Here is a 57,671-nt window from a genome sequence, read left to right on the forward strand (position 1 = left end):
TCAAGCAGCAGGATGACCCGCAGCCTTGATCCGTCGAAGGCGGACTGGGAGGTCCGTTCCGAGAGGGTGGTGGTCATCTTTCGAACTCCTTCGAGCGGTGGGGCGGCCCGGCCCGCCGGTTCGCTGGGTAACCGGTGGCTGTCGAGTGGAATCGGAGCGGGGAGTCTCCCGGCAGCTGCGCACGGTCCGCCCCGGACCGCGGGCGTCGTCTCCGTCACCGATCGTGAAACGCTGGTCCGGCTGACGCGAGATTTATGAACCGTTCAGGTGAGCGAGCGTCCGAACCGCTCCGACCGGGCCCCGGCAGGGGCATGGACACTGCATCTGTACGGCGTCCGAGCTGGAGCAACTCATGAACGAGAACGTCGACCTCCGCGTACCGGTCCTCATCGTGGGCGGATCCCTGGTGGGCCTGTCCGCGTCCCTCTTCCTCGGCCGGCTCGGCGTCGAGCATCTGCTGGTCGAGAAGCACGCGGCCACCTCGACGCATCCGCGCGGCCGCGGCAACAACGTCCGCACGATGGAGGTCTTCCGCCGGGCGGGGGTGGAGGAGCGGATCCGGGCGGCCGCGTCGGTGCTGGCGGAGAACCACGGCATCCTGCAGGCCGGTTCGCTGACCGGTGACGACCAGGAGTGGCTGTTCAAGGAGATCGACCCGGGTGGCGCACTCGCCCGCTTCAGCCCGACGGGCTGGTGCCTGTGCAGCCAGAACGACCTGGAGCCGGTGCTGCTGGACCGGGCCCGGGAGCAGGGCGGTGACCTGCGGTTCTCCACCGAACTGCTGTCGTTCGACCCGGACGGCTCAGGTGTCGGGGCGGTCCTGAAGAACCGGGAGACCGGCGAGCACACCACCGTGCGGGCGGACTATCTCATCGCCGCCGACGGTCCGCGCAGTCCGGTCCGCGAGCAGCTGCGGATCGGCCGTTCGGGTGCCGGCGACCTGTTCCACAACGTGAGTATCACCTTCCGCTCCCGCCGGCTCGCCGATGTGCTCGGCGACCGGCGCTTCATCGTCTGCTACCTGACCAACCCGGAGGCGGACGGCGCCCTGCTGCCGGTGGACAACGAGGAGCAGTGGGTGTTCCACGCGCCGTGGCAGCCCGACCGGGGCGAGACCCTGGAGGACTTCACGGACGAGCGGTGCGCCGAGCACATCCGCAAGGCGGTCGGCGCTCCGGACATCGATCTGGAGATCACCGGCAAGGCACCGTGGCACGCGGCGGAGCGGGTGGCGGACCGCTACTCACGGGGCCGGGTGTTCCTCGCCGGTGACTCGGCGCACGAGATGTCGCCCACCGGGGCGTTCGGCTCCAACACCGGCATCCAGGACGCGCACAACCTGGCGTGGAAGCTGGCGGCCGTGCTCCGCGGTGAGGCGGGGCCGGGTCTGCTGGACACGTACGGCGCGGAGCGGCTCCCGGTGGCGCGGGCGACGAGCGAGCGGGCCTCCGCGCGTTCCGGCGAGCACAGCCACCCGGGGTACGCGCCGCCGCCCACCGTGGGCGGCGGCAAGCGCGGCGGCATGCTGAACGTGGCGCTGGGCTACCGCTACGTGGACGGGGCGGTGCTGGGCGTCGCCCCGGACCAGCCGGTGGTGCCGCAGGGGATGCAGCTGACGGGTGAACCGGGCAGCCGCGCACCGCACCTGTGGGTCCGGCGGGCCGGTGAACGGATCTCCACCCTGGACCTGTACGAGCGCTCGTTCGTACTGCTCACCGATGGCGCGGACGTGGCGTGGCGGCGGGCGGCGGCCCGGGTCGGCGACCAGCTCTCGGTGCGGCTCGACGCGTTCGGCATCGGCACCGGTCCGGGCGGCGATCTGGAGCCGGAGGCCGGTGCCGACTGGGCCGAGGCGCACGGGACGAGCACCGAGGGCGCTGTGCTGGTGCGCCCGGACGGGTTCGTCGCCTGGCGTTCACCGGCGGGCGTCCCGGACGCGGAGACGACGCTGCGCGACGTCATGGTGTCGCTGCTGCGCCGGGGCTGACCCGCCCGGCCGGCCGCGTCAGTCCACTCCGAACGACCGGAGCGCCGCGAGGAATTCCTCCGGCCGTTCGGTGTGGACGAGATGGCCGGCGTCGATGGTGACGAGCCGGCCGCCGGGGATCCGCCGCGCCATCCAGGCGAGGTCCTCCTGGTCGATCCGGCTTCGTGGCCCGCCGCCGACGACCAGGGTGGGCACGGTGATCTCACCGAGGCGTTCCCGGTTCTCCGGATCGGGTTCATTGAGCTGGGCGTTGATGGACGGCACCACGGGCCAGTCGAAGCCGAGCTCCCCCTCGGGGCGTTCGACGGGTCCGCGGGGCGGGTCGAGCGGGAAGGGCGGCGGGGCCTCCTCCAGGACGAGCCGGCCGATGAGTCCGGGCTGCCGCCCGGCCAGCAGATAGGCCGCCGCGCCGCCCATGGAGTGCCCGACGACCGTGGCGCCGGAGAGGTTGCGGGCCTCCAGGAACGCGTGCAGGTCGTCGCGGAACAGCTCGAAGGAGTAGCGGCCGGGCCAGTCGCTGAGGCCGTGGCCGCGGAAGTCGATGGCGTACACCCGGTTTCGGGCCGCCAGCTGTTCGGCGATCCGGGTCCAGGTGCGGCTGTCGTCGCAGCGTCCGTGGACCAGCACGACCGGCGGTGCGGAGGGGTCTCCCCACACCCGGTAGGCGAGCCGTGTCCCGCCCGCCTGCACGCTGTGCACCTCCGGGTCCAGGAAGGCGGCGGTGGTGCGGACGAAGGCCCCGGGGTCGTCCAGCCACGGGAAGTGGGCGGCACCACGCTGTACGGCGAACTCGGATTCCGGGAAGAGCGCGGCCAGTTCGGCGGCGCGGTCGGGGGTCGTCACGCCGTCGTACTCCCCGGCGAGGACGAGCACCGGGGACGCCAGCTCGTGCAGTGCGGCCACCGTCGCGGCCGGGTCGAGGGCTCCCGGCGCGTAATAGTGCTGTGCGGCGGCGGCGTTGATCTGCGCCGCGGACGACGCCGCGTGGGCCCGCGCGGCGTCGTCCCAGCGGCCGTAGAGGAACGGCCGGGCCGAGGCGCGCAGTTCGTCGTCGAGGCGTCCGGCCCATATCTGCTCCAGTGCCGGCAGCGCCTCCTCGTACCACGGTTCCGCGCGACGCAGCCCGGCGGCCTCGCGGGCCTCGCGCTCGGCGAACCCGAGTCCGGCGGCCCGTGTCGCGGGGGCGACGAGGAGCAGACGGCGCAGCGCCTGCGGGTATCGCGCGGCGTAGAGCACGGCGAGGTCCGCCGCCGCCGAGTGGGCGAGCAGGTCGATGTGTTCCAGCCCCAGGTGTTCGCGCAGTGCCTCGACGTCGTCGACCAGCCGGTCGCAGCGGTAGGTGGAGGTGTCGTCCGGTACGGCGGAGTCCCCGGTGCCCCGCAGATCGAGCAGCACCAGTTGCCGGTGGCCGTCGAGTCCGCCCAGGCGTCCGAGATAGGTACTGGCCCGCATGGCCCCGCCAGGCAGGCAGATCAGGGGTGCGCCCTGTCCTTCGAGGTGGTACGCGAGCTCGGTTCCGTCGTACGTGTGGAAAGTCGGCATGGAAACCATCCAAACAGGGCCGACCGGGTGATGCGGCTCTGTTCGGTACGAGCGTATCCGCGGCGGGCCGGCCGCATCGGGGGCGGCCGGGTGACATGCGTCCGGTCCCCCCTCTTGCCAGCGGGCCGAAGATCCTGAATTACTGCTCCCGGGAGGAACGACCGAATGATCGGTCGTCTGCACGGTGCGCACGGAAGAGGGAGATCCGCATGACGGCTCTGCTGGACGCGGCGGAACGGATGGACCGCGAGGAGCTGCGAGAGCTCCAGCTCGAACGGCTGCGGGCGACGCTGCGGCACGCGTACACCCACGTCGGCCACTACAGGGCCGCGTTCGACCGGGCGGGACTGCACCCCGACGACTGCCGCTCACTCGCCGATCTGGCCCGGTTCCCGTTCACCACCAAGGCGGATCTGCGGGACAACTATCCGTTCGGGATGTTCGCGGTGCCCGAGGAGCAGGTGCGCCGGATCCACGCCTCCAGCGGCACGACGGGCCGCCCGACCGTCGTCGGCTACACCCAGCGGGATCTGGACACCTGGGCGGACGTGGTCGCCCGCTCGATCCGGGCGGCGGGCGGCCGCCCGGGGCAGAAGGTCCATATCGCTTACGGATACGGGCTGTTCACCGGCGGACTCGGCGCGCACTACGGCGCGGAGCGGCTCGGCTGCACGGTCATCCCCGCGTCCGGCGGCATGACCGCCCGGCAGGTCCAGCTGATCCAGGACTTCCGGCCCGAGATCATCATGGTGACGCCGTCGTACATGCTCACCCTCCTGGACGAGTTCGAGCGGCAGGGCGTCGACCCGAGGTCGGCCTCGCTGAAGGTGGGCATCTTCGGCGCCGAGCCGTGGACGCAGGAGATGCGGCGCGAGATCGAGGAGCGGTTCGCGATCGACGCGGTCGACATCTACGGGCTGTCCGAGGTGATGGGTCCGGGCGTCGCCCAGGAGTGCGTGGAGACGAAGGACGGGCTGCACATCTGGGAGGACCACTTCTATCCGGAGGTGGTCGACCCGTTCACCGGCGAGGTGCTGCCGGAGGGGGCGGAGGGTGAGCTGGTGTTCACCTCGCTCACCAAGGAGGCCATGCCGGTGATCCGTTACCGGACCCGGGACCTGACCCGGCTGCTGCCGGGGACGGCACGGGTCTTCCGGCGCATGGAGAAGGTCACCGGGCGCAGCGACGACCTGGTGATCCTGCGGGGGGTGAACCTCTTCCCGACCCAGATCGAGGAGATCGTGCTCCGTACCCCGGCCGTCTCGCCGCACTTCCAGCTGCGGCTGACCCGCGAGGGCCGGCTGGACGTGCTGACGGTGCGCGCGGAGGCCAGGGCCGGGGCGACGCCCGAGCAGCGCGCGGCCGCCGCGGTGTCGGTCGCGGCGGCCGTCAAGGACGGGATCGGGGTCTCGGTCGGGGTGGAGATCCTCGATCCGGAGACGCTGGAGAGGTCGGTCGGCAAGTTCAGGAGGATCGTGGACGAGCGGGACCGGCCGGGCAGTTGACCGCGGCACCGCGCCGCCCCGGTCCGATGTGGCAGGGTTTCGCGTGCAGTCGCTGTGGCAGGATGCGTCGACGGGGCGCCTCCTGCCTGCTCCCGCGCACCGAGGAATTCTGGAGCTGCCATGACGCCGGATCCGGCCGACACCCCGATCATCGACACCAGCAGGCCGCACCCGGCGCGCGTCTACGACTACCTCCTGGGCGGCAAGGACAACTACCCGGTGGACCAGGAGCTGGGCGAGCAGATGCCGCCCATGGCGAAAGCGGGTGTCGCGCAGAACCGGGCGTTCATGCGCCGGGCGGCCGGCTGGGCCGCGCGCACGGGTATCGACCAGTTCCTCGACATCGGAACGGGCATCCCGACCCGGCCGAACCTCCACCAGATAGTCCAGGAGATCAACCCGGCGGCCCGGGTCGTCTACACGGACAACGATCCGATCGTCCTGCGTCACGCGGAGGCGCTGCTCATCAGCACGCCCGAGGGCTCGACGGACTACCTCGACGCCGATGTGCGCGAGCCGGAGAGGATTCTCCGTCACGCGCGGAACTCGCTGGACTTCGACCGGCCCGTCGCGCTCTCCCTCATCGCCCTCATGCACTTCGTGCCGGACGAGGAGGACCCGTACGGCATCACCCGCACCCTCCTGGCAGCGCTGCCCGTCGGCAGTTGCCTGATCCTCTCGCACTTCACCAATGAGTTCCTCCCGGCCGAGGAGGACAAGACCGAGACCTACCGGTCGAGCGGCATCAGCCTGCGGCCCCGGACCCGCCCCGAGGTCGCGCGGTTCTTCGACGGACTCGACCTCGTCGATCCCGGCGTGGTCACGGCCCCGCTCTGGTACAAGGGCACACCGGCTCCGCAGGGCAGCGGCCACATCGACAGCTTCCACGTCGGAGTCGGCCGCGTCACGGTCAGAGGGTAGGGCGCGGCAGGGGGACGCCGCGTCAGGCGAAGCGGTCGCGCAGCTCCCGCTTGAGGATCTTGCCGCTGGCGTTGCGCGGGAGTCCGTCCACGAAAAGGACCTTCTTGGGGGCCTTGAAGTGGGCGAGGCGTTCGCGGGCGTGTTCGATCAGTTCGGCCTCCGTCGCCTCGCCCCGCAGCACGACGACGGCGGTGACGGGGTGAAGTGGGCGAGGCGTTCGCGGGCGTGTTCGATCAGTTCGGCCTCCGTCGCCTCGCCCCGCAGCACGACGACGGCGGTGACGGCCTCGATCCAGCGCTCGTCGGGGAGTCCGACGACCGCCGCCTCCGCGACGGCGGGGTGGGTGTAGAGGGCGTCCTCGACCTGGCGGGAGGCGACGAGGACGCCGCCGGAGTTGATGACGTCCTTCACCCGGTCGACGATGGTGAAGTAGCCCTCCGCGTCGCGTACGGCGAGGTCGCCGGAGTGGAACCACCCCTCGCGAACGCCTCGGCGCTCTCCTGCGGCTTCTCCCAGTAGCCGCCGCACAGCTGCGGTGAGCGGAACACCACTTCGCCGGCCGTGCCGTCGGGGACGTCCGCGCCGTCCTCGTCGACCACCTTGGCCTCGACGAAGAGGACGGGCCGGCCGCAGGAGTCCATCCGGCCCTCGTGCTAGTCGGGCCCCAGGACGGTGGCGAGCGGGCCGATCTCGCTCTGCCCGAAGCAGTTGTAGAAGGCCAGTTGGGGCAGCCGGGCGCGGAGCCGTTCCAGTACCGGTACGGGCATGACCGACGCGCCGTAGTACGCCTTGCGCAGCCCGCCGAGGTCGCGGCGTTCGAATTCCGGATGGTTGGCGAGGCCGATCCAGACGGTGGGCGGGGCGAAGACGCTGTCGGCCTGTCCGGACTCGACGAGGTCGAAGATCCGGCCGGCCTCCGGGGCGTCCAGGACCGTGTTCTCCGCCCCGACCGCGAGGTAGGGCAACAGGAACACGTGCAGCTGCGCGGAATGGTAGAGCGGCAGGGCGTGGACGGGCCGGTCGCCGGCGCGGAGGTCGAGGGCGGTGACGGCGCTGACGTACTCGTGGACGAGGGCGCCGTGCGTCATCATCGCGCCCTTGGGGAGCGCGGTGGTCCCCGAGGTGTACAGCAACTGGACCAGGTCGTCCGCTCCCGGCTCACGGCCGGGTGTGAAGGCGCGCGGCGCGGCCAGTGCGGCCAGGAGGGAGTCCGGGGCGTCGCGCAGCGCGCGTACGGCGTAGCCGTCCGGAACCCGGCCGGCCAGGTCCGGGTCCGTGAGGACCAGGGAGCTGCCGGACTGGCTCAGGATGTACGCCAGGTCCTCGCCGGTGAGGTTCTGGTTGACGGGCACGTGGACGAGTCCGGCGCGGGCGCAGGCCAGGAAGCCGATCAGGTAGGCGTCGGAGTTGTGGGCGTAGGAGGCCACCCGGTCCCCCGGGCTCAGCCCGTGGCCGTCCATCAGGACGGCGGCCGCGGTACTGACGGCCTCCTCCAGTTCCCGGTAGGACCAGGTCCGGTCGGCGTACCGCAGGGCGGTTCGCCCGGGGGTACGCCGTGCGCTGCGGGTCAGGACGCCGTCGACTGTGCTGCTTCGTACACCTGTCATGGCGTGATCCTGTGCGGGCCGGGCCCGGCGGTCAAGGGCCCGGATACCGGTTGGGATGTCCGGGGCGTCCGGCGGGTCCGTTCCGACGGCGGCGGGGAGCGGCGCGACCACGGGCCGGGGCCCGCGCGGCGGGCGGGCCCCGGCCCCCGCCGCGTCAGGTGCGCCCCTCCCAGTACGGCTCACGCAGACGCCGCTTGTACAGCTTGCCGTTGGGGTCGCGGGGCATCGTCGTGATGAAGCCGAGGGTCTTGGGACGCTTGTACCCGGCGAGCCGCTCGGCGCAGTGGCCGAGGATCTCGGCGGCGAGCGCGTCACCCGCCTCGTACCCCTCGGCGGCTTCGACGACCGCCCGGACCTCCTCGCCCCAGTCCGGGTGCGGAATGCCGAAGACCGCGGCGTCCGCGACAGCGGGATGGGTGAGCAGTTCGCCCTCGATCTCGGCGGGGTAGATGTTGACCCCGCCCGAGATGATCATGTCGATCTTCCGGTCGCGGAGGAACAGGTAGCCGTCCTCGTCGAGGATGCCGAGATCGCCCACCGTGAAGAAGTCCCCGATGCGGTTCTTCCGGGTCTTGCCCTCGTCCTTGTGATAGCTGAAGCCGCCGGTGCTCATCTTCATGTAGACGGTGCCGAGCTCGCCCGGTGCGAGGCGGTTGCCCTCGTCGTCGAAGACCGCGAGTTCGCTGATCGGCCAGGCCCGGCCGACCGTGCCCGGCTTCCGCAGCCAGTCCTCCGCGGTGGCGAAGGCGCCGCCGCCCTCGCTGGCCGCGTAGTACTCCTCGACACACTGGCCCCACCAGTCGATCATGGCGCGTTTGACGTGGTCGGGGCAGGGGGCCGCCCCGTGGATGGCGTGGCGCATCGCCGTGACGTCGTAACCCCGCTTCACCTCGTCGGGGAGGGCGAGGAGTCGGTGGAACTGGGTGGGGACCATGTGGGTGTGGGTGCAGCGGTGGGTGTCCATCGCCCGCAGCATCTCCTCGGGCGACCACTTGTCCATCAGGACCAGCGGGTGGCCGATGTGCAGAGCGGCTCCCGCGAACTGGAGCACCGCGGTGTGGTAGAGCGGTGAGCAGACCAGGTGGACGTTGCCGTCGAACGGTTTGATGCCGAAGATGCCGAGGAAGCCGCCGAGATAGGTCTCCTCCGGAAGCTTTCCGGGCAGCGGGCGGCGGATGCCGCGCGGCCGCCCCGTGGTGCCGGAGGTGTAGTTCATGACCCAGCCGAGGGTGCGTCCCCCGGGGGGCGATACCGGCCGGTTCTCCAGCAGTTCGGCGTACGGGCGGAAGCCCTCGACCTCGCCGACGCCGTAGCGGTGGCTGGTGGGCAGTTTCGCCTCGTCGGCGGCGGCCGTCGCGGCGTCCGTGAAACGCTCGTGGGCGATGAGCACCTTGGCGCCGGAGTCGGAGACGATCCAGGCGATCTCGGGGCCCATCAGGTGGTGGTTGACCGGGACGAGGTAGAAGCCGGCCTGCGAGGCGGCGAGGTAGGCGGTGAGGAACTCGACGCCGTTGGGCAGCACGACGGCGAAGGAGTCGCCCTCCTCCAGGCCTGCGGCGCGCAGTCCGTGGACCATCCGGTTGGCGTCGGCGTGCAGCCGGCCGGCCGGCCACTTCTCGCCGTCGGGTGCGATCAGGATCGTACGGTCGGGGTCGGCGGTGGCCTGGGCCCAGAAGCCGTTGGGCGGCTGGTTCATGAGGTGCTCCGTCCGGCTATGCGGTTGATCCGGTCCACGGCGCGTTCAAAGCCCCGGGTGAGGTCGTCGAAGACGGCCTGCACGCTGCGCTCGGTGTTCATCCGGCCGACGATCTGGCCGACGGGGGTACCGAGCAGGGCGCCCGTCTCGTACTTCTGGATCCGCGAGACGGCCTCGGCCACCAGGAGTCCCTGGAGCGGCATGGGCAGCGGGCCGGGGCCCGCCGGGTCGTCCCAGGCGTCGGTCCATTCGGTACGCAGCTGGCGCGCGGGTTTTCCGGTGAGGGCGCGGGAGCGAACGGTGTCGCCGGAGCCCGCGGCGAGGAGTTTCGCGGTCAGGGCGCGGGAGTGCATGTCGGCCTCCTCCGTGGTGAGCCAGAGCGAGCCGAGCCAGACGCCCTGGGCGCCGAGGGCGAGCCCGGCGGCGACCTGTTCGCCGCTGCCTATGCCTCCGGCGGCGAGGACCGGGAGCGGGCCCACCGCGTCCACGACGTCCGGGACGAGGACCATGGAGGCGATCTCCCCGGTGTGGCCGCCCGCCTCGTAGCCCTGGGCGACGACGACATCGATGCCGGCGTCCGCGTGGTGCCGGGCGTGCCGGGCGCTGCCGGCGAGGGCGGCGACGAGCACGTCCTGCTCGTGGGCGCGGGCGATGACGTCGGCGGGCGGTGATCCCAGTGCGTTGGCGAGCAGCTTGATGGGGTAGCCGAACGCGACGTCGAGCTGGTTGCGGGCGACCTCCTCCATCCAGCCGGTGATGCGCCAGCCGGAGGCCTCGCCCTCGGCGAGTTCGGGGACGCCGTGCTTGGTGAGGGTGTCCTGGACGAACTGCCGGTGTCCGGCCGGGATCATCGCCTCGACATCGGCCTCGCTGACACCCTCCACCTTCTTCGCGGGCATCACGACGTCGAGGCCGTAGGGCTTGCCGTCGGTGTGTTCCTGCATCCAGTCGAGGTCGCGTGCGAGTTCGTCGGGGGCGGTGTAGCGGACCGCTCCGAGCACACCGAATCCGCCGGCCCGGGTGATCGCCGCGGCCACCGCGGGGAACGGCGTGAAGCCGAAGATGGCGTGCTCGATCCCCAGTTTCTTGCTCAGCTCCGTCTCCATGGGCGGCAGGATGCCGCAGTCGGACAGCCGAAGGAAGAGCTTTTCTGATGCAGTGTCAGATTCTTTGTGGCCCCAGGGGCCTACGGGGCGGCGGGGGGTGACAGTACCCTCTGGTCCGGCAGGAAGTTTCAAGGTCGGAAGAGATTTCGAAAGTTACTTTCACGCATGGGAAGGGGTTCCGGATGACCGAGGACACGGCGGGCGGGGGCATCAGCCGGCGGAGGCTGGGCGGTGGGATGCTGGCCCTGGGCGGAGCACTCGCCCTGGCGCCGATTCCGTTCGCGGAGGCGGCGTCCGCAACGGAGCCGGAGGCGGGGGCGTCGGACATGCGCGCAGGAACCGCGGCGGGATCGCCGTCCGGGCAGCACCGGCCGACGCTGCGGCGTGGCTCCGCCGCGCGGGCCGGGCTGCTCCAGGAGCCGCTGGACCGGCTCGTCACCGAGGCCGAGAGGTATCTCGGCGACTCCCCCGAGCACCCCTGGTACGCGGGCGCGGTGCTGCTCGCCGGGCGGGGCGGGACGGTCGCGCTGCACCGGCCGATCGGCAAGGCGGTGCGCTATGCGGCGTACGACGAGAAGACCGACACCGGGGTGGAGTTCCCGCCGGAGCAGCAGATCGCCATGGCCGAGGACACGGTCTTCGACCTGGCGTCGGTGTCGAAGCTTTTCACCTCCATCCTGGCCGTGCAGCAGATCGAACGGGGCAGGCTGGAGCTGGAGGCGACGGTCGCCTCGTACCTCCCCGACTTCGCCGGCGGCGGCAAGCAGGACATCACGATCCGTCAGCTGCTCACCCACACCTCGGGCTTCCGCGCCTGGATTCCGCTCTACTCGGCGCCGACCAGGGCGGGGAAGCTGGCGCTGATCTGGAACGAGGTGCCGGCCAGCCCGCCGGGCACGGCATACCTCTACTCCGACCTCAACCTGATCTCGCTGCAGCTGGTGCTGGAGAAGATCACCGGCCGCACCCAGGACGTCCTGCTCCGCGAGCAGATCACCGCTCCGCTCGGGATGCACCGCACCCGCTACAACCCGCCCGCCTCCTGGCGGCCGAAGATCGCCGCGACCGAGGACGAGCGGCCGCCGTGGTCCGGCCTCGACCGAGGGCTCGTCTGGGGCGAGGTGCACGACGAGAACGCGTACAGCCTCGACGGCGTCGCCGGTCACGCCGGGGTCTTCTCCTGCGCCTGGGACCTGGCGGTCCTCGCCCGCACACTCCTCAACGGCGGGGTCTACGGACGCGCGAGGATCCTCTCCGCCCACTCGGTGGACCTGCTGTTCACCGACTTCAACACCGCGTTCCCCGGTGACGCGCACGGCCTCGGCTTCGAGCTCTACCAGCACTGGTACATGGGGGCGATGGCCACCCCGCGCACCGCGGGCCACACCGGGTTCACCGGCACCAGTCTGGTCCTGGACCCGACGACGGACTCATTCCTGATCGTGCTCGGCAACTCGGTCCACCCGGTGCGCGACTGGCGCTCCGGCAGCGCGCCGCGCGTCGCCACCGCCAACCAGCTGGCGCGCGCCGTCGCGGTCCCGCCCGCGCGGGGCCGTACGGCCTGGTTCTCCGGCCTGGCCAGTGCGTCATCGGCCACCCTGGCGCTCCCGCCGCTGCCCCTCACCTCGTCGCGCGCCCGGCTGAGCTGCGCGCTGTGGTGGGACACCGAGCCGGACTCCGACTTCCTGTTCCTGGAGGGCTCCTCGGACTCCGGGACGAGCTGGCGGCCGGTGCCCTTCAGTACCGTTCCGGCGCCGCAGGACCGGCGGCCCCGGCCGGAACCCCATCCGGCCGGCTCCGTCTCCGGCTGGTCGGGCCGGGTCTGGCACCGGCTGGACGCGGACCTGTCGGCCTGGCACGGCACCGAGCTGCGGCTGAGGTGGCGGTACGCCACGGACCAGCTGTACGTCGGCCGCGGGGTCTACGTCGACGCGATCCGGGTCGAGGACGGCGGCCGCACGGTCTTCGACGAGGGCCGGGCGGGCGACGCCCACCGCATCGAGGCGAACGGCTGGGCCCCCTCGGCGAACTGATCCCGGTGCGGCCCGCGGCCCGCACCGGGTGCGGGCCGCGGCCGGCCGGATCAGGCGGCGGAGCGCTCGCCGGGCACGCGCCGGCGCAGCGCGGCCTGCCCGATGGCGGGCGGGTCGTAGGCCATGTCGAGCATCCCGACGTCGGTTCCGGGCGGCACGATGGCGTCGATCCGGTCGAAGACCTCGTCGGTGAGCACGGTCCCCTCACCGGCGAGCAGGTCGTCGAGGTGCTCCATGGTGCGCGGGCCGATGATCGCCGAGGTGACGCCGGGGTGAGCGATGGCGAAGGCCATCGCCAGGTGGGTCAGGGACATACCCGCCTCCTGGGCCACCGGGATGAGCTGTTCGACCGTGTCGAGCCGGCGCTCGTCGCTCAGGTGCCTGTAACCGCGGGCCGCCCGGACGCTGTCGGTTCCGGCGCCCTTGCGGAAGCGGCCGGTGAGCAGCCCCTGCGCGAGCGGGCTCCAGACCATGGCGCCCATGCCGTAGCGCTCGCAGACGGGCAGCACCTCGCGTTCGATCCCCCGGTTGAGGATCGAGTACGGCGGCTGCTCGGTGCGGAAGCGCTCCAGGCCGCGCCGCTCGGCCGCCCACTGCGCCTGGACGATGTCCGACGCGGGGAAGGTGGAGGAGCCGATGGCGCGGACCTTGCCCGCGCGCACCAGGTCGGTGAGGGCGGAGAGGGTCTCCTCCACGTCGGTGTCCGGTGCAGGCCGGTGGACCTGGAAGAGATCTACGTGGTCGGTGCCCAGCCTGCGCAGGGAGTCCTCCAGCGCCCGGATCAGCCAGCGCCGGGAATTGCCCTGCTGGTTGGGGTCGTCCCCCATCGGGAGGTGGGCCTTGGTGGCCAGCACCACGGTGTCACGGCGGCCCTTGAGCGCCTTTCCGACGATCTCCTCGGACTCACCGCGCGAGTAGGCGTCGGCGGTGTCGACGAAGTTGATCCCCGCGTCCAGCGCCTTGTGGATGATCCGGACGGATTCGTCGTGATCGCGGTTGCCCGCGGCACCGAACATCATCGCGCCGAGGCAGTACGGGCTGACCTTGATGCCGGTTCGGCCCAGTGTGCGGTAGTTCATGGTTCTCCTCGTACCTTGACCGGTGCCCGGCAGAGCGCACTCGGGCGCTACGCTTGGACAACCGGAACAGCGTTCGACCTAGAACGATACGGAACAGTGTTCCGCTTAGCAAGGGGAGCGTCGTGCACGAGGACACAGACCGGGAGACCGGCGCCGGCACAACAGGGGTGCCGCCCGGCAAGCGCCTGCGCGCTGACGCGCGGCGCAGCACCGACGCCCTGCTGACGGCGGCCGCGGAGGTCTTCGCCACCTCGGGGGTCGACGCACCCGTACGTCAGATCACCGCCAAGGCCGGCGTGGGCGCCGGCACCCTCTACCGGCACTTCCCCCAGCGCTCCGACCTCATCGCCGCGGTCTTCCGCAACGAGGTCGATGCCTGCGCCGACGCCGCGGAACCCCTCTCGGCGCGGTACGAGCCGGCCGAGGCGCTCGCCGCGTGGCTGCAGCGCTTCGCGGTCTTCATCGGCACGAAGCGCGGGCTGGGCGCCGCCCTCCACTCGGGCGACCGGGCCTACGACAGCCTGCCCGATTACTTCCAGCAGCGATTCGTACCCGTACTCGGCGCACTCCTGGACACGGCGGCGCGAGCGGGCGAGATCCGCTCCGACATCGGTCCGGACGATCTGCTGCGCGCCACGGGCAACCTGGCCATGCCCGCCCACGACGACGGGGAGGACCACACCCAGCGAATGGTCGCGCTGCTCGTCGACGGGCTGCGCTACGGCGCCCGGCCCCGGGGGAATTGACCGAAGATTTTTTCTGCTTCGAAACATTTCGCTGCGGAGGCACCCGAATTCCGGGCCACACCTCACGCACAGCGATCATGCACGAGTGAAATCGCAGGTCGGCCGCGACAGACGTGAACACATTCCGCAGTCGCGACCAGCTTCCACCAATTCGGCCGGACAATATTTCGGAGTGCTTTCGTAACGCTCGGATGCGAATGTACCCATCCGTCCCCCCGCTCAAGCGTAAGCACGCTGCGAGAGACTCCATAGAGCCAGGTCACAGCCGTATATCGCGATGCATGGACGATTAATCCGTTCGAAATATTTCGGAAATGCGGCGTTGACGCATCTTTCCGGCGCGCGCATACTCTCCCTCGCTCCCCGCACCACCCGATCAACCGGAAGAAGGTGTTGGAAAGTGATCCTCAATCCCCCAACCGGTGGAGAATCCGCGCGCCGGCCGCTGCGCTCCCGGGCACGAAGAGCATTCACCCTCGCCACGGCGGGAGTTCTCACAGTGGCCGGAGTCCTGTCGCTGGCGGGCACGGCCGACGCCGCGACCTCACTCGGCTCCTCGGCAGCCGCAAAGGGCAGGTACTTCGGCACCGCGGTCGCGGCGAACCACCTCGGCGAGTCCGCCTACGCCTCGACGCTGGACACCGAGTTCACCATGGTGACGCCCGAGAACGAGATGAAATGGGACGCGGTCGAGCCCGCCCGCAACTCGTTCGGTTTCGGTTCCGCGGACCAGATCGTGAGCCACGCGCAGGGCAAGGGCATGAAGGTCCGCGGTCACACCCTGGTCTGGTACTCCCAGTTGCCCGGCTGGGTCGGCGGGCTCGGCACCGACGATCTGCGCTCGGCGATGAACAACCACATCACCAAGGTGATGGACCACTACAAGGGGAGGATCTACGCCTGGGACGTCGTCAACGAGGCTTTCCAGGACGGCGGCAGCGGGGCCCGGCGCAGCTCGCCCTTCCAGGACAGGCTGGGCAACGGCTACATCGAGGAAGCCTTCCGCACCGCACGCGCCGCCGACTCCGGCGCCAAGCTCTGCTACAACGACTACAACACCGACGGGCAGAACGCGAAGAGCGACGCGGTCTACGCCATGGTGAAGGACTTCAAGCAGCGCGGTGTGCCCATCGACTGCGTAGGCTTCCAGTCGCACTTCAACAGCAACTCACCCGTCCCGGGCGACTACCGGGCCAACCTGCAGCGCTTCGCCGATCTCGGTGTCGACGTCCAGATCACCGAACTGGACATCGAGGGCTCGGGTTCGGCACAGGCCGCCGACTACACCAAGGTCGTCAACGCGTGCCTGGCCGTGTCGCGCTGTGCGGGAATGACCGTCTGGGGCGTCACCGACAAGTACTCGTGGCGCAGCGGCGGCACTCCGCTGCTGTTCGACGGCGACTACGCCAAGAAGCCCGCGTACACCGCGGTACTGACCTCGCTCGGCGGCTCCGGCGGTGGTGGTGACGGCGGAACCGGTGGCGCCACCTGCACGGCCACGTACGCCAGGACCGACTCCTGGGGCGACCGGTTCAACGGACAGGTGACGGTGCGGGCGGGGAACTCCGCGATCAGCGGCTGGACGGTACCGGTCACGGTGACGGCACCGCAGAAGGTCTCCGCCACCTGGAACGGCACCCCGTCCTGGGACGGCAGCGGCAACGTGATGACCATGCGGCCCAACGGCAACGGGAACCTTGCCGCCGGGGCCTCCGTGTCCTTCGGGTTCACCGTCATGACGAACGGCAACACCTCGGCGCCCGCCGTCGGCGCCTGTACCGCCTCCTGAGATCCGCGTTTCCGGGGCGCGGCGGCCGTTCGACGGCCCCTTCCCGGACGCCCGCGCGGGGGCACGCCCGTGGGGCGGTGTCCTCGCGCGCGCCGTCGCCCGGTCAGCCGCGCGCCCCCGCCGCCGGAGCCGCCTGCTCACCGATGCGCGCCCGGTTCACCGGCACCACCGCCACGTCGGGTGCCTGCGCGGTCGACTTCCGTACGACGAGCCTCGGCCGGATCAGCAGCGAACGCCCCGCGACCGGCGCGGAGTCGATGCGTGCGCGCAGCTGCTGAAACGTCTCGGCGGCCATCTCCGGCAGCGGCTGGCGGACCGTGGTGAGCGGCGGCTCGAAGAGGTCGGCGAGCAGGATGTCGTCGAACCCGACCACGGAGACATCCTGTCCGGCGCTCCGTCCGGCGTCCTTCGCACCCCGGCAGATCCCGATCGCGCACATGTCGTTGATGGCGACGAACGCGGTGGGCGGTCGCGGCCGGCCGAGGAGCTCGCGAGCGGCGTTGCGGCCCAGTTCCGCGGCGTCCTTGTCACCGAACTCGGCGGTGTCCGCGCCGGGCCAGACGATCGCGTCGGCGGGGTCGAGGCCGGCCGACTCCAGGGCGGACCGGAACCCGCGCAGCCGCTCGCGGCGGTTGACACTGTTGACCGAGCCGGAGACGAACGCCAGCCTGCGGTGCCCCAGCTCAAGCAGGTGCCGGGTGGCCAGCTCGGCGCCCATCGCGTTGTCGACGCTGATGGAGGACAGCGAGGGAGGGTCGCCCGCCTGGGCGGTGCGGTCGAACGCGACCATCTTCAGGCCGCGTCCGAGCAGCGGTGCGACGTGGTCGAGCGAGGGCAGTGAGGAGCAGAGCACCACGCCGCTCACCCCGTCGGCCAGCAGTTCCTCGCTGTACTTGAGCTCGCGGGCCGGGTCGCGCTCGCTGTTGCAGAGCAGTACGTGGTAGCCGTCGGCCAGCGCGATGGCCTCCAGCTCGCGGGCGAGCGACCCCCAGAAGGGGTTGGCGACGGACGGCACGATCAGGCCGATGACCTTGATCCGGCCGGTGCGCAGCATCCGCGCCGCACGGTTGGGCCGGTAGCTGAGCTGCTCGATCACCTGCTCCACACGGGCCAGGGTGGCCGCCTGCATACGGTCCGTACGCCCGTTGAGGACGTTCGACACGGTGCTCGCGGATACCCCCGCGGCCTCCGCGACCTGATGGATCGTTACCCCGCTCATGCCACCTCCGGTTCGGAACGCGTTCAGCCAGACTAGTGTACCGATTTACTGAACTCTCTTCACCGGTACACCTGTTAACTTCCCTGAAAATTGTTGTGCATCAGCTGTTGACGCGCCTCTCGCGGCGTTCCTAGTCTCAGTGCATCGATTTACCAGCGCTTCCCAGCCATGGCCGGGTTGCCATCGCTGGATCGATCCACTGCCTCCACCTCAAAAGGGGTGCCCATGGAACTCAAACGACGGTCGCTGCTCGCCGCCATCGGCGCCGGTACCGCCGCGGCCGCACTCTCCGGCTGCGGCACCGGCTCCTCCGCGGCCGGCTCCGCCGACGGTCCCGCCGAGGGCGAGATCACGCTGCTCACCCCGATCTACGAGGGCGCCGACGGCAAGACGCTGTTGGAGAAGCAGATCCTCGGCGGCTTCCGGAAGAAGTACCCGGACGTCAAGGTCAACGTGGACTACACCACGTACGCGCAGCTCAACGAGAAGATCACCACGGGACTCGCGGGCGGCCTGCTGCCCGACGTGCTGATGATGGGCGTGGGCTGGATCCCGCCGTTCGCGGCCAAGAAGGCGATAGCCCCGCTGCCCGAGAAGTTCGCCACCGCCCACGACTACGAGAAGCGGGTGCTGGAGCCCTCCCGCTACGACGGCAAGCTGTACGCGCTGCCGGTGGTGCTGGACACCCGCATCGTCGTCTACCGCAAGGACCACTTCGCCGAGGCGGGCATCAAGAAGACACCGGCCAACTGGGCGGAGCTGCGGGCCATCGCCAAGCAGCTGACGAAGGGCGGCCGGATCGGTTTCGACCCGTTCTCCATCGATCTGCGGCAGTGCTGGGAGACCTTCCTCTTCGCCAACGGCGGCCAGCTGTTCAGCGAGGACGGCAAGAAGGTGCTGTTCACCGACAGCCGGGGTGTCGAGGCGCTGCAGTTCTTCAAGGACCTGTCGAAGGACGGTTCCGCCGACTACACGAAGAAGACGGACGCCGGTGCACCGTCGAACGTCCAGACCGGCAAGGCGTCGATGATGATGACGACCAGCGCGCTGTGGGAGCAGTGCCGCGAGCAGTCGCCGGACCTCCTCAAGGACGACAAGCTCGGCTGCTTCGTCCTCGCCAACCGCAGGCCGGCGATGCTCCAGGGCGGCACCCTGGTCTCCCAGTCGGCGACTTCCAAGCACCCCTCGGCGGCCCGTGCGCTGGTCGAGTACCTCTCCACCCCGGAGTCGATCCTGGGCGCGGCCAAGCAGCGCGGTTCCGTGCCGGGGCTCAAGGACCTCAACGAATCCGGCTATGTGAAGGAGAACAAGTTCGTCGATCTGTCGCTGCGGAACATGAGCGCCGCGCGCTCGGAGGGCGGCACGGCCGCGTGGATGGAGATCCGCGAGAAGATCAAGCCGACCCTTGAGCCCGCGATCGTGGGCGGACAGTCCGCGAAGGACGCCATCGCGGAACTCGGCCGGCTGGCCGAGTCCGCCATCGGCCGGATGTGAGGCGTCACTGTGGGAGCTGTATCCGTACTGAAGGCACGGCCCGCGCGGCCTCCTTCCCCGACTGAGCACAGCGCACCGCCGACCCGGCGGTCGCGCAGGACCGCGACGGGCCCCGGGCGTCGCAGGCGACGGGCCGGCATGCTCATGGTGGCACCCGCCCTGCTGCACGCCTCCCTCTGGATCGGGCTGCCGGTCATCGCCGCGGTCGTACTGGCCTTCACCAAGTACGACGTGCTGACACCGCCGCAGTTCGTGGGGTTCGACAACTTCCGGGACATGCTGGACGACGCGGTCTTCCGCAAGTCCATCGTGAACACCGTCATCTACACCTTCTTCACCGTGCCGTTCGGCATGGCGCTGGGGCTGCTGACGGCGCTCGCCCTGCACACGGGGCTGAAGGCGCGGGGTGTCTTCCGCACCGCGATCTTCCTGCCGCAGGTCACCGCGACGGTGGCCATCGCCCTGGTCTGGCTGTGGATCTACAACCCGGGCAACGGGCTGTTCAACACGCTGTTGTCGTTCGTCGGCATCCAGGGCCCGGCCTGGCTCTCCTCCACCTCATGGGCGATGCCGTCGGTGATCCTGGTCGGCATCTGGCAGGGCATCGGCATGAAGATGCTCATCTACTTGGCCGCGCTGCAGTCCCTGCCGAAGGAGCTGTACGAAGCGGCCTCCGTGGACGGCGCCTCGAAGGTCCGGCAGTTCTTCTCGATCACGCTGCCGCTGCTGAAGCCGGCGACGTTCTTCGTGCTCATCACCTCGATGATCAACGCGTTCCAGTCCTTCGACCAGATCTACATCCTGACCGACGGCGGACCGGCCAACAGCACCACGATGATGACGTATGAGATCTACAAGTCCGCCTTCCGGGAGTTCCGCGTCGGCTACGCCTGCGCCCAGTCCCTGGTGCTGTTCGTCCTGCTGATGGGCTTCACCCTGGTCAACCGGCGGATCATGGGAGGCACCCGTGGCCACAGCTGAGCCGCTCAAGTCCGGGGCCCTGCGTACGCCCCGGCCCGCCGCGAAGGTCGGCCGCCGTCCGGCCGGCCGGATCGCGCTCTTCCTGACGCTCTGCGTCGTCTCGCTGCTGATGGTCGTGCCGTTCGTCTGGATGGTGCTGACCTCGCTCAAGACACCCGTGGAGATCGCGTCGCAGGACGCCGGACTGCTGCCGGAGCACTGGGAGTTCGGCAACTACGCCGACGCGCTGAAGGCCGCGCCCTTCGCCACGTACGCCCGCAACAGCTTCATCATCGCGTTCAGCCACACCCTCATCAACGTCCTGGTGGCGTCGATGGCGGGGTACTCACTGGCCCGGATCAGGTTCCGGGGCAGCGAGGTCATCTTCTACCTGTTCATCGCGGCGCTGATGATCCCGACGTACACCAAGGTGCTGCCGGAGTTCCTGATCGTCCGCTTCATGCCGCTGGCCGGTGGCAACGACCTCTTCGGCCAGGGCGGCAGCGGCTGGCTGGACTCCTGGTGGGCGCTCATCGTGCCCGGCGCGGTCACCCCGTTCGCCGTCTTCCTCTTCCGGCAGTTCTACCTGGACCTTCCGGTGGAACTGGAGGAGGCCGCCCGGCTCGACGGGCTCGGGGAGTTCCGGATCTACTCCAGGATCATGTCCCCGCAGGTCAAGCCGGCCTTCATCACCGTGGCGCTGCTGACCTTCGAGTCCTCCTGGAACAACTTCCTGTGGCCGTTGCTGGTGACCCATTCGGACAACCTCCGGGTGATCCAGGTCGGGCTCTCCGTCTTCAAGACCGAGAACGGCACCCAGTGGCACTTCCTGATGGCGGGCACCACGCTCGCCACGCTGCCCATGGTCGTTCTCTTCCTCATCGGCCAGCGCTATTTCGTGCAGGGCTTCGCAACCGCCGGTCTCAAGTGACCGGTCCCGGTCCCGAGTGACCGGATACCGAAAGGTTTACCCCCCATGTCTGCTGATCTCCAAGGTTCCCGCGCGCTGGTGACCGGAGCGGGCCACGGCATCGGCCGTGCCATCGCCGTCGCCCTCGCGGAGGCCGGTGCCGATGTCGCCGTCCACTACCACTCCTCCGCGGAGGAGGCCGCGAAGACGGTCTCCGAGATCGAGGCGCTGGGCCGCCGGGCCAAGGCGTTCCAGGCCGATGTGACGGTGACGTCCGAGGTGGACCGCTTCGTCGAGGAGGCCACCGGATTCCTCGGCGGCCTGGACGTCCTGGTCTGCAACGCCGGCCATCTGATCGGCCGGGAGAAGATCGCCGAGATGTCGGACGACCACTTCGACCAGGTCATCTCGACCAATCTGACCTCGACGTTCCGCACCGTGCGGGCCGCCCTGCCGCATCTCACGAAGTCGTCGGCCGGGCGCGTCATCACCATGGCCTCGCTGGCCGCGCACAACGGCGGCGGTCCCGGATCGGTCGCCTACGCGGCGGCCAAGGCCGGAGTCGTCGGCTTCACCAAGGGCCTGGCCAAGGAGCTCGGCGGCACCGGCATCACGGTGAACGCCGTGGCGCCGGGCTTCATCAAGGGCACCGCCTTCCACGACACGTTCACCGCGCCCCAGGCGCAGCAGGCGATGGAGGCGGGCATCCCGGTGGGCCGGGCCGGCACTCCGCAGGACGTCGGCTCCGCCGTCGTCCACCTCGCGTCACCCGCGTCCGGCTTCCTGACCGCCACCACGGTGGACATCGACGGTGGCGTGTGGCCGCGTTGAGGCGGATCGCCCGGGAGCGGGGCGGCTGGTGGCACGCGTACGTGTGCCCGGCGCACGGGGTGGAGCTGGACCACGGCGATGTGCTCGGCGGGGTGTTCCCCGAGGGCGGCGCGCGCTGCGCGTACGGCTGCCGGGTGGACGACGCGGCGGTGCGCGGCGCCTGGCTGGTGCTGTCGCACCAGGCGTGGGCGCGGCACCTGCGGGTGCTCGCCCACCGCGGCGAGCGGGCGGAGGCGGTGGCCCGGCTCGTCGAGTACGCGGGCCTGTACGAGGAGCTGGCCACCGCGCAGCACGGCGAGGCGCAGGGCTGGATGCTGCGCGGCCGGCTCTTCCACCAGGCGCTGACCGACGCGATCTGGGCGGTGAACATCGGCCACGCGGTCAGCACGCTCGCCGAGCACGGCACGGATGATCTGGCCGGGGTGCTGCCGCTGCTGGACGCGCTGGAGCGGGCGGCCCTGGACGCCCGGGACGTGCTGACCGGAAAGGGGCAGCTCGCCTCGAACTACACCGCGTGGCTCAACGCGGCGGGGGTGGCCGCCGGTCGCGGCGCCGCTGCGGCGCGCGGGCAGGAGTGGGACGGCGGCAAGGAGTGGCTGGAGGGCGAGCACGGCCTGTACGCGCATCTGCGGGTCGCGGTCGCGCAGGACGGCTGGGAGTGGGAGGGCAGCACCTACTACCACGGGTTCGTGCTGCGGGCGGCGCTGCTCGCGCTCCGGGGGACCGATCCGGCGGCCGTCCCGGCCGATGTGGTGGATGTGCTGGCCGGGATGACGGACGTGCTGGCGGCGATCGCGACACCGGGCGGCATTCTGCCGGCCCTGCACGACGGTCCGTACCTGCGCGCCCCGCTGGCCCTGGAGTGGCTCGAACTGGTGGCACTGGCACAGCAGTTGGTTCCCTCCGCCGCGCTGGAAGCGGTGGCCGGACGGGCCCGTGCCGAGCTCGGTGACGCGGACGACGGTCTCGACCGGGAGCTGGGCGGCTGGTTCGCCGGCCCGCCGCTGCCGGAGCGGGCCGCGCCCGGTGCGCTGACGGTGTTCGGGGCGGCGGGTTACGGGGTGCTGCGGGTCGCGGGCATCCACGCGCTGCTGGACTTCGGCCCGCACGGCGGTTCGCACGGCCACCGGGACAAGTTGTCTCTTTATCTCTACGGCGATACGACCCCGTGGCAGCCCGACCCCGGCCAGGTCCCCTACGCCCACGCCGAGTTCCGTGATCTGTACGCGTCGACCGAGGCGCATCCGGCGTTCCGGGTGGACGGCGCGGAGCAGGCCGAGTGCACGGGCACGCTGCTGGGCTCGGACGACCGCTCGGTGACCGCGGAGGTGACCACCGCGTACGAGGGGGTGCGCGCGGTCCGCCGGATCGTGGCGGGCGAGGGCTTCCTGGTGGACCTGCTGACCGTGACCGCCGGGGAGGACCGGCGCATCACCGCGCAGCTGCGCCCCGGTACCGCCCTGGACGTCCAGTCCCAGGGGACCGGCCCGGTGCGCACCACCTGGTACGGCGACGAGACGCTGCACGGCTGGCACACGCACCTCGCCGGGGTGCCGGTGCGCCCGGTGAGCACGCCGGGTCCCGGCCCGGCCGACGACCCCCAGCGGGTGCGGACCCGGGTCGACTTCACCGCCGTCACCGACCGGGTCACCTTCGCCTCGGTGTACCAGGCCGGGTCCGCCGGTCCCGCCGTCACCGACGTGACGCTGGCGCGGGACGGGCTGACGGTCCGGCTCGCGGACGGCAGCACCACACGGTTCCGATCGGAGGACTGACCCTTGTTGCTCTCGGCGACCCCGCCGGCGGGCCCGCGCCCCGCGCAGGAGGCCCGGCTGTACGAGGAGGCTGCCCGTCACCGCGGGCTGACCCCGCCCCGTACGCACCCGCTGGCCAGCATCACCTGGCTGGGCCCCGCGGCCTCCAACCCGGCCCTCGCCTACCGCGTCGGCGGCGATCCGGTCCATCTGGCGGAGAGCCTGCGCTGGATCGAGGCCGCGGTGCGGCTGCCCCACTGGGGCAAGGCCCATATGCCGGACCACGACCTGGACGCCGGCTGGCTGCTGCACCACCTGGCCCTCGCGTACAGGTGGATCGGTGACGAACTGCCGGACGGGGTACGGGCGCTGCTGCGGTACAAGCTGCTGCTCCAGGGGCGGCGGATGTACGAGTACGCGGTGGCGAGCGAGGGCAGCTGGTGGTCGTCCTCCTACTGGCAGAACCACAACTGGATCTGCTACGCGGGACTGGCGACGGCCGGGTACGTGCTGGGCAAGGAGGAGTGGACGGAGCGTGCCAGGGAGAATCTCGGGACCGTGCTCGACCTGATGCCGCAGGACGGCTCGCACGCGGAGGGCGTCGTGTACTGGCGCTACGGCGTGCCCTTCCTCGCCGTCCACCTGGACCTCCTGAAGGAGGCGGAGGACATCGACTGGTGGGATCGCGGCGGGTTCATGTCCCACACGTTCCGCTACCGGCTGCACCAGACCGCGCCCGGCTTCGCGTTCAACGTCGACCACGGTGACTGCCACGACCGGCGCAGCGGCCACAGTGCCGGGCTCTACTACCGCCTCGGTGCGCAGTACGGCATCCCGGAGGCCCAGTGGATGGGCGATCTGGCCTCGGGCGAGCTGCTGTGGAAGGAGGCGGCCGAGAGCGGTGTACGGCCGGGGATCCTGCCGGAGGCCTACCTCGAATACCTCTGGTACGACCCGTCCGTGGAGGCCGCGAGGCCCACCGAGACCCGGGCGTTCTTCCCGGACCTGGGGCTGCTGGCCGCGCGTACCGGCTGGGACGACGACGCCACCCTGGTCTCGTTCAAGGCGAGCCCCGGCGGGGGCCACCGGGCCTGGGAGACGGCCGCGAAACACCGGGCGGAACACGGCTGGGAGACTCTCAACCAGGGTCACCACCACCCCGATTCCGGCTCGTTCGTCCTGGTCTCGCAGGGCGCGTTCCTCGCGGTGGACGAGGGCTACAGCAACCGCAAGAAGGCCGCGCACCACAATCTGCTGCTGGTGGACGGGCAGGGGTACGCGGACGAGGACCGGTACCACGTGTACCGGGACATCCCCTTCGAACGGCAGGCCAGGCAGCGCGATGTGCTGCTCTCCCCCGACTGCGGATGGGCGCACGCGACGGCGGAGATCGCCGCGATGTACGACCCCGCGCTCGGGGTGCGGAGGCTGGACCGGACGCTGGTCTTCACCCCGTCGGGCCGGCTGGTGCTGCTGGACCTCGCAGAGGCGGACGAGGCCCGTGAGTGGACGTTCCTGCTCCAGACCGACGGGCCCACGGAGGGGCTGCCCGACGGCAGCAGGGTGATCCGGTCGGGGGACGCCTCCGCGCGGGTGCGGCAGTTCGCGCCCACCGACGGCCGGACCGTCAGCGAGGTCACCGAGGTCGTGGCCAATCCGACGTCCAGCACGCCGGAGCTGAGCCTTACCCGGACGCTGCACACACTCCGTTCGACGACCGCCAGGTCCGCCGAGGGGCTGTTCCTCACGGCGATCGGCCCGCTGACGGGGGCGGACGCCGCGCAGGTCCGCTGCGCGGCGGGGCACGGAGTGACGTTCGGTACGGAGACCGTGCTGCTCTCCCCCGTCGCCCGCCGGATCCGTACCGAAGGCGTCAGCGCCGACGCGGCGGCCGTCCTGCTCACCCCGGACGGCGCCCCGTACGTGGTGGCGGCCACCAGGCTCGAACTGGACGGCGAGGCCGTCCTCGACGTGCCGGAACCGTACACAGGAAAGGTCGGCTGACCCATGCAGGCAACTCTCTCGTCCAGCTGGCCGACGCTGCTCCGGCGGCTGGAGTTCGTGGCCTACCCGGCCGCCGCCGGGGCCGCGTTCGTGGTGCTGTCGCTGGGGGTGGTTACCTGGCTGCCCGCGCTCGCCGCGATGGCGCACGGCCTCCAGCGGTGGCGGGCCGAGGGAGACAGCCACTGCTTCGCCAACACCTTCGCCTCCTTCCCCCGGTACTGGCGCTCCCTGTGGCGGCACGGGCTGGCCTCCACGGCCGCGGCGGCCGTACTGAGCGCCAACATCGTCTACCTGCTCGGCCGTCCGGAGCCGTGGACATTCGTCCTGCTCGCCACCCAGGCGGGCATCGCGGCCGCCCTGGTCATCCACCATGTGGCGCTCGCGGCCGAGGCCGGCCGGGCACCCGGCGGAACCCTTCGCGACTGGACCCGGGGCGCGCTGGCGCTCGGTTTCGGCTCGGCCGCCCGGGGCACCGCCCTGCTCGGCGCGGTGGTCTCCGCCGTACTGCTCTCTCTCGTCGTACCGCTGGGGCCGCTGCTTCTCGGCCCCAGCATCCCCGTACTGCTCGCTCTGTCCTTCGCCGATCCCAGGAGGCACACCTCATGAGCCACGCACTGCGCACCACCCTCGTCGCCGCGCTCGCGGTCGGTACCCCGTTCGCCCTCGCCCCGTCCTCAGTGGCCGCTACGGCCGCGACCTCGTACTACGTGTCGCCGTCCGGCAGCGACACCAACTCCGGTACGTCGGCGGGGTCCCCGCTCGCCACCATCCAGAAGGCGGTCGACCTGGCGCCGACGGGCGCGGTGGTGAACCTCGCGGCAGGCACGTACAAGCAGGATGTCGTGACCAAACGCGCCGGGGTCACCCTCACGGGACCGTCGAACGCGGTGGTGAAGGGCGCCGGCGACACCCGGATCATCCAGGTGCGGCACGACTCGACGACCCTGAGCGGATTCACCGTGGACGGGCTGCACGGCTCGTCCACCGATGTGTCGGGGTACCGCCTCAAGCTCATCTATGTCATGAGCACGACTCCCGGTAACGGGGTGGGCGGTCTGCGCATCACCGGCATGACCCTGAAGAACGCGGCGGACGAATGCCTGCGGGTGCGCTACCTGGTGACCGGCGCCGAGATCTCCGGCAACACGATCACGGACTGCGGTGTCGCGGACTTCAAGTTCGGCGGCGGCGGCAAGAACGGCGAGGGCATCTACCTCGGCACGGCCCCGGAGCAGCAGGGCGCGAACGGCGCCCCCGACGCGGCACCCGACATCAGCCGCGACAACCGCATCCACCACAACACCATCGCCACCCGGGGCAACGAGTGCGTCGACGTGAAGGAGAACTCGACCAACAACTACGTCGAGTACAACGACTGCAGCCAGCAGCAGGATCCCAGCTCCGGCGGGCTCGACGCACGCGGCAGCGGCAACATATTCCGCTACAACACCATCCACGACAACGTCGGCTCGGGCATCCGGCTCGGCGGTGACACCGCCACCGACGGCACCGCCACCAGCGTCTACGGCAACACCATCACCGGCAACGCGGGCGGCGGCATCAAGTTCATGCGCACCCCGCAGGGCCCCGTCTGCACCAACACGATGAGCGGGAACACCGGCGGCGACGCGGTCGGCACCTACGGCAGCGAGTACACCCCGACCGGCGCGTGCCCGCAGTGAGCGGCCGGGGGCCCGCGAGACGCGGGGTACTGACGGCCGCGGCCGGACTGGCCGCCGTCGCGGTGGCGGCGCCCGGTGCGCATGCCGCCGGAGGCACGGACGGCGACGCGCGCCGCGCACGCTGGACGACATCCTGGGCGACGGCTCAGACCGCGCCGACCGGCACCGACCCGGTGGCGAGCGCCGGGCTGACCGGCGGCACCTTCACCGCACACGTCCGGCTGTCGGCCGGCGGGCAGGTGCGGCTGCGCTACGGGCACGCCTTCGGCGCGGCACCCGTGCTGATCGGCCCGGTGACCGCGGGCGGCAGGCCCGTGACGTTCGGCGGGCAGCGGCAGGCGTGGCTCGCCGCCGGCGCCTCGCTGACCAGTGACGCGGTCGCCGGCCTGCGGGCGGCGGAGGGCTCCCTGCTGACCGTACGCACCGGACTGCCGGGTCCCACCGGGCCGTTGTCCTTCCACCGCAACACCCATGCCTCGCACGACGTCGACGGGGAGCGCACCACTTCGGTGTACCTGCTGACCGGTGTCGAGGTGACGGGCGCGCACGGGCCGGTGGTCGCGGTGCTCGGCGACTCCATCGCGGAGGGCGTCGGCACACCGGACGACTCCGGCCTGCGCTGGCCCGATCAGCTGGCCAGGAGGCTGCCCGGCTCCGCGGTCGCGGATCTCGGGATCAGCGGCAACCGGTTGCTGCTGGACGACGCCCGGTTCGGCCCCGGCGGACAGGCCAGGTTCGACCGCGATGTGCTGTCGCTGCCCGGACTGCGCACCGTCCTGGTCCACCTCGGCGTCAACGACCTCCAGCAGCCGCCGAGCCAGTCGGACCCCGCGCTCGTCCTGGCCGGCTACCGGCAGCTGGTGCTGCGCTCACGGGACGCCGGACTGCGGGCCGTCGGCGCGACCATCGCCCCGTTCGGGGGCTGGACCCGCTGGACGCCCGAGCTGGAGACGGCGCGGCTGCGGATCAACGCGGCGGTGCGGACCGGCCGCGTCTTCGACGCCGTGGCCGACTTCGACGCGGCGCTGCGGGACCCGGACCACCCGGAGCGGCTGCGGTCCGCGTACGACAGCGGCGACGGGCTCCACCCCAACCCTTCCGGCCATGCGGCGCTCGCCGCGGCCGTCGACCGCCGACACCTACTGTGAGGGCAGCGCCATGAACCCAGGCACCACCCCGGGCACCAACGGCACCACCACCCGCCGCACCGTCCTGGCGGGCGCGGCGGCCCTCGGCGCGGCCGCCGCCCTGCCGCTCGTACTCCCGGCGGGCAGCGCGCGGGCCGCCGCCCCGGACCCGGCCGACGACGCCGCCTCGCTGCGCACCCGGTGGCACACCCTGCTCACCGGCGGTCCCGGTCTCGACCTGACGGACCCCCGGATCGCCGCCGCCGTGGCCCGGATCGGCAAGGCCGCGACGACCTCCGCCAAGGGCCTGGACCCCTCGCGTACCGACGGGCTGTTCCCGGACCTGACGAGCACCACGCTCTCCAACCACGTCACCACCTCGTTCAAGCGGCTCGCCACGGTCGCGACCGCCTGGGCCGTACCCGGCACCCCGCAGTACGGCGACACCGCCTTGCGCGATCTGCTGCTCGCGGGCATCGACTGGATGCTGGCCAACCGCTACGGCGCCGAGCACACCCGCTTCGACAACGACTGGGACTGGGAGATCGGCTCCGCGCTCGCGCTCAACGACGCGACGGTGCTGCTGTACGACGCGCTGGGCGCGGAGCGGCTCGCCCGGATCACCGCGGCCGTCCTGCACTACACGCCCGACCCGAACCTGTGGCGGGCCGACCGGCAGATCGCGACCGGCGCCAACCGGGTGTGGATCTCCACCGTCGTCGCCGTGAACGCGGTGCTGCGCGACAGCGGGGACGACCTGGCCCGGGTCCGTGACGCTCTTTCGGACGTCGAGGGTTCGGGCGCCAACAGCGTCCTCGCGTACAACGACGCGAGCGCGGCGGCCGAGGGCACCGGCGAGGGCTTCTACTCCGACGGCTCGTTCCTCCAGCACTACAAGCACCCGTACAACGGCGGCTACGGCAAGGAGCTGCTCAACAACCTCTCCCGGCTGCTGAACCTGCTGGCCGGTACGGCGTGGACGGTCACCGATCCCGACCTGGACAACGTCCGCGGCTGGGTCGACGAGGGCTTCGATCCGCTGCTGGCACGCGGCGACGTGATGGCGTCGGTGTGCGGGCGCGAGATCGCCCGCCCGAGCAAGCAGGGCCACGTCTCGGCGCAGACGGTGATCGAGGCGGTGGTCCGGCTGATCCCGGGCTTCCCCGGCGAGACCGCGGACCGGTTCACCGCCCTGGTCAAGCAGTGGATCGCCGAGGACACCTACCGGGACTTCCTCGCCGTCACCGACCTCGCCTCGCTCGTGGCCGCCCGGCAGGTCATCGCCTCGCCGGTACCGGCGCGCGGTCCGCTGGTCGCCCACAAGCAGCATCCCAGGATGGACAAGGCGGCCCACCACCGCCCCTCGTTCGCGCTCGGCATCTCCGCGTACTCGTCCCGGATCTACAACTACGAGTCGATCCAGAACGAGAACCTGCACGCCTGGCACCTCTCCGACGGCATGGTGCTCCTCTACACGGACGACCTCGGCCACTACAGCGAGGACTACTGGCCGACCGTCGACCCGGCGCGGCTGCCCGGCACCACGGTCATCGCGGGCCGGCCCGCCGACGCGGCGGGGCAGCGCACCACCAGCACCGCCGACTGGGCGGGCGGCGCCGCGCTGCCGGGCACGACGCTCGGCGCGTACGGCATGGAGCTCCGGGCGTTCGGCAGTTCGCTGCGGGCCCTGAAGAGCTGGTTCTGCCTGGACGACGTCATCGCGTGCGTCGGTTCGGGCATCACCGCCGACGCCGGTACGGCCGAGACGGTCGTGGAGAACCGCAAGCTGCGCGACCCGGCGGCGGCCCTGCTCGTGAACGGCGAGGCCGTCCCCTCTGACACCGGCTGGTCGGCGCGGCTGGACGGGGTGCGGTGGCTGCACGTCGCCGGGACCGGCGGATACGTCTTCCCGGAGCCCGTCACCGTGCACGGGGTGCGCGAGGACCGGACCGCGACCTGGCGCGAGATCAACCTCAAGTACGGCACGGACACCTCCGTGACCCGCCCCTATCTGACGCTGTGGCAGGACCACGGAACCGCACCGGGCGGGGCCGGCTACTTCTGGCTGCAGGCTCCGGCGGCGTCCGCCGAGCGCACGGAGCAGTGGTCGTCCGCGCCCCCGGTGACCCTGGTCGCGGACTCCACCGCCGTGCACGCGGTACGCCGCGGCGCGGACGGACTGCTCGCCGCGAACTTCTGGACGGCGGGCACCGCGCAGGAGCTCACCGCGGACGGTCCGGCCTCGGTCCTGGTGCGGCCCGAGGGGAAGACGGTGACCGTCGCCCTCTCCGACCCGACCCAGCTGCGGTCCTCCGTCGTGCTGGACCTGGCGCTGCGGGGGCTGACCGTGGTCTCCGCAGACCCGGGGGTGAGCGCCGCACCGTCCGGCAGCGGCATCCGGATCACCGCCGACACCGCCGGGCGCCACGGCGCAACCCTCAACCTCACCCTGAAGAGGAGCTAGATCCTTGCTGTTCGACATGCCACTGGACCGGCTGCGCGACTACCGGCCGGAGCCGGAGGAGCCGGCCGACTTCGACGCCTTCTGGGAGAAGACCCTCGCCGAGACGTCCAGGCACCGGCTGGACGCCGGGTTCGTCCCGTACGACGCCGGATTCGCCACCGTGGACGTCTTCGACGTGACGTTCACCGGCTGGGGCGGCCAGCCGGTGAAGGCGTGGCTGATGCTGCCCAGGGCCCGCTCCGGTCCGCTGCCCGCCGTGGTGCAGTACATCGGCTACAACGGCGGCCGGGGCATCCCGTACTCCTGGCTCACCTGGAGCGCCCTGGGCTACGCGCACCTGATCATGGACAACCGGGGGCAGGGCGGCGGCGGCAAGAACACCGCCGACACGGTGGACATCGGACCCGACGGCAACGGCTCCTCCTCCCCCGGCTTCCTCACCCGGGGCATCGAGGACCCCTACCGGCACTACTACCGCCGGCTCATCACCGACGCGGTGCGGGCGGTCGACGCCGTGAAGGCGCACGAGGCGGTGGACGCCTCACGGGTGGCGGTGCTCGGCGGCAGCCAGGGCGGCGGCCTCGCACTCGCCGTGGCCGGGCTCCGGGACGATGTCGTGGCCACCGTCGCCGATGTGCCGTTCCTCTGCCACTACCGGCGCGCCTCGCAGATCACGGACACGGGTCCGTACGCGGAGATCGCGCGCTGGCTGTCCGGGCACCGGTTCCGGATCGACGAGGCGATGGAGACCCTGTCCTACTTCGACGGGGTGAACTTTGCGGCGCGGGCCACCGCCCCGGCGTGGTTCTCGGTGGGGCTGATGGACAAGGTCTGCCCGTCGTCCACGGTGTTCGCCGCCTACCACCGCTACGCGGGTCCGGCCGAGATCGAGGTGTTCACGTACAACGGCCACGAGGGCGGCGCGGAGTACGACCTGCCGCGCAAGATCGCGGCCCTGCGCGGCGTGTTCGGGCGGTAGCGGTAGCGGTCACCGGCCCAGCGCCGCCATCGCGGCGTTGTGGCCTGGGACCCCGCTGACGCCGCCACCGCGCACCGCGCCGGCCCCGCACAGCAGGATGTTCGGGTGCGCGGTCTCCACGCCCCAGCGGCCGGTCGCCTCTGTGGCGTACGGGAAGGAGAGGTCCCGGTGGAAGATGTGGCCACCGGGCAGCCGCAGCTCCTGCTCCAGGTCCAGCGGGGTCTTCGCCTCGATGCAGGGCTCACCGTTCCCGTCGAGGGCCAGGCAGTCCGCGATCGGCTCCTCCAGGTGCGCGTCGAGTTCCGCGAGGGTGGCCTTCAGCAGGGCCGCACGCGTCGCCCCGTTGTCCGCGGCGAAGAGCCGGGCCGGGGTGTGCAGGCCGAAGAGGGTCAGGGTCTGGTAGCCGCGGGCGGCGAGATCCGGACCGAGGACCGAGGGGTCCGTCAGCGAGTGGCAGTAGATCTCGGAGGGCGGGGCGGCGTGCAGCCGGCCCGCCGCCGCGTCCCGGTACGCGTCGGCCAGCTGCCCGTATCCCTCCGCGATGTGGAAGGTCCCGGCGAACGCCTCACGCGGGTCCACCGAGCGGTCGCGCAGCCGGGGCAGCCGGGTGAGCAGCATGTTCACCTTCAGCTGCGCGCCCTCGGCCGGCTCCGGCGGCTCGTCCCCGAGGAGCGCCGCGAGTGCCTGGGGCGAGGCGTTGACCAGGACGCGGCGGGCGCCGACGGTCCGCTCGCCGCCGTCCGACCGTACCGTCACCTCGGCGTGCGTCCCGTCGGTGCCGATGCGGATCGCCTCGTGGCCGGTGCGGATGTGGGCCCCGGCCGCGCGTGCCGCCGCCGCGAGGGCGTCGGTGAGCGCGCCCATGCCGCCGACCGGCACGTCCCAGTCGCCGGTACCGCCGCCGATGACGTGGTAGAGGAAGCAGCGGTTCTGGAGCAGTGAGGGATCGTGCGCGTCCGCGAAGGTGCCGATCAGTGCGTCGGTGAGCACGACGCCGCGTACCAGGTCGTCGTCGAAGTTCTCCTCGACGGCGACGCCGATGGGCTCCTCGAAGAGCATCCGCCAGGCATCCGCGTCACCGATCCGCTCCCGCAGCGCGTCGCGGGCCGGCAGCGGCTCCGTGAGGGTGGGAAAGACCCGCTCCGCGACCTGCCCGGTACGGCGGTAGAACCGCTGCCACGCCGCGTACTCCCGGTCCGAGCCGGTGAGCGCGGCGAAGGACTCACGGGTGCCGTCGCCGCCGACGAGCAGTCCGGTGGCGCGCCCGTCGCGGACGGCCGGGGTGTACGAGGAGACGGTCCGTTTGCGTACGGCGAAGCCGAGGCCGAGCTCCCGGACGATCTTCGGCGGCAGCAGGGACACCAGGTACGAGTAGCGCGACAGCCGGGCGTCGACGCCCGCGAAGGGGCGGGTCGAGACGGCCGCTCCCCCGGTGGTGCCCAGGCGTTCCAGGACCAGGACGGACTGCCCGGAACGGGCGAGGTAGGCGGCGGCGACGAGACCGTTGTGGCCGCCCCCCACGATGACCGCGTCATAGCTGTCGGATACAGGCATGGCTCTTGGTAGCACGGACGACGGCCGCGGACCAGAGCGGGTGCCGGGGTCCCGCGGTCAGGGCGGCGGAACGGCCCGCTGCCGGCGCAGCGCCGCGACCTGCCGGTACAGCCCGACCGCCTCGGTGCCCCGGCCGAGCTGTTCCAGGCAGTGCGCCTCGTCGTTGCGGCTCGCCAGCACGTCGGGGTGGTCGGCGCCGAGCAGCCGGGTCCGCACCTCCGCGACCTGCCGGTAGACGGTGAGCGCCTCGCCCCAGCGGCCGAGCCAGCCGAGGCCGACGGCGACCTCGCGGCGGCTGACGAGGGTGTCCGCGTGGTCGGCGCCCAGGACGCGGGTGCGGGTCGCGCACACCTCGCGCGATTCGGCCAGCGCCTCCTCCCAGCGGGCCAGCCGGCCCAGGTTGACGCCCATTCCGTGGCGGGCGCGGAGGGTCTCGGGGTCGTCCGGACCGCTGACCCGGGTCCGGTCCTCGACGAGCGACCGGTACAGCTCCAGCGCCTCGGCGCTGCGGCCCAGCCGGCCGAGGCTGATTCCTGCCTCGTAGCGGGCCGCGAGGGTGTCGGGGTGGTCGGCGCCCAGCACCTGCGACCGGCCCTCGACGACCTCCCGGTAGGTCTGCAGGGCCTCCGCCCACCGGCCGAGCCGGCCCAGTGTGTAGCCGACCTCGTAACGGGTGACCAGGGTGTCGGGGTGGGTCGCGCCGAGCAGCCGGGCGCGGGCCTCCGCCACGTCGTGGGACATCCGGTACGAGTCCTCCAGCCGCCCGAGCCGGCTGAGGTTGAACGCCAGGTTGTGGCGGCAGCGCAGGGTGTCGGGGTGGTCGGGTCCCATCGAGCGTTCCCGGGACGCGAGGACGGCGGCGTAGATCTGGTGGGCCTCGAAGTGGCGGTCGAGCTGGCCCAGTACGTACGCCATTTCCTGGCGGGCCGCGAGGGTCTCCGGGTGGTCGGGGCCGAGCGTCCTCTCGCGGCCCTCGGCGACGCGGCCGAACTCGCGCAGCGCGTCCGCAGCGCGACCGGTGCGGCTGAGGGTGAACCCGACCTCGTAGCGGCTGGCGAGCGTGTCGGGGTGGTCGGCGCCCAGTGCGTGCTCGCGTTCGGCGGCGACCGCCCGGTGGACCTGGCCCGCCTCGTCCCAGTGGCCGAGGCGGGCCAGGTCGAGGCCGGCGCTGTGGCGGCCGGCGAGTACCGCGAGGTGTTCCGGCGAGGGCGTGGGCCGCCCGGCCCCGGCCGGCGGCACTGGTCCGGTGCCGGTCCTGGGGCCGGTGCCGGTGGTCCACTCCCCGGTCAGGCCCGCCGAGTGGTCGGGCACCGGGAGGCCCGGTGAGGTGCCGCCCGTCGCCTTGACGCCGCTGGTCATGCCGCGGGTCCAGGCGGGCAGCCGCGGCAGCGGGCCGGTCCGTCCGCCGGGATGCCCCACGGGGACGGGCGGCGCGAGCGGCACCCGGCCGGCCGGATCCAGGTACGGCCGGCCGCCGGTACGGCCGAGGGCGATGCGCCGGCGCAGGTCACCGGCGTCGGCGGGCCGCTGCTCCGGGGTCTTGGCGAGCAGCTCCAGGACGACGCGGTCGAGGAATCCGGGGAGTTCCGCCCGGTGGCTGCGCAGTGGCTCGGGCTGGGTGTCCCGGTGTCCGACGAGCACCCCCCAGGCGTCTTCGAGGTCGAACGGCGGCGCTCCGGTGGCGATCTCGTACAGCACGCAGCCCAGCGAGTAGAGGTCGCTGCGGTGGTCGATCTGGCCGCCGCTGATCTGCTCCGGCGACATGTAGTGGGGGGTGCCCATGGCGATGCCGACACCGGTGAGCCGTGAGGTGACGCTGATGTCGTGGCCGAGTCTGGCTATGCCGAAGTCGCAGATCTTCACCGTCCCGTCGGCCAGCCGCATGATGTTGGCGGGCTTGAGGTCGCGGTGGACGATGCCCTGCTGGTGGGTGTAGCCGAGGGCGTCGGCGACCTGTTCGGCGATGTCGACGACGTCGTCGACCGGCAGCGGGTGCTGTTCGTTGTCCTCCAGGAGCTGGCTGAGGTTGCGGCCGTCCAGGAGCTCCATCACCAGGTAGAGCAGGCCCTCGTGCTCACCGAAGTCGTGGACGACGGTGACGCCCCGGTGCTGGAGCGCGGCGGCGACCCGGGCCTCCCGGCGGAAGCGCTCGCGCAGGACACGGGTGAAGTCCTGGTCCTGCTGGGGGCCCATCGGCTTCAGGCATTTGACGGCGACCTGCCGGCCGAGTGACTCGTCGCGGGCTCGCCACACCTCGCCCATGCCGCCGCGCCCGATCAGATCGAGCAGTCGGTACCGGCTCTGGATCAGCCTGGTTTCCGCCATCCCCGCTGTCGCCCCCGTCACTCCGCCTGCTGTCGCCGCGCCCTCCCCGGCCCGTCCAGTATGGCTGCCTGCCTCTTCAGTCTGTACGGGGTGGGGCGGCTGCCGGGACCGAGCCTCGCCATCGCGTTCAGAATATGGCCCGGCGGGAGCTGCCAGCGCAGCCGGGCCGGGATGCCCCGCAGGAGGGTCCCGGCGGTGCGCAGCCGCCGGTCGACGGTGGCGGCCGCGGGCGCGGGTCTGCCGTACAGCTCGTGGGCGTACGGGGGCAGCGACTGGTAGGCGAGCATCGCAACGCGCCGCCACAGCAGGGCGCGCGCGGGCACCAGCAGGGGGTGGACCGGGGGGCGCCGCAGGAAGTCGTCGACATCCCGCGCATCGGGTGAGGCGGCCAGTTGGGGCCTTACCCGATCGAAGTACGCGGCGAGCTGTGCGGTGGTGGCGGGTACGCCGGCCGGGTCGAGGCCGACGAGCCGGGCGCCGCGGCGGTGTTCGTCTATGTACCGGTCGGCCTGCGCGCCGGTGAGCGGGAAGCCGGAGCGGCGTTCGACCTGGAGGTAGGAGTCGACCTCCGCGCAGTGGACCCACAGCAGCAGTTCGGGGTCGTCGACGCCGTACGTCTCGCCGGTGAGCGGGTCGGTGGCCTTGAGGAGACGGTGGATCCGGCGGACCCGGGCGCCCGCTTCCTCGGCTGCTTCGGTGGTGCCGTAGGTGATGGTCCCGACGAATCCGGCCGTGCGCATCAGCCGCCCCCAGGCGTCCTTGCGGAAGTCGGAGTTCTGCATGACGCCGCGCACCGCCCGGGGGTGCAGCGCCTGGAGGTACAGGGCGCGCACCCCCGCCACCCACATCATCGGGTCGCCGTGGATCTGCCAGGTGACCGATTCGGGCCCGAAGAGCCCGGGGTCGGCTTCCGTCATGTCGTCCCGCCTCCCGCTCGACCGTGCGCCCCTCACCGCCGGGTCCTACCGCGCGCCCGCCCCCGCCCTGGTCACGGTCCGCGCCAGATGTTGGCGAACGCCGCGTTCTCGATGGACCTCCGCTGGCGTACGGCCTCCAGCTCCATCACCGCGTCGTGGACGATGGCCACGACCGTCGTCACCGCCTCGTCGTCGAAGCCGGTCTCGTCTTCGGGGTGTCCGCCGTCGATGCCCACGACGGAGGCGAGGGCGGTCAGTACGGGCTCCCGCCGCTCCCAGCGGTCGGCCGCCCTGCGGCGCGCGGGTGTATCGGCAGGTTCCACGCGCTGCGAGCCGAAGGACAGGCGGCCGCCGCGCTTCGGGGTCAGTTCACCGGCCTCTTCCAGGGCGCTCTGGTACGCGGCCGAGAGGTCACGGCCCCGGCGCCACAGCCAGTCCTCGATCCGTTCGTAGGGTGTCTGCCGGAGGATCGCCGCGACGGCCTCGTCCATGAGCCGGTCGTCCTGCGCAGGCGCCACACCCGGCACGATGCGGTCGCCGTCCACGGCAACCGCCTCCACCCCGATGAGATCGATCAGCTCGGCTCCGGCGAGCGCGAGCGACAGGTCCCCCTGTCCCACGGAGTCCTTCCGCTCCGGGTCCGTGGCGATCGTGAACAGGTCCTTCGCCGTGGTCATGAACGGCTCCCCTCGGAGACATCGACAATGGTGCGCCCACCGGGCCGGCCCGCGTCCGGGGCCGGCCCGGCAGCGGACGGCTGTCACGATCAGTATCGCTCCCGCCCCCGCGGTCCGGAGCTGTTTCGCCCGGCGGTGTCGGAACCCGCCCGTGCCCGTGTGCGGGAGCCGATCGCCACGCCGCGCTGAGCGCGATGCACACGGCGTCGGCGTCGAGCCCGGCATGGTGCTGGGAGACGGCCGCGGCAACGGCGACCGGGCCGGCGGACCGGACGGTACGACGAAGGCGAGCGGTCATGATCGAACCCCACGGGATCTCGGCTCCGGCAACCGCGACCGCTCCTGCCCGCTCAGGGCGACCGGCCGGATCCGCGATCCGCTGTGCATGGCACCCCGTGAGCTGACAGCCGGGCCGGAGGTGCTCACCGAGCCCCTGTCCGCAATCCGTCGCACGACCGCCGGCCGCGACCGGGTGGGCTCAGGAGGTTGCCGCACGAAGAGCGGTGACGGCCAGGGTGGTGTACTCCATCGTGAAGTGCCCGCCCAGGGAGTCGATGGCTTCCCCGACCGCGTCCAGCACCTCGGCCAGTGGATCCGGACGGAGCCGTGTGAGGCCGCCGGTGGTGGGCAGCAGATCGAGCCATTGGCCGCGCGTGTAGGACTGCCGCCAGTCGAACCGCCACTGTTCGGGCTCGTCGAACTGTCCGGTCCCGCGGATCGTGCCGGCGGACTTCGCGTACGCCGCCCGGTAGAGATCGAGCGGCCGCCGGGCCGGCATGCCGTTGAACGGGGAGTCGGGCACCACCCGGCGGCATGCGGCGGCGAACGGTTCGGCCACCTCGGCAGGCGGCTCGTACGCGTGCCCGAAGATCGCCAGCCGGCCCCCCGGGCGCAGCACGCGTGCCGCCTTCGCGGCGCCGGCGACCGGATCGACCCAGTGCCACGACTGGGCGGCGATGACCGTGTCGAACCTCCGCCCGGCCGGCTCCCAGGCCTCGAACGCCGCCACCTCGACCGGCAGCCCGCGGGCCCGCGCGACGTCGGCCATCCGCGCATCGGGCTCGACACCGAGTACGGCGCAGCCCGCGGCCTCGAACTGGCGGGCGGCGATGCCGGTGCCGCAGCCGATATCCAGCACCTCCCGCCCGGGGCTCCCCGCGACGATCCGTGCCACCAGCGCGTCCGGGTACCCGGGCCGGGCCGTGTCGTAGCGCTGCGCGTCCACGCCGAACGACTCCGCGATACGCCGGGCGCGGTGCGGCTCCTGCGGAGATGGCTCTGACTGCTCCCGCGGTAGAGTGGGCATGCGCCCACCCTAGTGGGCAGATGCCCACTAGACAACGGGTCCACCTTGGTGGACGCGTGCCCACTGAACAGCGGATGCCGACGGGCAGACCGCACGGGAGGAGCCGCACGTGCCGACCGGGGTGCACATTCGCGACGCGCGGCAGCAGTTGTTCGACGCCGCCGAACGCGTACTTCTGCGGACCGGGGCGAACGGCCTCACCAGCCGGGCCGTCACCGACGAGGCGGGCTGCGCCAAGGGCGTCCTGCACCGGCACTTCAGCGACTTCGACGCCTTCCTCGTCGACCTGGTGCTCGACCGGGCGGCGCGGCTCGACCGGGAGTCGGAAGCGCTGGCCGGGTCCGTCGGCACCGGCACGGTGGCAGGCAACCTCACCAGTGCGCTGACCACCCTCTTCGGCCCGGTTCCGGTGGCGATCATCCCGCTGATCACCTTCCGGGACGAGCTGCGCGCCCGGCTGCGGCAGTTGATGCCCGGAGGCGGCATCGCGATCCTGACCCAGGCGACGACCGCGGTCTCCGCCTGTCTGGCAGCCGAGCGCGACCTGGGCCGCATCGCGGCCGACGCCGACATCGACTCGCTCACTCTCTCCCTGGTCGGAGGCGGCCATCTCCTGTTCGCGGACCGCACCGCGGGGCCGCCGGCCGCGGAGGCCGTCGACAAGCTGGTGACAGCGGTCATCGCCGACGCCGTGCGGAGACGGCCGGGCAGGCCGTCCCGCTAGAACCAGTGCAGGCAGTGCGGGACGTCCTCTGTACGGAAGAGCGCGTCCGCGAGGGCGGCGGCGTCCGGACGGCAGGCCCGGATGTGCCCCGCGCGCACGAGCGTGCTCGGGGCGATGCCTCCCAGGTAGAGCGAGCCCAGGTCGCGCACGTCCAGCGCCAGGTCGGGCTGCCGGTCCGTGGGGACGCATTCGGCCCTGCCCTCGCGGACGGTCAGCAGGTAACGGCCCCGCTCCCCGAGGAACGGGTCGTCCACGTCGAGGACGAGCTCACCGTCGGCGAACCAGCCGCGTGCGGTCAGGGCGCGCGGGACATCGAGGAGACGCACCCACAGCCAGTCGCCGTGACCGCCGACCTCCCCGGCGCGGATGTCGGCGAGCTGCCAGCGCAGCGGGTGCTCGGGCGGGACGTGCCGGAACACGACCTTCGAGACCAGGTCGTGTCCCAGTACGAACCCGGCCAGGGCCGTGAAGACCGCGTCGTCTGTGGCGATGGTCTCGTCGACCGTCAACGTCGTGTGCTCACCGATCGAGTAGCTGGCATACCCGTCCGCCGCTCCGTCGGCGTCCCGGTGGACGGCGACGTAACGCGGTGCGGAGGAGACCGGCGACTGCCCCGCGCCCAGGGCCCACCAGCGGTGCGGCCGGGACAGCGCGCCCGGCTGGGCGCGGCGGTAGCGGTCGTAGACCTCTTCGAGGATCTCGCCGCAGTCGGCACGCCGCAGTACCTCGACCGTTCCGCCGGCCGTGCCGGTCCCCGGAGCGCCGGCCGTCGCGGGAGCCCCAGGAGCCCGGGGGACCGCGAGCGCGGCCCGGTGCCGCGGCACCGTCAGCCGGGCGGTGAAGGTCGCCGGTCCATAGCCGAACCTGCCGTAGATCGGAGCCTCGGAGGCCAGCAGCACCGAGAGGAACTCACCCCGGGACCGTACGTCGGCGAGCTGCCGCCGCATCAGCTCTCCGAGTACCCCGCGCCGCCGGTGCGAGGGCAGCACGCCGACCGCGCTCACCCCGGAGACCGGGGCGAGGGCCCGGCCGGGCAGGGTGAGTTCGAAGGAGTACGCGGCGGCGGTGCCCACGGGCCGGCCGTCCTCGGACAGGGCGAGCAGGCCCCGGTCCATTTCGAGCGCGGACCACCAGCGTCCGCCACCCGCGACCGGGGACTCCGGGAAGTGCCCGAACGCCGTGTGGACCGTATCGACGAAGACGTCCAGGTCCTCATCGGTCGTGGGTCGGATCTCCATCGCTGTCGCTTCCCTCTCTCAGTACCGGCACGGTCGGTCATGATGTTCGTTCACAAGGATGGCGCCGCGTCCCGTCCCCGCGGGCGTCCGATGGTCACCGCGCCCCGGAAGTCCTCCGGCGCGATGACCGACATCGTGTCGAGCGACGCGTCGGGGACCGGCAGCAGGTGGGCGTCGACCCAGGTGTCCCCCGTTGCCGCGTTGGCCCAGGGATCTTCGATCACGATGGCGCCGGGTACCGCGCCGTGGCAGAGCACCCAGTGCGGCACGTCGAACCCCTGCATCCCGGCGAGCGAGAGCAGGAGCAGCACATGCTCGCCCCGGCCGACCGCGTCCCGGACCGCGGTCAGGGAGAGGCGGCTCGGGTCAATGGGGACACCGGTGCGCTCCGCCTCGGTCCGGGAGGCTCGCTGGAGCAGGGCCCGCCACTCCTGGTCGTTCTCCGGGAGGTGGCCGAGCAGCACCGGCCGGTCGGTGTCCAGGTGGACCGTGACCGGGGACGAGGGACGGGCCCGGCGCAGGGCGACGCCCAGCCCGACCGGCTCGCAGGCGAGGAAGTTGGTGGCGTCGCGCCACAGCGTCAGCTCCGCCTGCCGGTCGAGTGCCTCCCACGCCAGCGCGCCCGCGTGCGCCTGCGCGACCAGAGCGGTGACGGCGCCGCAGGTGAAGTGCGTGGTCTGCCCGTAGTACGCCGGCGCGGTCGTGACGCCGTCGCACAGCCAGCGGAGGTAACCGGCGGCCGGTCCGGCGGCGGCCTCCGGCGGTGTGAGCGGAGGGGTCAGGGCGGCGAACCCGGTGGCGGCGACGTCCTCGGGACGCGCCGTCCACCCTTCCCACTTGACCTGCGCGAGCGCTCGGCGCTCCGCGTGGGCGACGACGGCCTCGACGGCCGCGCGCACGTCACCGACGGCATCGACGATCTTCAGATAGGCCGTGCCCGGACGTGCTGTCACGAGCGCCGCAGCGGTCCAGTCCTCACCGTCTTCTCCGGGAACGGCCACGAGGTGCGGGGCGTGGGCGGAGCGGTCGACCGCACGCCAGCGCTCCGCCACCTCGCGGTCGACGAGGCACGCCAGCTGAGCCGGCGGGGCATCGGGCTCGTAGCGGACGACGATGCTCTTCGCGGGCCGCACGGGGCCGGCGAGCCGCGCGGGCGTTTCCTGACGGGGCAGCATTTCCGGTGCTCCTGGCGGGACGGAGGGACGGGGGCGGGGGACGGGGTGGACTTGAGAGGAGGGGGTGGGGCCGGAGCCCGAACCCGTCGGCACGGACACCGTCCCCTCCCCCGGGTCATGCGCGGGACTTCCGGAGCACCCACACGAAGTACGGTGCGCCCACCAGCGCGATCATGAGGCCCGCCGGCACCTGGGCGGGGGCGACGAGCGTGCGGCCGAGGGCGTCCGCCACGCACACCAGCAGTCCGCCGAGCACCATCGCGACCGGGATCGCGCGGCCGTGCCGGGCGCCCACCAGGGAACGGGCGAGGTGCGGGGCGACGAGTCCCACGAAACCGACGACGCCGACGGCGATCACGCTGAGGGCCGCGAGGACCGCGGCGATCGACAGGGCGGTGAAGCGGGTGCGTTCCACCCTGACACCGACGATGCGCGGGGTGTCCTCATCGACCGCGAGCAGGTCGAGCCGGCCGCGCATGAACAGCAGTACGGGCAGGGCGAGAGCCAGGGCCACCGCGACCGGGACGACGTCGGGGAAGGTGCGGCCGTAGGTCGTGCCGGAGAGCCAGGTGAAGATCCGGGGCGTGTTGTACGGGTCCGCGCGCAGCAGGAGGAAGGTGGTGACGGCGCTGAGGCCGTACCCCATGCCGATGCCGATCAGTACGAACCGGTCGGGCAGGAAGCCGCCGCGCCGGGCCAGCAGGGCGATCAACGCGAACGTGGCCAGCCCGGCCGTGACCGCGACCGCGATGAGGACCGGCCGGCTGCCGGACAGGCCGGAGGTGGCGACGCTCGCCGCGCCGAGGCCGGCCCCCGCCGAGATGCCGAGCACCCCGGGCTCCGCCAGCGGGTTGCGCACCGAGCTCTGTACGACGCAGCCGGCCAGTCCGAGCGCCGCGCCCGCGAGGATCGCTGCGGTCACACGTGGGACCCGGTCGTCGAGCGCCTGGCCTATCAGGTCCGGGGCGGCGCCCTGGAGCCACAGCACGATGTCCCCGGTCCGCAGCCAGAGGCTTCCCGCCAGGACCGCGGTGAGGGCCGCCGCGACCAGCAGGGCCACCGCGCCGGACGTGACGAGGAGGAAGGCACGGCGTGAGCGTGCGGCGACCCGGGCGCGCGGTGGCCGCCGGACACCGCCCGTGTCACGCAGCCGCAGCGCGAGGACCACGATCACGACGGAGCCGAGCAGCGCGGTCGGCACACCGGTGGGGATGGCGGCGGCCCCGTCCGCCCCCTGCACCGCGCGCAGGGCGGCGTCCGCGAGCAGGACGAGCAGCGCGCCGAGCAGTCCGGCCGCCGGGATCAGGAGCAGGTGCCGGCGCAACGCCCGCACCCGCCCCGCGATCAGGCGGGCCACGACGGGCGCGCCGAGACCGACGAAGCCGATCGGCCCCGCGAGGGTCACCGCCGTGCTGGTCAGCAGCACCGCGCAGAACACGGCGGCCACCCGGGTGGTCCGGATCGGCACGCCGAGGGTGGAGGCGGCATCGTCGCCGAGGTTCATCACGTCCAGCCGCCGGGACAGCGCCAGGGCGACGCACAGCACCACGAGGACGAGGGGGACGGCGCGTACCGACGCGTCGATGTTCAGCTGCGCCAGTGAGCCGCTCCCCCAGGCGAAGAGACCGGTCGTGTTCTGGTTGAACAGGATGAGGAGCATCCCGGTCGCCGCGTCCAGGGCCATCGCGGTCGCGGATCCGGCGAGGATGAGGCGGGTGCCCGCGGTACCGGCGGCACGGCCGGCGAGGAGCAGCACGAGCGCCGCCGCGACGAGGCCGCCGGCGAAGGCGACGCCGCCCGAGGCCCACAGCGGGACGGCGAGGCCGAAGGCGGCGACGAGCGTGAGGGTGAAGTAGGCCCCGGCCGTGACCGCGAGGGTGTCCGGCGAGGCGAGCGTGTTGTGGGTGACGGACTGGAGCAGCGTGCCCGCGCAGCCGAGGGCGAAGCCCACCGCGACGCCTGCGAACAGGCGCGGCAGTCGGGAGCCGGTGAGGATCTCGCCGACGGGCGCCCCGCCGTCGCTATCGCGTTCTCCGGCGAGATGGCGCAACAGGTCGCCGACGCCGACGCCCGATGTCCCCTGCGTCAGGTGCCACATGCCGACCAGGACGGTGGCGACGAGGAGGAGGGCCAGGACGGCCGCCCCGGCGGGACCGCCGCCGGGCTTCGCGCCCGGCAGCGGTCCGGCCTCGGGTGCCGCTGTGCGTACCGTGCTCACTTCTTGTCGAGTACGTCGACGTACGCGTCGATCGCCTGCGCGCAGGAGCGCGGACCACCGGCGCCCCAGACCCGCGCCGGGAAGGCGTGGGCGCGGCCTTCCTTGACGGCCGGGAGCTTCTTCCAGATCGGGTTCTTGTTCAGCGCGGCGACGTACCCGCCGGCGCCGTCGTCGTTCGCGTAGAAGAGGTTGGCGTCACCCACGGCGGTGAGCCCCTCGACGTCGGTCTGGGCGAGGCCGTAGGCGGCGTCCACGCCTCCGTCGCCGTGCTTCTTGTTGATCTCGTTGCTCCACGCCGGGGTCATGCCGAGTTCCTTGCCTATCTCGGTGAACAGGGCGCCATCCGCGTAGGGGCGTACGGTCAGGTTGCCTCCTTCGAGCCAGCCGTCGAAGAACAGGAAGTCCTTCGTCGGCAGGCCGGCGTCGTTGACCCGCTGCTTCGCTGTCGCGAGGTGCTGGTCGAACTCCTTGAGCACCTGGTCCGCCCGGTCCGTGTGTCCCGTCGCCTCGCCGATCATGCTGAACACCTTGCGCATGTTCCCGATCGGGTCCTTCGGGTCCGCCCCACGCGTGGCCATGACGGGGACGCCCCGCTTCTCCAGCTTCTTGATCATCTCGTCCTTGGCGTCGAAGGCCTCGATGACGATGAGATCGGGCTTGGCCGCGTAGAGGGTGTCGAGGTCGGGCTCCTCGCGGGTGCCGATGTCCGTCACGCCGGCGGGCAGTTTCTCCGCGCTGGTCCAGGTGCGGTACCCCTTGGCGTCGGAGACGGCGGTGGGGGTGACGCACAGCGTCAGCGCGTCTTCGACCTGCTGCCATTCGAGGACCGCGATCCGCTTGGCGGGCTTGTCGAGCTTCACCTGCCGGCCGACGCCGTCCTTGAAGGAGACGGGCCCCGTCGAGGGGGTCGCGGTGTCCTGCGCGCAGTCCTTCGACGCCGGGGACGCGGCGGCGCTGCTGCCGGCCGTCGCCTTGTCGACGTCGGTCGTTCCGCAGGCCGTTGCGGCGAGCAGGGCGAGCCCGGTCGTGGCTGACGCCGCCAGGCGACGGGCACGGTTCATGAAGGTTCCTCTTTCACAGGTGATGTGTGGGCGACGCGGGGACGGCGCGTCGGTGTTTCAAGGCGGCCCGGCACCGCCCCGGAGCGGCCCACGGGCCGGCTCGGGGAGGTGCCGCCGCGCTCGGGGGACGGCACGGGTGCCCCGTGTTCCGGGGAGGTGAGCGGTGCCGCAGTGTCAGGAGAGGTGGCGTCCGGACGGATCGATGCGGAGCCGCCCCGTTCGGGGGTCGACGGCCACCTCGACGCGGATGTCGTAGACCTCACCGATGTTCTCGGCGGTGAGGACGTCTGCGGGTGCGCCGGCCGCGTACACCCGGCCCGAGCGCATCAGGACGAGCGTGTCCGCGACCCGGGAGGCCTGGTCGAGGTCGTGCAGCACGATTCCGACCGCGATGCCGTGTTCCTCGACGAGATCCCGGACCAGGTCGAGCGTCTCGAACTGGTAGCGCAGGTCGAGATGGTTCGTCGGCTCGTCGAGCAGCACGACGCCGGTGCCCTGGGCCAGACAGGCCGCGAGCCAGACACGCTGCATCTCCCCGCCGGAGAGTTCTCCGACCTGCCGCGCGGCCATGTCGCGTACTCCGGTGACCCCCATGGCATGGTCGACGGCGGTCCGGTCCTCCGCGGTCGGCCCGGCGAAGCCACGCCGGTAGGGGTGGCGCCCGAACGCGACGACCTCAGCGACCGTCAGCCCTTGGGGAGCGGGCCTCGACTGGGAGAACAGCGTGACCTCGCGAGCGAAGCCACGGGAGCTGAGCAGGGAGGCGTCACGTTCGGGCCCGCCGTCGGGGGCGCCGAGCGTCACCCGGCCGCCGTCCAGCCCGTGCAGTCGGGAGAGCGCGCGCAGCAGCGTGGACTTCCCGCTGCCGTTCGGCCCCACCAGGGCGGTCGCACGGCCCGGCTCCAGCGCGACCGAGACACCGTGCACGACGGGTTTGCCGCCGTAGCGCAGCACCAGGTCGTACCCGATGAGCGCGGCCGCCGGGGCGGCGGCGGGGGCGGCCGCGGGTTCTCCGGCTGGCCGGAAAGGGCTTGTGAACATGACGGTGTCCGGACGATCGCAGGGGCGTGGACCGAGGTAACCTCCGCCCGGTCCGACCGGCACAGGACGCGCGCTCGCCCACGCACGGACAGCGCCGTGCACGGCGAGCACCAACTAAGGGTTACCTAACTCCGTGAAGGTAGCATTCCGCTTGCCGCGTGGACAATCAGGAGTTCTGGTCACGCGATACGGAATTCCGGACATCCCCCATCGGTCCGGCTGCCGCGTCGAAGAACGCACCCGGCGTGACTCCGGTGACCCGCCGGAAGGCGACGATGAAGGAGCTGGGCTGCGCGTAGCCGAGCACCTCGGAAACCGTGATCACCTCGAAGCCTTCGGCGAGGAGCATCAGCGCACGGTGCACGCGCAGCATCTGGCGCCACTGCGCGAAGGAGAGACCCGTCGTCTGACGGAAGGCGCGGGTGATCGTGCGGTCGCTGATCCCCAGCCTGCGCGCCCAGTCCTCCAGCGAGCGGCCGTCGGAGGGATCGTCCAGCAGGGTCTCCGCGATGGCGTCGATCCGCGGATCGCCGGGCAGCTGAAGCGCGAACTGACGCTCCGAGGGCCGGATCACATCGAAGACGACCGACTCCGCCCGCGCCCTGGCCGCCGCGTCGAGCTGCGCGGAGGCCAGATGGGTCAGCAGCGACTCCAGCAACGGCGTCATGGCGATCGCCATGGGTTCCGTGAACGCGAACGGGGTGCGATCGGGGGCGAAGAAGGCGTGGGAGAACTCCGCACCCGCCGTCGCCCGGCCCCCGTGGACCATCCCCGCGGGCATCCAGAGCCCGTGCCCCTCGACCACGGTCAGCACCCGGTCCCCCACCCGGGACGTCAGCGTTCCCCCGCGCACCCAGACGAGTTCGTGCGGGGAATGCGAGTGCGGCGACCACTCCGTGGGGCCGGGGACGATCCGGGACCCGGCAAGGATGGCAGCCGCCGTCGGCTCCGGGAGCGGCGCGGCCGGCCGCACCACAGTGCCCGCCTCACGCCGCCACATCCCGGGGGTCACCGCACCACGGGACACTCGAACCATGACACGGAGTCTATCGGTGCCGGTCAGAACCGGTCCCGGGCCATGGCCCGCCCCTGACCCCGGTGGTCGGCCCAGCAGGATTCCGGAGCCGGCCGCCGGGCGTCGCGAACGGTTCTCCTGCCGTCCGGGACTCCCCGTCCCACCCGCTCAGCGCCGTACGCGCGGCATCCCGAGACCGATCCACGAGATGATCTCCCGCTGGATCTCGTTGTTGCCCCCGCCGAAGGTGAAGATCACGGCGGAACGGTATCCGCGTTCGAGTTCGCCGTGCAGGACCGCGCCGGCCGAGCCCTCCTTGAGCGGGCCGGCCGAGCCGACGACCTCCATGAGCCAGGCATAGGCGTCACGGCGCGCCTCCGAGCCGTAGACCTTGACGGCGGAGGCGTCCTGCGGGGTGAGGGTGTTGTGCTGGACGGCTGACACCATCTGCCAGTTGAGCAGCTTCATGGCGTCGAGGCGGGTGTGGGTGCGGGCGAGGCGGGCGCGGACCCAGCCGAGGTCGATGACGCGGCGGCCGTCGGCCAGCCGGGTGTCGGCGGCCCAGCGGCGGACGTTGTGCAGGGCGCGGATGGCCATGGTGCCGTGGGCGGCGAGGGTGACACGCTCGTGGTTGAGCTGGTTGGTGATGAGGCGCCAGCCCTTGTTCTCCTCACCGACGCGGCGGGAGACGGGGACGCGGATGTTCTCGTAGTAGCTCGCGGTGGTGTCGTGCGAGGCGAGGGTGTTGATCAGGGTGCAGGAGTAGCCGGGGTCGGACGTCGGGACCAGGAGCATGGTGATGCCCTTGTGCGGCGGCGCTTCCGGGTCGGTGCGGGCGGCGAGCCAGACCCAGTCGGCGGTGTCGCCGTTGGTCGTCCAGATCTTCTGCCCGTTGACGACGTACGTGTCGCCCTCGCGCACCGCCCGGGTCTTCAGGGCCGCGAGGTCGGTGCCCGCGTCGGGTTCGCTGTAGCCGATCGCGAAGTCGAGCTCCCCGGCCAGCACCTTGGGCAGGAAGTAGGCCTTCTGCTCGTCGGTGCCGAACTGCATGATCGTGGGGCCGACGGTGTTGAGCGCCATCAGCGGCAGCGGGACACCGGCCTGCGCCGCTTCGTCGAAGAAGATGAACTGCTCCATCGGCGACAGGCCGCGTCCGCCGTACTCGGCGGGCCAGCCGACGCCGAGCCAGCCGTCGGCCCCCAGACGTCGGATGGTGTCCCGGTAGAAGCGCTTCTGCTCCGCGGGGTCGGCGTAACGCGCGTAGGCGTTGTCGGGGACCAGGGCGGCGAAGTACGCGCGCAGTTCGGCGCGCAACTGCTGCTGCTCAGGCGTGTATTCGAGGTGCACGGCCCCTCCAGGAGTCTCGCGTTCGCGTCGCCCGTGTGCGGCGGCGCACACAGTAGAACGTGTTGCAAGAATCCGGAAGGGGCACGGCGCCCCGGCGGCCGGGGGTCAGCGTTTGACGGCGCGCAGCACCACGAATTTGGGGTCGCCCGCCACCGTGGTGCAGTTGCCGAACGTGCGGCGCAGCTGGGTGTGGTAGCCGAGGTGCCGGTTGCCCACGACCCACAGCTCGCCGCCCTGGCGAAGCGCGGCACGCGCGCCGTGGAACATGTTCCGGGCGGTGGCGTCCGTGGTGGCCTGGTGCGAGTGGAACGGCGGGTTGTTGAGGATCAGGTCGACGCTCGCGGGGGCGGCGCCGGCCAGCCCGTCCCCGACCACGAAGCGGGCCTCCGTACCGGGGTCGGCGTTGGCCCGGAAGGTCTCCTCCGCCGAGGCGACCGCCTGGTACGACTCGTCGATGAACGTGATCCCGGCCTCGGGGTTGGTGAGTGCGGCGGACAGCCCGAGGACGCCGTTTCCGCAGCCGAGGTCGACGACCCGGTCCGGGCCGCTGCGCACCGGCAGGTGCTTCAGGAAGAAGCGGGTGCCGATGTCGAGCCGCTCCGCGCAGAAGATGCCGGCGTGGTTGGTGACGGTCCGCCCCGAGACGGCCCCGACGTCGTCGGGCAGCTCGTAGCGGTGGGGCCACGGGCTGCTCGCGCGGACCGGGGCCTGGTCCGGTGTGCAGTGGATGAGCCGGGCCTTCTTGACCGCGAGGGAGGTGCGGGTGGGGCCGATGATGCGCTCGAACAGCTTGAGGGTGGAGGTGTGGATCTCCTTCACCATCCCGGTGCCGATGACGACGGTCCCCGGGTGGACGGCGGGCGCGAGCCGGTACAGCTGGTCCTCCAGGAGCGCGAGGCTCTTGGGCACCCGTACGAGCAGGACGTCGACGCGTTCCGGCGGGGTGTCGCGGGCGGACAGCAGCCGTACGGCGTCCGCGCCGGCCCCGTTGCGTTCCAGGTTCGCCGCTGTCGCCCGCTGCGCGAGGTAGGAGTCAGTGATCTGCACCGGCCGGTGGCCGGCCAGTACCGTGCTCAGCGCACCCCAGCGGTCACCGACCACGACGACACTGCCGGACAGGTCGACCGGACCCGCCCCGTCGATCCCCTCCAGGTGCCGCAGCAGGTACTCGTCGGCCGCGTCCCAGGCCCGGAAGGGGTCGCGGGGGTCCTCGGGGAATCGGGCGAGGTCGTAACCGGCCCCTGACGTCGTCAAACGGTTCATAGAGCGTTCAGGCTAACCGAGCGGGGGTAGACACCCGAACACTTCCGGCCGCCACGAGGGCACGCGATCGCCACCGCGCCGCCCGGCCGCGGCTACGGCAACTGCTTGTCGATCGCCGACCGGCCCTCCCTGGACAGCCTGCGCCGCGCCCACTCAAGGGTCTGCGGAGTCAGGTCCCGCCCGGAGGCGAGCACCAGGTCCTCCGGCGACGGATCATCGCTCGCGCCGGTGTGCAGGAGGCTGTCGGGGGTCACGCCCCGCAGCGCGGAAGGGTCCGCCCGCGGCGGTACGGATACGGATTCGGGCTGGTCGCTCATGCCGCCTCCTCGTCCTTGCGGCAATTCTCGCCCCGCGCCGACGGCGGCGCATCCGATGCCCGGCCGCGGTGTCCGACGGGCCCGGCACCGGCCCTCACTTGACCTGCACATGATAGGTACGCAGCGTTCACACCCGGGTCACGGTGCGTGTGGAAGGCTCCCGCTGACCACCCATCACACGACCACCGCGGCAGCCGCCCCCCACCCCGCTCCGGCGCCGCGGTGCCCGTATTTCCGGAGAGGACACCCCACATGTCCCGTCGTCACCTTTCCTCCTGCCGGCGCCCGCTGCTGGCCACCCTCGCCGCCTTCGCGGTGCTCACCGGCACCGCGGCCGCCGCACCGGCCGGTACCCCGCCGGCCCCGGTGACCGCCGGCACCCCGCTCGGCGCGCTGGACGACACCTACTACCAGGACGCGCTCGGCAAGACCGGCACCGCGCTCAAGGGCGCCCTGCACACGATCATCAGCGACCAGTCCAAGCTCACCTACAGCCAGGTCTGGGACGCGCTCAAGGACACCGACGAGGACCCGTCCAACTCCTCGAACGTCATCCTCCTCTACTCCGGAATCTCCGAGCCCAAGAGCGACAACGGAGGCGGCACCGGCCAGTGGAACCGCGAGCACGTCTGGGCCAAGTCCCACGGCGACTTCGGTACGGCCACCGGCCCCGGCACCGATATCCACCATCTGCGCCCGGAGGACGTGTCGGTCAACTCCGTCCGCGGCAACAAGGACTTCGACAACGGCGGCAGCGAGGTGAGCGGGGCGCCCGGCAACTACACCGACAGCGACTCCTTCGAACCGCGCGACGCCGTCAAGGGCGACGTCGCCCGCATGATCCTCTACATGGCCGTGCGGTACGAGGGTGACGACTCCTTCGCCGACCTGGAACCCAACGACCAGGTGTCGAACGGCTCCGCACCGAACATCGGCAAGCTCTCCGTCCTGAAGGCCTGGAGCCAGGAGGACCCGCCGGACACCTTCGAGAAGCGGCGCAACGACGTCATATTCGACCAGTACCAGCACAACCGGAATCCGTTCGTCGACCACCCCGAATGGGTGGACGCCATCTGGTAGGCCGCCGGGGCGGGCCGGATCTCAGCCGGTCCGCCCGGTCGCGCACCACTCCACGGCGTCCTCGCGGGAGACGAAGTACCGGGGAGCCCCGGCGGCGGCGCCCTGTCCCGCGAGACGGCCCGCCGGGTCCGCCACGGCTGCGCGCCGGCCGCCGGCCGTGAGCCGGGCCAGTCCGCCGATCAGCATCGCCCGCGCCGCCGGGTCGATGTCCGTCACCCGGCGCAGGTCCAGCACCACGGCCGCCGTGTCCCGCGGGCCCGACTCGTCGAGGGCGAACAGCACCCGCTCGGCCGCGGTGAAGTCCAGCGCGCCCTGGGCCGCGACGACCGCCACCCGCTCGCGGCGGGCGCGTTCCCGCTCCCCCGCCGGCGCGGAGGGCAGATCGTCGGCCGTGGTGACCAGGGTGACGGTGGAGCCCGCCAGGGCCGGGTTGTGCATGAGGTGCAGCCCGAACCGCTCGGACAGCGCGCCGAACGCCAGTTGTCCCCGTACGGAGGTCCCGGCCGGGTCCAGGAGCGGGCTGTACGCCGCGAGTCCGAACCGGGCCGGTCCGGCGGCGATCAGACCGCCGGACACCCCGCTCTTGGCCGGCAGCCCCACCCGGAGCAGCCAGTCGCCAGAGGCGTTGTACATCCCGCAGGTCGCCATCACGGCCAGGACGTGCGCGGCGACGGGCTCCGGCACCACCGCGTCCCCGGTGACCGGATGGACTCCCCCGTTGGCCAGGGTCGCCGCCATCGCGGCCAGGTCCAGCGCCGTGACCCGTACCGCGCACTGGCGGAAGTACGTCTCCACGGCTGCCACCGGGTCGACGGGCAGCGGCCCCGCGCTGCGGATCAGATACGCCAGGGCGCGGTTGCGGTCGCCGGTGAGCGCCTCGGAGGCGTACACCTGCTCGTCGACGTCCAGCGGCCGGCCGGCGAAGCGGCTCAGGAAGTCGAGGATCCGGTCGAACCTCGGAGCGTCCCGGGTGTCCGGGACCAGCGCGGTGGTGACGATGGCGCCGGCGTTGACCATGGCGTTGGCGGGACGTCCGGTGCCCGGTTCCAGACTGATGGCGTTGAACGCCTCGCCGCTGGGCTCCGCGCCGACCCAGCGGCCGACCTCGTCGAGCCCCAGCGCGGACAGGGCCAGGGCGTAGACGAACGGTTTCGAGACGGACTGTGCGGTGAACGGCACCTCGACGTCACCGGTGCTGTAGCGGTGGCCGTCCATGCTGATCAGGGCCAGCCCGAACGCGTCGGGGTCGGCCAGCGCCAGCTGCGGAATGTAGTCGGCGAGCCTTCCGTCGCGCAGACCGCCGAAGCGGGTGCGCAGTTCGCGCAGGGCGTCCGTGACCGCGTCCGCGGCGTTCACCGGCCGGCCGTCAGCCGCGCTCGGCCTGCGCGATCCGCGGGAACGTCTTGACGCCCGCGGCCTCGCGGCTGTTGGCGTGCTGACTGACGGTGCGGCCGGGCGGGGCGTCCGCGAAGCCGAGCACCACCGAGTCCAGGACCTTGCCGGAGGAGTCGGCGAAGTCCACCTCGACCGCGTAGAAGGCGGCCTTGTCGGTCGGGTTGGTCACCCGGACGAGGGCGCTGCGGAACTGCTCGGAGGGCTTGACCGCGAGGCCGGTGACGGAGACGTCCTTGACCGCGTCGCCCCTGCCCTTCACACCTTTGAGCGTGGTGACGGCCTTCTGCCGGTTGCGCTCCGCCTCCGCGGACACCGAGGCGGCGAACTCCTGCTGGGTGCGCCGGCTCTCCGTGGCCCGCGGGGACGCCGTCGGTTCCGCCGACACCGTGCGGGTGCTCTTGGCGGTCCCCTGCGAAGAGGTGCCGGAGCTGTCGCAGGCGGCGGCGCCGGCGGTGATCAGCGCGGCCAGCAGGGCGGGGGTCAGGCTGCGGGCCGCACGGCGGCCGATGGCGCGCCGCACGGGTCTGGGCTGGTTCACGGACGCTCCGTCTGCTCGGAAGTACGAAGGAAGGACCGGCTCTCGCTCCAGCCGTCCAGGGTGCGCGTGGGTCGCGTATGCCTCCTGGAGTCGGAAGCACCAATTCGCTCATATTAGGATCAAAAGGTATGAATTGACTCGTTGAATCACCCGCTCAGCGCCGCAGTACGCCAAGTCCCCGGGAGGGAACAGATGGACACCGACGCCCTGACCGCCGGCCTCCTGCAGGAGCTCCGGGCCGCCAAGCCCTATCCCGCCCTCTCCCTGACCATGCCGACCCACCGGCGCGCGCCCGACAACGCGCAGGACGCCGTCCGGCTGCGGAACCTGGTCGCCGACGCCGGAAGCCGGCTCGACGCCGATCCCCGGGTCGGCCGCGAGACCAGGACCGCCGTCAGACAGCAGCTCGACCGGGCGGTCGCGGAGATCGACCCGCGCCGGGCCCTGGACTCCCTGGTGGTCCTCGCGACGGCGGACGAGTACCAGATCTGGCAGCTCCCCCGCACCGCGCCCGAACGCGTGGTGCTGAGCGACACCTACCTCACCCGCAACCTGGTCGCCGCCAAGGCGCAGGCGCGGCCGTTCTGGGCGCTCACCGTCTCCGCCGACCACGCGGCCCTGTTCAGCGGCACGGCGGACGCGGCGCACGAGGAACGGATCGGCGGCTTCCCGCTGACGGCTCCGCACGAGCCGCCCAACCCGCAGCGCGAGGAGCGGATCGGCGACACCCCGAGCACCTTCAGCGACGAGGACACCCGCCAGTTCCTGCGGACGGTGGACGAGAAGCTGCGCGGGGTCCTGGCCACGGATCCGCGCCCGCTTTACCTGGTCGGCCTCGCCCCAGCGCTGGCGATGCTGGACGAGGTCGGTGAGAGCACCGGGGCGACGGCCGGGCGGGTGACCAAGGGCGCTCCCGCCGACACCACGCCCAGCGGCCTGCTCACCGAGCTGCGTCCCGCGCTGGAGGCCCGGCAGAAGCGGTTCGCCGCCGAGATCGACGGCAAGCTGGACGAGGCGCGCGGCCGTCACGCCTTCGCCGGCGGTCTCGACGAGGTGTGGGCCGCCGTGCGGGAGGCGCGCGCCGGCCTGGTGGCGGTGGAGGAGCACTACCAGCAAACGGTCCGGGTCGCCCAGGAGCACCTTGAGCCGGTGAGCGCGGACGCCCTGGACCCGGCGGACGGGACGGTCCGTGAGGACATCGTCGACGAGCTGGTCGAGACGGCGCTGGACAGCGGCGCGGAGGTGGTGTTCGTGGCGGACGACTCGCTCAGGGAGCACGGGCGGATCGCGGCGGCGCTGCGCTACTGAACAGGGCCCCGCCACTCGGCGAAGGGCCCGGACGGCACGGCCGTCCGGGCCCTTCCTCGCGTGCGGCGGCCTCAGCCCTCCCAGGTCCAGTCCGCGACCTCGGGCAGGTCCGTGCCGTGCTCACGGATCCAGGCGTGGTGACGGGTGCGCGTGTCGGACATCGCCTGGCGCACCGCCACGGCGCGGACACCGAGGCCCGGCACCCGGTCGATGACGTCCATGACCAGCCGGTAGCGGTCGAGGTCGTTGCGGACCACCATGTCGAACGGCGTGGTGGTCGTGCCCTCCTCCTTGTAGCCGCGCACGTGCAGCTGTGCGTGGCCGGTGCGGCGGTAGGCCAGTCGGTGGATCAGCCAGGGATAGCCGTGGTAGGCGAAGATCACCGGCTTGTCGCGGGTGAAGAGCGCGTCGTACTCGGAGTCGGGCATCCCGTGCGGATGCTCGTCGTGCGGCATGAGCCGGGCCATGTCGACGACGTTCACCACCCGCACCGCCAGCTCGGGCAGGTGGCGCCGGAGCAGGGCGGCCGCCGCCAGGACCTCCAGGGTGGGGACGTCCCCGGCGCAGGCGAGCACCACGTCGGGTTCGCGGCTGCCGTCTTCCGTACCCGCCCACTCCCAGGTCCCGGCGCCGCGCGCGCAGTGCGCACGGGCCTGGTCGAGGGTGAGCCAGTCGAAGCTGGGCTGCTTTCCGGCCACGATCACGTTGACGTAGTCACGGCTGCGCAGCGCGTGGTCGGCCACGGACAGCAGCGTGTTGGCGTCCGGGGGCAGGTAGACGCGGACGACCTCGGGGCTCTTGTTGAGGATGTGGTCCACGAAGCCCGGGTCCTGGTGGGAGAAGCCGTTGTGGTCCTGCCGCCAGACGTGCGAGGTGAGGAGGTAGTTGAGGGAGGCGATGGGGCGGCGCCACGGCAGCCGGCGCGAGGTCCGCAGCCATTTGATGTGCTGGTTGACCATCGAGTCGACGATGTGCGCGAACGCCTCGTAGCAGGAGAACAGTCCGTGCCGGCCGGTGAGCAGATAGCCCTCCAGCCAGCCCTGGCACAGGTGCTCGGAGAGGACCTCCATGACGCGGCCGTCGCGGGCCAGGTTCTCGTCGGTGGGCAGCGTCCCGGCCTGCCAGGCCTTTCCGGTGGCCCCGTAGAGGTCGTCGAGCCGGTTCGAGGCAGTCTCGTCGGGGCCCACGACCCGGAAGTCCCTGCGGTCCGCGGTGGCCGCCATCACGGCCTCCAGCAGCCCGCCCAGGACCCGGGTCGGCTCATGCAGGACGGTGCCCGGCCGGTCCACCCCGACCGCGTACCCGTCGAGCGGTGGAACGGGCAGGTCGCGCAGGAGCATCCCGCCGTTGGCGTACGGGGTGGAGCCGAGCCGGGCCGCGCCCGCGGGCACACCGGCGAGGACCTGCTCGGAGGGGCGGCCTTCGGCGTCGAAGAGCTCCTCCGGCCGGTAGGAGCGCAGCCACTCCTCCAGCTGACGCAGGTGGGCCGGGTTGTCCCGGACCCCGGGCAGCGGGACCTGGTGGGCGCGCCAGGTGCCTTCGACGGGCAGCCCGTCGACCTCGGCGGGGCCGGTCCAGCCCTTCGGGGTGCGCAGCACGATCATGGGCCAGCGCGGGCGGTCGGTGTCGCCGCCGGTCCGGGCGGCCCGCTGGAGCTCCCCGATGCGGTCGACGGCCCGGTCCATCGCGGCGGCCATCGCCCGGTGCACGGTGAGCGGGTCGTCGCCCGAGACGAACAGCGGTTCGTGACCGTAGCCGCGCAGCAGGGCGTCGAGCTCCTCCTCGGGGAGGCGCGCGAGCACCGTCGGGTTGGCGATCTTGTAGCCGTTGAGGTGGAGGACCGGCAGGACGGCCCCGTCGTGGACCGGATCGAGGAACTTGTTGGCGTGCCAGGACCCGGCGAGCGGTCCGGTCTCCGCCTCCCCGTCACCGATGACGCAGGTGACGAGCAGCTCCGGGTGGTCGAGGGCGGCGCCGTAGGCGTGGGCGAGGGAGTAGCCGAGCTCGCCGCCCTCGTGGATGGAGCCGGGGGTCTCGGGTGCGACGTGGCTGGGCACACCGCCGGGGAAGGAGAACTGCTTGAACAGCAGGCCCATGCCCGCCGCGTCCCTGCTGACGTCGGGGTACGTCTCCGAGTAGCTGCCCTCCAGCCAGGAGTTGGCGAGGACCGCGGGGCCTCCGTGGCCGGGGCCCCACACGCACAGCGCGGGGATGCCGCGGGCGGCGATGATCCGGTTGAGGTGTGTGTACACGAGGTTGAGCCCCGGTGAGGTGCCCCAGTGGCCGAGCAGTCTCGGCTTGATGTGCTCGGGGGCCAGCGGCCGGGTGAGCAGCGGGTTGGCCATCAGGTAGATCTGGCCGACGGCCAGGTAGTTGGCCGCCCGCCAGTGGGCGTCGAGCGCGGAGATCTCTTCGTCGGACGGGCCGGACGTCGGTGAGGCCGGTGGGGCGTCGCTCATGGTCACCTTCTCAGCGGGCGGAAAAGCAGGCAGGACAACGGGCGGAACAGCGGGCGGGAGCGGGCACGCGCGCCGGGGACGCGTTCACTGCGGCTCGGAGCCGTACCAGACGGTGGTGGCGTTGCAGAACTCGCGGATGCCGTGCCCGGCGAGCTCACGCCCGTAGCCCGAGCGCTTGACGCCGCCGAACGGCAGCGCGGGGTGCGAGGCCGTCATCCCGTTGAAGAAGACGCCGCCCGCCTCCAGGTCGCGGACGCAGCGCCGGCTCTCCTCCGCGTCACGGGTCCACACGTTGGAGCTGAGCCCGAACGGGGTGTCGTTGGCGAGCTCCACCGCCTCGTCCAGGCTGTCGACCCGGTAGAGCGTGGCGACGGGACCGAAGGTCTCCTCGCGGTGGATCCGCATGGCGGGCGTGATGCCGGTCAGGACGGTGGGGGCGTAGAACCAGCCGTTCTCCAGGCCGCCGGCCAGCCCCTCGGGCCGGCCGCCGCCGCACAGGGCGACGGCGCCCCGCCGTACGGCGTCGTCGACGAGTTCCTCCAGGTCGGTGCGGCCCTGCTCGCTGGAGAGCGGGCCGACGTCGGTGGACTCCTCCAGCGGGTCACCGACGGTCAGGTCGCGCATGCCCACGGTGAAGCGTTCGGCGAACTCCTCGTACACCTCGGTGTGCACGATGAACCGCTTGGCCGCGATGCAGGACTGGCCGTTGTTCTGGACCCGGGCGGTGACGGCGGTACGGGCGGCCCGCGCGACGTCGGCGGAGGGCAGGACGAGGTAGGGGTCGCTGCCGCCCAGCTCCAGGACGGTGTGCTTGACCTCGTCGCCCGCGACGGCCGCCACCGCGCGGCCGGCCGGTTCGCTGCCGGTCAGGGTGGCCGCGGCCACCCGCCGGTCGCGCAGGATCGCCTCGATCGCGGAGGAGCCCACCAGCAGGGTCTGGAAGCAGCCTTCGGGGAATCCGGCCCGACGGAACAGATCGCCCAGGTAGAGCGCGGTCTGCGGCACGTTCGAGGCGTGCTTCAGCAGCCCGGTGTTGCCCGCCATGAGAGCGGGGGCCGCGAACCGTACGACCTGCCAGAGCGGGAAGTTCCACGGCATCACGGCGAGCACGGTGCCCAGCGGACGGTAATGGACGTAGGCGCGGGAGGCACCGGAATCCTCGACGTCGGCGGGCGCGGGGTGCTCGTCCGCGAGGAGCTCCCGCGCGTGGGTGGCGTACCAGCGCATGGCCTTCGCGCACTTCGCGGCCTCCGCGCGGGCCGCCTTGACCGGCTTGCC

44 protein-coding genes and 1 pseudogene (2 of these 45 cut by a window edge) are annotated in these 57,671 nt (G+C 72.0%); 20 read left to right on the top strand and 25 right to left on the bottom strand.

Annotated elements, in window-relative coordinates; genetic code table 11:
- Positions 1 to 77: the 5' portion of a TcmI family type II polyketide cyclase gene (locus tag ACIP89_RS22260; protein WP_401928392.1), read on the bottom strand. 1,045 nt of this gene lie to the left of the window's left edge; 77 of the gene's 1,122 nt are visible here — the first part of the coding sequence; it begins with the start codon at positions 75 to 77; its stop codon lies beyond the left edge, outside the window.
- A 275-nt stretch (positions 78 to 352) separates the two neighbouring features.
- Here ACIP89_RS22260 and ACIP89_RS22265 point away from each other — a divergent pair, with 275 nt between their 5' ends.
- Positions 353 to 1,987, top strand: a complete 1,635-nt coding sequence (locus ACIP89_RS22265; RefSeq protein ID WP_402116315.1) for an FAD-dependent oxidoreductase — start codon at positions 353 to 355, stop codon at positions 1,985 to 1,987.
- An 18-nt stretch (positions 1,988 to 2,005) separates the two neighbouring features.
- Here ACIP89_RS22265 and ACIP89_RS22270 read toward each other — a convergent pair whose 3' ends face one another.
- The gene (locus ACIP89_RS22270) at positions 2,006 to 3,529 is read right to left on the bottom strand and encodes an alpha/beta fold hydrolase (RefSeq protein WP_402116317.1); all 1,524 of its coding nucleotides are present in this window, start codon (positions 3,527 to 3,529) and stop codon (positions 2,006 to 2,008) included.
- A gap of 209 nt (positions 3,530 to 3,738) precedes the next feature.
- On the opposite strand from ACIP89_RS22270, the gene paaK reads away from it, so the two are divergent.
- On the top strand, positions 3,739 to 5,034 hold the full coding sequence (paaK, locus tag ACIP89_RS22275) for a phenylacetate--CoA ligase PaaK (protein ID WP_401928386.1): 1,296 nt from the start codon (positions 3,739 to 3,741) through the stop codon (positions 5,032 to 5,034).
- Between the two features lie 120 nt (positions 5,035 to 5,154).
- Positions 5,155 to 5,955, top strand: a complete 801-nt coding sequence (locus ACIP89_RS22280) for an SAM-dependent methyltransferase (RefSeq protein ID WP_401928384.1) — start codon at positions 5,155 to 5,157, stop codon at positions 5,953 to 5,955.
- Between the two features lie 22 nt (positions 5,956 to 5,977).
- On the opposite strand, the pseudogene ACIP89_RS22285 reads toward ACIP89_RS22280, so the two are convergent.
- From ACIP89_RS22285 to ACIP89_RS22295, 3 genes and pseudogenes are all read right to left on the bottom strand, one after another.
- Positions 5,978 to 7,562: pseudogene (locus ACIP89_RS22285) on the bottom strand (fatty acyl-CoA synthetase).
- 154 nt (positions 7,563 to 7,716) lie between these two features.
- On the bottom strand, positions 7,717 to 9,258 hold the full coding sequence (locus ACIP89_RS22290) for an acyl-CoA synthetase (protein ID WP_402116319.1): 1,542 nt from the start codon (positions 9,256 to 9,258) through the stop codon (positions 7,717 to 7,719).
- Positions 9,255 to 10,364 carry an NAD(P)H-dependent flavin oxidoreductase gene (locus ACIP89_RS22295; protein ID WP_401928375.1) on the bottom strand — a complete coding sequence of 370 codons (1,110 nt, stop codon included), beginning with the start codon at positions 10,362 to 10,364 and terminating at the stop codon, positions 9,255 to 9,257. Before ACIP89_RS22295 ends, ACIP89_RS22290 begins: the two co-directional genes overlap by 4 nt.
- Positions 10,365 to 10,546: 182 nt before the next feature.
- Here ACIP89_RS22295 and ACIP89_RS22300 point away from each other — a divergent pair, with 182 nt between their 5' ends.
- Positions 10,547 to 12,397, top strand: coding sequence for a serine hydrolase (locus tag ACIP89_RS22300; protein WP_402116321.1), 1,851 nt, complete (start codon positions 10,547 to 10,549; stop codon positions 12,395 to 12,397).
- A 50-nt stretch (positions 12,398 to 12,447) separates the two neighbouring features.
- Here the strand turns inward: ACIP89_RS22300 and ACIP89_RS22305 are convergent, their stop codons facing one another.
- Positions 12,448 to 13,476, bottom strand: coding sequence for an aldo/keto reductase (locus ACIP89_RS22305; protein WP_401929117.1), 1,029 nt, complete (start codon positions 13,474 to 13,476; stop codon positions 12,448 to 12,450).
- Positions 13,477 to 13,598: 122 nt separating this feature from the next.
- Between ACIP89_RS22305 and ACIP89_RS22310 the strand changes: the two genes are divergently transcribed.
- Together ACIP89_RS22310 and ACIP89_RS22315 are read left to right on the top strand one after the other, a co-directional pair.
- Positions 13,599 to 14,222: a TetR/AcrR family transcriptional regulator gene (locus ACIP89_RS22310; protein ID WP_402116323.1), complete on the top strand. Its 624-nt coding sequence runs from the start codon at positions 13,599 to 13,601 to the stop codon at positions 14,220 to 14,222.
- A 445-nt stretch (positions 14,223 to 14,667) separates the two neighbouring features.
- Positions 14,668 to 16,011 carry an endo-1,4-beta-xylanase gene (locus ACIP89_RS22315; RefSeq protein WP_402116503.1) on the top strand — a complete coding sequence of 448 codons (1,344 nt, stop codon included), beginning with the start codon at positions 14,668 to 14,670 and terminating at the stop codon, positions 16,009 to 16,011.
- A 103-nt stretch (positions 16,012 to 16,114) separates the two neighbouring features.
- Here the strand turns inward: ACIP89_RS22315 and ACIP89_RS22320 are convergent, their stop codons facing one another.
- Positions 16,115 to 17,230: a LacI family DNA-binding transcriptional regulator gene (locus tag ACIP89_RS22320; protein ID WP_401928362.1), complete on the bottom strand. Its 1,116-nt coding sequence runs from the start codon at positions 17,228 to 17,230 to the stop codon at positions 16,115 to 16,117.
- Between the two features lie 225 nt (positions 17,231 to 17,455).
- Here ACIP89_RS22320 and ACIP89_RS22325 point away from each other — a divergent pair, with 225 nt between their 5' ends.
- From ACIP89_RS22325 to ACIP89_RS22375, 11 genes are all read left to right on the top strand, one after another.
- On the top strand, positions 17,456 to 18,724 hold the full coding sequence (locus ACIP89_RS22325; RefSeq protein ID WP_401928359.1) for an ABC transporter substrate-binding protein: 1,269 nt from the start codon (positions 17,456 to 17,458) through the stop codon (positions 18,722 to 18,724).
- Positions 18,725 to 18,862: 138 nt separating this feature from the next.
- The gene (locus ACIP89_RS22330; RefSeq protein ID WP_401928356.1) at positions 18,863 to 19,705 is read left to right on the top strand and encodes a carbohydrate ABC transporter permease; all 843 of its coding nucleotides are present in this window, start codon (positions 18,863 to 18,865) and stop codon (positions 19,703 to 19,705) included.
- A complete protein-coding gene (locus ACIP89_RS22335; protein ID WP_402116325.1) occupies positions 19,692 to 20,615 on the top strand; it encodes a carbohydrate ABC transporter permease in 924 nt (307 codons plus the stop codon). The genes ACIP89_RS22330 and ACIP89_RS22335 overlap by 14 nt, the downstream gene beginning before the upstream one ends.
- Before the next feature lie 45 nt (positions 20,616 to 20,660).
- Positions 20,661 to 21,425: an SDR family NAD(P)-dependent oxidoreductase gene (locus ACIP89_RS22340; protein ID WP_073738935.1), complete on the top strand. Its 765-nt coding sequence runs from the start codon at positions 20,661 to 20,663 to the stop codon at positions 21,423 to 21,425.
- Positions 21,413 to 23,200 (top strand): heparinase II/III family protein, encoded by a 1,788-nt coding sequence (locus ACIP89_RS22345; protein WP_401929124.1) that lies wholly within the window; start codon positions 21,413 to 21,415, stop codon positions 23,198 to 23,200. The genes ACIP89_RS22340 and ACIP89_RS22345 overlap by 13 nt, the downstream gene beginning before the upstream one ends.
- Positions 23,201 to 23,203: 3 nt before the next feature.
- Positions 23,204 to 25,183 (top strand): hypothetical protein, encoded by a 1,980-nt coding sequence (locus tag ACIP89_RS22350; RefSeq protein WP_402116327.1) that lies wholly within the window; start codon positions 23,204 to 23,206, stop codon positions 25,181 to 25,183.
- Positions 25,184 to 25,186: 3 nt separating this feature from the next.
- A complete protein-coding gene (locus ACIP89_RS22355; RefSeq protein ID WP_402116328.1) occupies positions 25,187 to 25,789 on the top strand; it encodes a hypothetical protein in 603 nt (200 codons plus the stop codon).
- A complete protein-coding gene (locus ACIP89_RS22360; protein WP_402116330.1) occupies positions 25,786 to 26,865 on the top strand; it encodes a DUF1565 domain-containing protein in 1,080 nt (359 codons plus the stop codon). The genes ACIP89_RS22355 and ACIP89_RS22360 overlap by 4 nt, the downstream gene beginning before the upstream one ends.
- Positions 26,853 to 28,013: a GDSL-type esterase/lipase family protein gene (locus ACIP89_RS22365; RefSeq protein WP_402116332.1), complete on the top strand. Its 1,161-nt coding sequence runs from the start codon at positions 26,853 to 26,855 to the stop codon at positions 28,011 to 28,013. The genes ACIP89_RS22360 and ACIP89_RS22365 overlap by 13 nt, the downstream gene beginning before the upstream one ends.
- 10 nt (positions 28,014 to 28,023) lie before the next feature.
- Positions 28,024 to 30,456: a polysaccharide lyase 8 family protein gene (locus ACIP89_RS22370; RefSeq protein ID WP_402116333.1), complete on the top strand. Its 2,433-nt coding sequence runs from the start codon at positions 28,024 to 28,026 to the stop codon at positions 30,454 to 30,456.
- 4 nt (positions 30,457 to 30,460) lie between these two features.
- Positions 30,461 to 31,435, top strand: coding sequence for an acetylxylan esterase (locus ACIP89_RS22375; protein WP_401928333.1), 975 nt, complete (start codon positions 30,461 to 30,463; stop codon positions 31,433 to 31,435).
- A 9-nt stretch (positions 31,436 to 31,444) separates the two neighbouring features.
- On the opposite strand, the gene ACIP89_RS22380 is transcribed toward ACIP89_RS22375, so the two are convergent.
- The 5 genes from ACIP89_RS22380 to ACIP89_RS22400 form a co-directional block, all read right to left on the bottom strand.
- Positions 31,445 to 32,989, bottom strand: coding sequence for a phytoene desaturase family protein (locus ACIP89_RS22380; RefSeq protein WP_402116335.1), 1,545 nt, complete (start codon positions 32,987 to 32,989; stop codon positions 31,445 to 31,447).
- A gap of 57 nt (positions 32,990 to 33,046) precedes the next feature.
- Positions 33,047 to 35,314 carry a tetratricopeptide repeat protein gene (locus ACIP89_RS22385; RefSeq protein WP_402116336.1) on the bottom strand — a complete coding sequence of 756 codons (2,268 nt, stop codon included), beginning with the start codon at positions 35,312 to 35,314 and terminating at the stop codon, positions 33,047 to 33,049.
- A gap of 17 nt (positions 35,315 to 35,331) precedes the next feature.
- A complete protein-coding gene (locus ACIP89_RS22390) occupies positions 35,332 to 36,231 on the bottom strand; it encodes an oxygenase MpaB family protein (RefSeq protein ID WP_401929139.1) in 900 nt (299 codons plus the stop codon).
- Between the two features lie 71 nt (positions 36,232 to 36,302).
- Positions 36,303 to 36,908 (bottom strand): GPP34 family phosphoprotein, encoded by a 606-nt coding sequence (locus ACIP89_RS22395; RefSeq protein WP_401929141.1) that lies wholly within the window; start codon positions 36,906 to 36,908, stop codon positions 36,303 to 36,305.
- Between the two features lie 478 nt (positions 36,909 to 37,386).
- A complete protein-coding gene (locus ACIP89_RS22400) occupies positions 37,387 to 38,214 on the bottom strand; it encodes a class I SAM-dependent methyltransferase (protein WP_402116339.1) in 828 nt (275 codons plus the stop codon).
- 109 nt (positions 38,215 to 38,323) lie between these two features.
- Between ACIP89_RS22400 and ACIP89_RS22405 the strand changes: the two genes are divergently transcribed.
- A complete protein-coding gene (locus ACIP89_RS22405; protein WP_402116341.1) occupies positions 38,324 to 38,938 on the top strand; it encodes a TetR/AcrR family transcriptional regulator in 615 nt (204 codons plus the stop codon).
- Here ACIP89_RS22405 and ACIP89_RS22410 read toward each other — a convergent pair.
- The 9 genes from ACIP89_RS22410 to ACIP89_RS22450 all read right to left on the bottom strand — a co-directional run bounded on the left by ACIP89_RS22410 (position 38,935) and on the right by ACIP89_RS22450 (position 49,613).
- Positions 38,935 to 40,176, bottom strand: a complete 1,242-nt coding sequence (locus tag ACIP89_RS22410) for a GNAT family N-acetyltransferase (RefSeq protein ID WP_402116342.1) — start codon at positions 40,174 to 40,176, stop codon at positions 38,935 to 38,937. The two genes, ACIP89_RS22405 and ACIP89_RS22410, sit on opposite strands and share 4 nt — an antisense overlap.
- Before the next feature lie 50 nt (positions 40,177 to 40,226).
- A complete protein-coding gene (locus tag ACIP89_RS22415) occupies positions 40,227 to 41,351 on the bottom strand; it encodes a peptidase C39 family protein (protein ID WP_402116343.1) in 1,125 nt (374 codons plus the stop codon).
- A 115-nt stretch (positions 41,352 to 41,466) separates the two neighbouring features.
- The gene (locus ACIP89_RS22420) at positions 41,467 to 43,569 is read right to left on the bottom strand and encodes an iron ABC transporter permease (protein ID WP_402116345.1); all 2,103 of its coding nucleotides are present in this window, start codon (positions 43,567 to 43,569) and stop codon (positions 41,467 to 41,469) included.
- Entirely contained in the window at positions 43,566 to 44,630 is a 1,065-nt protein-coding gene (locus ACIP89_RS22425; RefSeq protein ID WP_402116347.1) for an iron-siderophore ABC transporter substrate-binding protein, read from the bottom strand. The genes ACIP89_RS22420 and ACIP89_RS22425 overlap by 4 nt, the downstream gene beginning before the upstream one ends.
- Positions 44,631 to 44,804: 174 nt before the next feature.
- Positions 44,805 to 45,671, bottom strand: a complete 867-nt coding sequence (locus ACIP89_RS22430) for an ABC transporter ATP-binding protein (RefSeq protein WP_401928308.1) — start codon at positions 45,669 to 45,671, stop codon at positions 44,805 to 44,807.
- A 166-nt stretch (positions 45,672 to 45,837) separates the two neighbouring features.
- Complete coding sequence (locus ACIP89_RS22435) at positions 45,838 to 46,707, bottom strand: helix-turn-helix domain-containing protein (protein ID WP_402116349.1); 870 nt, start codon at positions 46,705 to 46,707, stop codon at positions 45,838 to 45,840.
- Positions 46,708 to 46,854: 147 nt separating this feature from the next.
- Positions 46,855 to 48,033 carry an acyl-CoA dehydrogenase family protein gene (locus ACIP89_RS22440; protein WP_401928305.1) on the bottom strand — a complete coding sequence of 393 codons (1,179 nt, stop codon included), beginning with the start codon at positions 48,031 to 48,033 and terminating at the stop codon, positions 46,855 to 46,857.
- A gap of 105 nt (positions 48,034 to 48,138) precedes the next feature.
- The gene (locus ACIP89_RS22445) at positions 48,139 to 49,296 is read right to left on the bottom strand and encodes a methyltransferase (protein ID WP_401928303.1); all 1,158 of its coding nucleotides are present in this window, start codon (positions 49,294 to 49,296) and stop codon (positions 48,139 to 48,141) included.
- Positions 49,297 to 49,388: 92 nt separating this feature from the next.
- Entirely contained in the window at positions 49,389 to 49,613 is a 225-nt protein-coding gene (locus ACIP89_RS22450; protein WP_401929153.1) for a hypothetical protein, read from the bottom strand.
- A gap of 252 nt (positions 49,614 to 49,865) precedes the next feature.
- On the opposite strand from ACIP89_RS22450, the gene ACIP89_RS22455 reads away from it, so the two are divergent.
- Positions 49,866 to 50,693: an endonuclease I family protein gene (locus ACIP89_RS22455; protein ID WP_401928298.1), complete on the top strand. Its 828-nt coding sequence runs from the start codon at positions 49,866 to 49,868 to the stop codon at positions 50,691 to 50,693.
- A gap of 21 nt (positions 50,694 to 50,714) precedes the next feature.
- Here ACIP89_RS22455 and glsA read toward each other — a convergent pair whose 3' ends face one another.
- Entirely contained in the window at positions 50,715 to 52,049 is a 1,335-nt protein-coding gene (glsA, locus tag ACIP89_RS22460) for a glutaminase A (RefSeq protein WP_401928296.1), read from the bottom strand.
- A 10-nt stretch (positions 52,050 to 52,059) separates the two neighbouring features.
- On the bottom strand, positions 52,060 to 52,626 hold the full coding sequence (locus tag ACIP89_RS22465; RefSeq protein WP_402116351.1) for a hypothetical protein: 567 nt from the start codon (positions 52,624 to 52,626) through the stop codon (positions 52,060 to 52,062).
- Positions 52,627 to 52,818: 192 nt separating this feature from the next.
- On the opposite strand from ACIP89_RS22465, the gene ACIP89_RS22470 reads away from it, so the two are divergent.
- Positions 52,819 to 53,934: a chemotaxis protein gene (locus ACIP89_RS22470; protein WP_402116352.1), complete on the top strand. Its 1,116-nt coding sequence runs from the start codon at positions 52,819 to 52,821 to the stop codon at positions 53,932 to 53,934.
- 71 nt (positions 53,935 to 54,005) lie between these two features.
- On the opposite strand, the gene ACIP89_RS22475 is transcribed toward ACIP89_RS22470, so the two are convergent.
- Both ACIP89_RS22475 and ACIP89_RS22480 read right to left on the bottom strand, forming a co-directional pair.
- Positions 54,006 to 56,393 carry a phosphoketolase gene (locus tag ACIP89_RS22475; RefSeq protein ID WP_401929161.1) on the bottom strand — a complete coding sequence of 796 codons (2,388 nt, stop codon included), beginning with the start codon at positions 56,391 to 56,393 and terminating at the stop codon, positions 54,006 to 54,008.
- Between the two features lie 84 nt (positions 56,394 to 56,477).
- Positions 56,478 to 57,671 carry the 3' portion of an NADP-dependent succinic semialdehyde dehydrogenase gene (locus ACIP89_RS22480; protein WP_401929163.1) on the bottom strand. Its footprint extends 219 nt past the window's final position, so 1,194 of the gene's 1,413 nt are visible here — the last part of the coding sequence; its start codon lies beyond the right edge, outside the window — the gene reads right to left on this strand; its stop codon occupies positions 56,478 to 56,480.

The organism is Streptomyces sp. NPDC088730 (genome assembly GCF_044751215.1).
In the GTDB taxonomy this organism is placed as follows: domain Bacteria; phylum Actinomycetota; class Actinomycetes; order Streptomycetales; family Streptomycetaceae; genus Streptomyces.

Excerpts from the sequence above, each read along its gene's own strand:
- ACIP89_RS22265 (WP_402116315.1), top strand. The coding sequence starts at position 353 with ATGAACGAGAACGTCGACCTCCGCGTACCGGTCCTCATCGTGGGCGGA.
- ACIP89_RS22270 (WP_402116317.1), bottom strand. The coding sequence starts at position 3,529 with ATGCCGACTTTCCACACGTACGACGGAACCGAGCTCGCGTACCACCTC.
- paaK (WP_401928386.1), top strand. The coding sequence starts at position 3,739 with ATGACGGCTCTGCTGGACGCGGCGGAACGGATGGACCGCGAGGAGCTG.
- ACIP89_RS22280 (WP_401928384.1), top strand. The coding sequence starts at position 5,155 with ATGACGCCGGATCCGGCCGACACCCCGATCATCGACACCAGCAGGCCG.
- ACIP89_RS22290 (WP_402116319.1), bottom strand. The coding sequence starts at position 9,258 with ATGAACCAGCCGCCCAACGGCTTCTGGGCCCAGGCCACCGCCGACCCC.
- ACIP89_RS22295 (WP_401928375.1), bottom strand. The coding sequence starts at position 10,364 with ATGGAGACGGAGCTGAGCAAGAAACTGGGGATCGAGCACGCCATCTTC.
- ACIP89_RS22300 (WP_402116321.1), top strand. The coding sequence starts at position 10,547 with ATGACCGAGGACACGGCGGGCGGGGGCATCAGCCGGCGGAGGCTGGGC.
- ACIP89_RS22305 (WP_401929117.1), bottom strand. The coding sequence starts at position 13,476 with ATGAACTACCGCACACTGGGCCGAACCGGCATCAAGGTCAGCCCGTAC.
- ACIP89_RS22320 (WP_401928362.1), bottom strand. The coding sequence starts at position 17,230 with ATGAGCGGGGTAACGATCCATCAGGTCGCGGAGGCCGCGGGGGTATCC.
- ACIP89_RS22325 (WP_401928359.1), top strand. The coding sequence starts at position 17,456 with ATGGAACTCAAACGACGGTCGCTGCTCGCCGCCATCGGCGCCGGTACC.
- ACIP89_RS22330 (WP_401928356.1), top strand. The coding sequence starts at position 18,863 with ATGCTCATGGTGGCACCCGCCCTGCTGCACGCCTCCCTCTGGATCGGG.
- ACIP89_RS22340 (WP_073738935.1), top strand. The coding sequence starts at position 20,661 with ATGTCTGCTGATCTCCAAGGTTCCCGCGCGCTGGTGACCGGAGCGGGC.
- ACIP89_RS22355 (WP_402116328.1), top strand. The coding sequence starts at position 25,187 with ATGCAGGCAACTCTCTCGTCCAGCTGGCCGACGCTGCTCCGGCGGCTG.
- ACIP89_RS22360 (WP_402116330.1), top strand. The coding sequence starts at position 25,786 with ATGAGCCACGCACTGCGCACCACCCTCGTCGCCGCGCTCGCGGTCGGT.
- ACIP89_RS22370 (WP_402116333.1), top strand. The coding sequence starts at position 28,024 with ATGAACCCAGGCACCACCCCGGGCACCAACGGCACCACCACCCGCCGC.
- ACIP89_RS22380 (WP_402116335.1), bottom strand. The coding sequence starts at position 32,989 with ATGCCTGTATCCGACAGCTATGACGCGGTCATCGTGGGGGGCGGCCAC.
- ACIP89_RS22385 (WP_402116336.1), bottom strand. The coding sequence starts at position 35,314 with ATGGCGGAAACCAGGCTGATCCAGAGCCGGTACCGACTGCTCGATCTG.
- ACIP89_RS22390 (WP_401929139.1), bottom strand. The coding sequence starts at position 36,231 with ATGACGGAAGCCGACCCCGGGCTCTTCGGGCCCGAATCGGTCACCTGG.
- ACIP89_RS22395 (WP_401929141.1), bottom strand. The coding sequence starts at position 36,908 with ATGACCACGGCGAAGGACCTGTTCACGATCGCCACGGACCCGGAGCGG.
- ACIP89_RS22400 (WP_402116339.1), bottom strand. The coding sequence starts at position 38,214 with ATGCCCACTCTACCGCGGGAGCAGTCAGAGCCATCTCCGCAGGAGCCG.
- ACIP89_RS22410 (WP_402116342.1), bottom strand. The coding sequence starts at position 40,176 with ATGGAGATCCGACCCACGACCGATGAGGACCTGGACGTCTTCGTCGAT.
- ACIP89_RS22415 (WP_402116343.1), bottom strand. The coding sequence starts at position 41,351 with ATGCTGCCCCGTCAGGAAACGCCCGCGCGGCTCGCCGGCCCCGTGCGG.
- ACIP89_RS22425 (WP_402116347.1), bottom strand. The coding sequence starts at position 44,630 with ATGAACCGTGCCCGTCGCCTGGCGGCGTCAGCCACGACCGGGCTCGCC.
- ACIP89_RS22430 (WP_401928308.1), bottom strand. The coding sequence starts at position 45,671 with ATGTTCACAAGCCCTTTCCGGCCAGCCGGAGAACCCGCGGCCGCCCCC.
- ACIP89_RS22435 (WP_402116349.1), bottom strand. The coding sequence starts at position 46,707 with ATGGTTCGAGTGTCCCGTGGTGCGGTGACCCCCGGGATGTGGCGGCGT.
- ACIP89_RS22445 (WP_401928303.1), bottom strand. The coding sequence starts at position 49,296 with ATGAACCGTTTGACGACGTCAGGGGCCGGTTACGACCTCGCCCGATTC.
- ACIP89_RS22450 (WP_401929153.1), bottom strand. The coding sequence starts at position 49,613 with ATGAGCGACCAGCCCGAATCCGTATCCGTACCGCCGCGGGCGGACCCT.
- ACIP89_RS22455 (WP_401928298.1), top strand. The coding sequence starts at position 49,866 with ATGTCCCGTCGTCACCTTTCCTCCTGCCGGCGCCCGCTGCTGGCCACC.
- ACIP89_RS22470 (WP_402116352.1), top strand. The coding sequence starts at position 52,819 with ATGGACACCGACGCCCTGACCGCCGGCCTCCTGCAGGAGCTCCGGGCC.
- ACIP89_RS22475 (WP_401929161.1), bottom strand. The coding sequence starts at position 56,393 with ATGAGCGACGCCCCACCGGCCTCACCGACGTCCGGCCCGTCCGACGAA.